Genomic DNA, 50,617 nt, shown 5'->3' on the forward strand with positions numbered 1-50,617 from the left:
AGTAGGTTTCAAAGAAATGTACTCTGACCCCAATCTTTCTAGTTAATGTACTCTGACCCCATTATTTCAGGTATAAAAAAGCCCCAACCTAGGTTGGGGCTTTTTAATGTTTATTTGGCGTTAAATGCTTAAACGCGCTTAACAGCTACGTCCGCTTCGAACTTAGGCTTAACTGCCAAGTCTTCTGAAGGTGGGGCAAACTTAGTTAGATCAATGCCTGCAACGGCTTGCTTGTACTCTTCAGTTGTTGGGAAACGACCAAGCACGGTTGAAAGTACTACTAGCGGCGTAGAGCCTAGTAGTGATTCACCTTTCTTCTCAGCAGAGTCAGCAACAACACGGCCTTGGAAAAGACGTGTAGACGTTGCAATAACTGTATCGCCTGGCTCCGCTTTTTCTTGGTTACCCATACATAGGTTACATCCAGGGCGCTCTAGGTAAAGAATGTTGTCGTACTTGGTACGCGCCGCTTCTTTAGGCTTAGCGTCGTCAAATTCAAAACCTGCGTACTTCTGAAGGATTTCCCAATCGCCTTCTGCTTTAAGCTCATCAACGATGTTGTATGTAGGTGGCGCAACAACTAGCGGCGCTTTGAACTCTACAGAGCCGTTAAGCTTCTCTAGGTTACGCAGCATTTGTGCGATAATTTGCATGTCGCCTTTGTGCACCATACAAGAACCTACGAAACCTAGGTCTACTGGCTTACCATCGTAGTAAGAAACCGGACGGATCACATCGTGGGTATAACGCTTAGATACGTCTTCGTTATTTACGTCTGGGTCAGCAATCATTGGTTCGTCGATTTGGTCTAGGTCGATAACCACTTCTGCGTAGTACTTAGCGTTGTCATCTGGAGCAAGCGCTGGCTCTTCACCAGACTTGATTTCAGCAATACGCTTGTCAGCAAGGTCAATAAGACCCTGAAGCATGTTCGCTTCGTTGTCCATGCCCTTGTCGATCATAATTTGGATACGGCTCTTAGCAAGCTCAAGTGACGCAATCATAGTCTCATCGTTAGAGATACAGATAGACGCTTTCGCTTTCATTTCCGCAGACCAGTCGGTAAAGGTAAACGCTTGGTCAGCTAGCAATGTACCAATTTGTACTTCGATAACACGGCCTTGGAACACGTTTTCGCCAGAGAATTGCTTAAGCATTTGTGCTTGAGTAGCATGAACCACATCACGGAAGTCCATGTGCTCTTTCATTTTACCTTTAAAGGTAACTTTCACAGACTCTGGAATTGGCATTGCCGCTTCACCTGTCGCAAGCGCTAGCGCTACCGTACCTGAGTCAGCACCGAATGCTACTCCTTTTGACATACGCGTGTGCGAGTCACCACCAATGATGATGGCACGGTCGTCTACCGTGATGTCGTTAAGCACTTTGTGGATAACGTCAGTCATTGAGTGGTAAACGCCTTTAGGGTCACGTGCTGTGATTACGCCAAAGTTGTTCATGAATGACATTAGCTTAGGAATGTTAGCCTGTGCTTTCTTATCCCATACCGATGCCGTGTGACAACCCGACTGGTAAGCACCATCAACTGTTGGAGAAATTGTTGAAGCCGCCATAGACTCTAGCTCTTGGCAAGTCATTGGGCCGGTAGTGTCCTGAGAACCTACAATGTTAACTTTAACGCGAACGTCAGAACCAGCGTGAAGCGGTGCATCTGAGTTTACGCCTACTGCATTACGGTTAAAGATTTTCTCAACAGCAGTAAGGCCTTGACCTTCGTGTGATACTTCTTTTGAAGGTGCGTAAACGGCTGGCGCTTTAACGCCTAATGTACGCGCTGCGAAAGACTGAAGCTGCTTACCGAATACTACAGCGTAAGAACCACCCGCTTTCATGAACTCCATTTTCTGAGGAGTAAATGAGGCAGATACGTCAGCTAGCTCTTGTGAACCGTTGTAAAGCTTCTTCGCTTTGGTATCGATAGTAAGTACCGTACCTGTTGCTACCGAGTAAGCTTCTTCTAGCACTGGGTCGCCGTTAGCATCGCGAACAACTTCGCCGTTCTCGTCTGTTTTCTTAACCCAGTTTTTAAGGTCAAGACCAATACCACCAGTTACATCTACGGTAGTAAGGAAGATGGGTGCGATACCGTTAGTACCAGCAACAATTGGCGCTTTGTTTACAAAAGGAATGTAAGGACTTGTTGGCTCACCTGCCCATAGTGCAACGTTGTTCACACCAGACATACGTGAAGAACCTACACCCATTGTGCCTTTTTCAGCAATAAGCATAACTTTTGCGTTAGGGTGCTTTTTACCTAGATCAACAATTTCTTGCTGCGCTTCAGGAGAAATCATGCACTGGCCATGAAGTTCACGGTCTGCACGAGAGTGCGCTTGGTTACCTGGAGAAAGAAGGTCAGTTGAGATATCACCTTCAGCGGCAATGTAAGTTACAACTTCAATCTTTTCTGGAACGTCAGGAAGCTTTGTAAAGAATTCAGCTTTTGCGTAGCTTTCTAGTACGTCTTTAGCAATGGCGTTACCCGCTTTAAATGCTGTTTCAAGACGCTCAGTATCGGCTTCGTATAGATAAACCTGAGTCTTCAACACTTCGCCAGCAGGCTTGGCAACTGCTTCATCATCAGAAAGTGCAAGGTCTAGAAGTGCTTCTACAGACGGACCACCTTTCATGTGTGAAAGTAGCTCAAGTGCAAACTCTGGCGTGATTTCTTCTACTTTTTCTTCGCCAAGTACAATTTCTTTCAAAAATTGTGCTTTAACACCAGCAGCAGGCGTAGTTCCTGGCAAAGTGTTATAGATAAAGAATTTTAGAGAGTCTTCGCGGTGCTCGTTTGTTGTATCTTTAATTTGAGCAATAATTTCAGACAGCAGTTCTGCACTGTCAATTGGCTTAGGGTTAAGACCTAATTCCGTTTTACGGGTTTCGATCTCTGCCAGATATTCTGAATACAAACTCATATAGTTCTCTCGGTCTTAGTTTTACTTGGGCGTAGTGTTAAGTCGGTCTTAGCTATACGCATATATAAATGAGGGATATTTTAACTGATTTTTAGCAGTTACGTAATGACTGAAAGTGATCAGTTGGCTATACAGCCGCTTAAACCAAAGCTGAATAAACAGCATAGAGCATAGGCGAAAAAAATGACATTTTGACCAAAATAAGCTTTAATTATTAAATTCAGCCACTTACAGAAATATAGGCGGAGATAAAAAAGCATTTTTAATACGAATGGTTTGACCAATAAAGATAAATAATAGTGTTGCACTTATGACAAAGATTCATTCTATTTATGGTGCTACCAGTACAAATTACCATCAACTTTGAAGCAAGATTTAAGTTTAATGGTTTTTATTGTGCTATTTTCTGTTTAGGTGAAACTTTTACCACCTTGGCATTCTCACCGTCTGTCAGAAGAATTAAGTTACCTTGGTGATCAACCGCTATATCTCTCAACCGCATTTCTAGTTCGTCAAAAACCTTCGTAGAAACATACTTACTCGAAGTTTTATTGACCGCATATAAGGCTTTAGCTTTCAAACTGGTAACAAGCAAGGTGTCGGTCAACATTGGATATTGATCATGTGAGTAGTAAATCATAGATGATGGCGCGATGGATGGCGTCCAATCCACAATGGGGTCTGTCATGCCAGGATAGGTTGAAAAAGGTGATATTCTGGCGCCTGAATAGTCTTTTCCTAAGGTGACGACAGGCCAACCATAGTTCGCCCCCTTTTGAAGCAGGTTCACTTCGTCGCCGCCGTCTGGACCGTGCTCATGCAAAAATACTTGTCCTTGTGGCCCTTTAACCAAACCTTGCGGATTGCGATGTCCCGACGTATATACGTAGGGGCTATCAGGATATGTAGGATTCACTAGCGGCTCGCCGTTTATGTTGAAGCCCAGTACCTTTCCCAATTGTGAATTAACAACCTGTGCTTGCTCGCGATAATCAAACCCGTCACCGGTAGTGACTAGAAAGCTCGGAGCTTGACTTGCGTCACTACTTTCCAACTGAAGAAGCTTCCCGCCATAGTGTACAGGCGTATCTTTCGTTTGCGCTACTTCAATTACGGGTTCGATGTTACTAATGCCTGAAGTGAGAGAAAGTTCACCTTTTACTACTGCCAGACGGTTAGCATCATCACTCCCCTTAGAGTAACTAAGTAGTACAGTGCGGCTAGCGGGAAACTGGTAAGGGATAAGAATGTCTAGCACGCCTCCCTGTCCTTTTGTATACAAGTCATTAAGCGCTAAAGAAAATCTAGATATTTTTCCACTGTCATCAAGAATAACGAGTTCACCATCTCTTGTTATTACCAATATATGCGTGGTTGCTTTCTCTTGGTCTATAAGGGTTGTTAACGCCTTCGGGTACGCTAAAGAGGTGACCAAATCTTCTGTCATTACATTATTAGCAAAGCTTTCTATCGCTGGCGATACAATCTTCAACACTGCATGGTTATCAATCTTAGAGTTAGGTTTAACAGAGTTGTCAGAAACCAGACTTAAGGCAAGAGCTTGCGTAAATGCCCCGCTAACAAACGCGAAAGCCAATAAACCTCTTATCATACGCCCTGATTTCATTGTGATTGTCCTCGTTAATCAAACCTGACTCTAGCTACAATGGTACACTTCTTATGGAAGCTCAATATAACTACATTCATTGTTTTTGTTGCGCTTTGATGAAGGTTAATCCATGGTATTGGCCGATAAAATTTGGAATCTGAAACATGAAAAACCTTACTCGCCGCGCTATTTTTCATTTTGTCCCATCTTGGGCTGTGGGTTTTCTACTTGCAAGTGTGTTCCACTCAACTTCCGTTTTAATGGCTCTTGTGGGTATTAACGTTGAATTAAACGTCAATGATTGGCTCTCCATGCTGTGGCAGGATGCGTTAGGCCTTTTGCCAAGTTACGGCGTCATTATTGCAATAACGCTGTTGCTTGCATTTTTAACTACGCACTTTGCTATAAAACGCTTTAATTTTAATAACGTAAACACCGATATGCATAGCAAACGACTTATTCTCTTCGCGTTAGCCGGCGGCTTGTCTTTTCTTTTAATGTTATTAGCCATGCAACCTATACTAAACGTAACCCTTATTGCGGGCGCTCGCTCCACTCTTGGCCTACTCGCGCAGTGCACTGCAGGCATGTGTGCAGGTGCCGTTTACAGCAAATTAAGTAATAGTTTCAACAATTATTGATAACTACGGCTTATACTATTAAATAAGCCAACACTGATGTAAATAAAAAGTTAAGTTTGCTAATGTAAGTCATAGACTCAACTTTCTTGCCTTACTAGGAAAAAGCAACATGATAACTTATCCAGATAATGTGACGTGTCTCGCCGACTATATTGAAAGTGTTTTGCACAAGTTCGCAGACAAACCTGCATATACGGCACTTGGGCAAACTCTCACGTTTGCCGAAATTGACAATAAGTCATCAGCACTAGCACGCTATTTCGTGCATGAGGCAAAACTTTCTCCTGGTACCAAGGTCGCAATCCAGCTTCCCAATCTAATTCAAAACCCTATCGTTGTTTACGCCGCTCTGCGCGCTGGACTCGTTGTGGTAAACACAAACCCTCTGTATACCGAGCGTGAGATGAAACACCAGTTTACCGATAGCGGTGCAAAAGCATTGGTTATCTTAAACGACTTACTTCCCAAGTTCGCCAGCATAAAAGATGACACAGGTATCGAAACAGTGATTGCCACTTCAGCGACAGAGCTGCTAGACCCTAATACAGCGCCAACGCTAGACGGGACGGTTTCTTTTAGCAAAGCAATTGAAATGGGAAGTGCACTGCCCACATTCTCTCGCCCTTCAATAAAATTAGACGAACTCGCCATGCTGCAATACACCGGCGGCACTACTGGAGTTTCTAAAGGGGCTGCGCTCAGCAACAAAAACGTATTGGCTAACTGTATTCAGATGCTTGACCGCATAGGTGAAGGTTTCAAGGACGGTGAAGAAGTGCTGGTGTGCCCGTTGCCACTTTATCATATCTATGCGTTTACGGTCGGTATGATGGCGCTATTTGCAAAAGGCACGCACATTATTCTTATTCCTAATCCAAGGGACATAGACGGTTTCATTCAAACTCTCAAGCCTCATAAAATATCGGCCTTTATGGGTATAAATACGCTATTTGTCGGACTTGGACGACATCCAGAATTTGCAAAACTCGACTTTTCTCAACTACACCTCACTATGTCTGGCGGTACTGCGCTCACCCAAGCTGCAGTATCAATTTGGCGAGACATAACAGGGAATACTATTACCGAAGGCTATGGGTTATCAGAAACTGCCCCCGTTGTTTCATTTAATATTCCAGGCAAAGAAGAAATTGGTACTGTTGGGCATGAGCTAGAAGACACAGAGGTAGCACTTCTTGATAGTTATGATAAATCTGTAGCTGAAGGAGAGTCTGGACAAATAGCAGTGCGTGGTCCACAAGTGATGCTGGGCTATTGGAACCGCGATGACGAAACCGCAAAAGTGATGACCGAAGACGGCTTCTTCAAAACCGGGGATATTGGTATTCGTACAGAATCTGGTGCAATTAAAATTGTAGACCGCTTAAAAGACATGATTATTGTCTCTGGGTTTAACGTGTATCCCAATGAGATTGAGGAAGTGCTAACGTCTCATCCTGACATAATGGAAGCGGCTGTTGTGGGTCAACCAGACGACAAAACTGGTGAGCGCGTTTGTGCCTTTATTACTGTTGCAAACGACATAAGTATCGATAAGGTAACAGCATATTGTAAGCAGCACCTTACTAACTACAAAATCCCTAAATCGATTACCGTTCTTGAAGAGCTACCTAAATCTACAGTGGGCAAAATTCTCCGTAGAGAACTACGTAGCGCGTGACACCACGGAAACGGCTGATCTTTATAAAGGTTGGCCGTTTTTACTTATAAATCAGTTTATTGCTACCAAAGAATAACATCCTAATATTGTAAATTGGCGCGCCTCTTACTATAAATAAAGAACGCTACTATTAATCTTTGCCGATAATGCTTTCAAAGACGTTCTTTTTTCATAGTTTAGATGAGTTAAAACAAGAAAGTGACGCTTTGAAAGCGTTCGCCCCATCTCTGCTAATAATGTACGCATCGTCTCCATTTCTCAGTTCACCCGAGCTATATCCGATAGTGAGTCATATTTGTCCTGACTGCGTTGGATGCAGTACCGCAGGTGAGATTTCCGCTAACCGAGTAACCTCCAATAGTATCTCTGTCGTTCTTTTGCGTTTCGAATCTTCGTCATACGCAAAAATACACCACACAACGTTAAGCGACATGCCGTCTTCTTATGAAACCGGTCAGTCACTTGCAAACCGTATCGAACAGAATGGCTTGAAAGGTGTTTACGTATTGGCGCCTGGTGTCGAAATAAATGGCTCAGCCTTGCTAAAAGGCATTTCGACTCACTTACCGCAGAATATAGGAATAAGTGGCGGTCTTGCCGGCGATGATGGCGCATTCGAACAAACATACGTACTGCACCCTAATGGCATTGATAGCCGCAGTGTTGTTGCCGTTGCGTTTTACGGTCAATCACTTAGTTTTGACTACAGCGCACGCGGCGGATGGCGGTCATTTGGCCCAGCGCGAAGAGTCGCTTCGGCAAAAGAAAACCTGCTGTTAGAACTCGACGATAAGCCGGCATTGGATATCTACAAATCGTATTTGGGTGAATACGCGGAAGACTTACCAGCGAGCGGGCTTCTGTTCCCTTTTGAAGTACTAAATGAAAACGGCGAGCCGACGGGAATTATCAGAACTATTCTTGGCATTGACGAGCAAACTAAGGCCTTAGTATTAGCGGGTGAGGTTAACGAAAATCAGTACCTGCGTCTTATGAATGCGTCAACGGAAAACCTTATCAGTGGCGCACTTGAAGCGATTGCCCCTATTGCCAGCAAAAACAGAGATGAAGATTTGCACTGTTTAGCTTTGGTGACAAGCTGTGTAGGTAGAAAACTAGTTATGGGTGATCGCGTCGAGGAGGAGATTGAAGAGTTAGCTCTGCAGTTAAGCAGTAATACCAATATTGCTGGATTCTATTCTTACGGAGAAATAAGCCCTTCATGCAATGAAGCTCCGTGTGAACTGCACAATCAAACGCTAACCCTCATGCTGATGAGGGAAACACATTGAATTCCCTATTAGAACGTCAGTTACGCCGAGCGTTTCAGCTTGACGATACAGAATCACTCGCGCAGTGGCTCAAGGGACTTGATGACGATAGTACAGAACATACGAGCCTAAATCTGCAAACGCTTAAACGGGGACTCGCTGCTCTTATACCGAGAATTGACGAATCTTACACGTTTAATGAAAGGGACATCAAATTAAGAGATAGAAGTTTACATATCAGCTCTGAAGAACTTATTGCTGTAAATAGAAAAGTTCGTGAAGAGTTTAACGAACAAAAGGCCGTTATCGAAACCTTACGATTAGCAGTAAACCAACTTTTAGAAGAGCGAAATAAGCCGCTGATAGATGAGAAATTTACCAACCTATCAGATCTTTCTTCACTCATGTACGAGCTTATATGTGAACAGAAAAATGCAAATAATGAGCTGCTATTACAGCGCAAAGCTATGGACAAGCACGGCATAGTCGCAACTATCGATCTCAAAGGTACGTTATTGTCAGCGAACGATAAATGCTGTCAGCTTTCTGGCTATTCTCGCGAAGAGTTAATAGGACAAAGTACCGCTATTTTCCGCGTGGAAAATATTTCGCTCACTGAGCAAGTCGAAATATTGGGAGCACTTGTTAAAGGGGAGATTTGGCAAGGAGAACTAAATAGCTTTACGAAAGACGATAAGCCTTGGACGGTCTTTGCAACCGTTGTCCCTATTGTTGAATACAACCAACGGGTAAATCGCCTTGTAGTGATTTGTACTGATATTTCAGAACAGAAGCGTCTATCAAGGAAACTTAAAAAGGATAGAGCTTTTCACAAAAGTATTACCAATAGTATAGGTGAAGGTGTGTATGCAGTTAATGGTGAAGGCACAACACAATTCCTTAACCCCACTGCTTCTCGTCTACTTGGTTGGACCTTAGAAGAGTTACAAAACAGACGCTTTCACGACACGGTTCACTACCAAAAAGGGGATGGAACACTACTTCCCAGACAACAATGCCCTGTAAACAAAACAATTAAAAGCGGGTCGTCGTACACCTCTTATGAGGATTTTTTCACTGATAAACGAGGGCGCTTATTCCCTATTTCTATTGTTGCCGTACCGCTTTTTGATAAAGAAGGTAAGCCGGATGGGCATGTAGGTGTTTTTAACGATATTAGCAACCAAAAAGCCATTGAGCACAAGCTTCAGAAAGCCTACGACGAGGCTCAAAGCGCCAATCAAGCCAAAAGCGACTTTCTCGCGACAATGAGCCATGAAATTAGAACACCAATGAATGCCATTATTGGGTTAACTCATCTGGCATTAGAGTCACATGATAGCGACCAGCAACTACAGTATTTGGAAAAAGTTCAGAACAGTGCAAATGCACTGCTCGAACTCGTCGACAGCATCTTAGATTTCTCAAAAGTAGAAGCAAACAAAATCGATATTCTCGATGAACCTTTCACCTTAACAAGGACCATTGAAAAACTGGCGCAAGTATTTCAAGTTAAAGCGCAACAAAAGCAACTTCAGCTTCTTTTCGACATTCGCTGTAGCACGAGTACTCCCTGCCATGGCGATAGCGAGAAAATTTATCAGGTGCTTCTGAACCTTTTAAGTAATGCTATAAAGTTCACTGATAAAGGAAGCGTAACACTTGTAGTCGAACAGAAAGGTTCTATGCTGATGTTTTCCGTATCCGATACTGGGATGGGAATAAGCGTTGAAGGACAATCTAAGTTATTCAATGCATTTGTTCAGGCTGATGCCTCTATTTCAAGGAAGTTCGGTGGCACGGGATTGGGCTTGGCCATATGTAAAAGGCTAGTTGACTTAATGGGTGGAAACTTAACCTTAGAAAGCAAAGTTAATGAAGGAAGCCGCTTTTCATTTTCATTGCCGGTGTGCCACAACGAGAAAGGTGAAACCAAGCCTACATTACCAGCTTCTCTTCCTAAAAACATTGTATGTATTCAAACACATGAAAGCGTAAGGCAAGGCTGTAAGGTGTTCAGCAACACACTAAAGCGGCTCGGTATTAAGTGTCATGTTGTAGATGACGTCAACAATACGCTTCCAGACAGTGCTGAGCGAAGCATAGCGTTTATGTCCAATGATGAGGGAAGTTGGAGGGCGCTGTCTAATAACTTGGAAGCTGGAAAATATAACAACATTAACTTGTGTGCTTTGGTAAGTTTATTCAGCCGCCAAGAGGTTCAGAAAAAATTGGGGCATTTATTGCCTGGCGACCTTAAAATTGTTGAGCTTCCGTTCACCGATAGCGACATCATTTCTGCCCTTGCGCCGCTTCAAGCCTCTGAAAAGAAACAATCGATGGACAGTTTAGAAAGTAAGAAGTGGCGAACTGTACGGTTAGCTGAAAAACAGGTTTTAGTGGTGGATGACGACCCGATAAGTGTAGAGATTAGTCAGCAAATACTTGTCGATTTAGGTATGAAAGTAGTAACTGCAACGACAGGAAAACAAACCTTAGCACTTTGTGAAACAGAAAAATTTGACGCACTTTTACTTGATTGTCATCTGCCTGACATTTCCGGATATGACATCGCCGAAATACTTTCACAACAGCATGGCTGGACAGTACCCATCATTGCACTGAGTGCGGATGAAACACATGAAGCTTCAGAAAAAGCATTGGCTTCGGGCATGTGTTTTCATTTAGTCAAACCAGCTAAGGCAGATGAGATCATTCACACTATAGATACGAATATTCACGCAGGCTACATTGAAGTAACTATTCCCGATGATCCCAGCCCTTTCATTTCTTCATTGGTAGCTTTCTACAATAAATACAGTCAGCAGAGTGTAATGTCAGATTTACTCAACATTTTCCACTCGCCCTCTGTCGATAATCTACTATTAAAAGAATTGTACGATGATGCTCAGAGCATTGGTGCCACTACCTTAGCACAATGTTTACAAGTACTTATTGAAACAGGTGAAAGACCCGAAGCTATCATTGCAAAAGATGTTGCAACTCTGTCCTTTGAGCTAGATGCAGCACTTCGCCTCATTGCACATACGATAAACAAAGGCACGCGTAAAACCGATATGCACTCGAATGAAAACCTGGATGACGCGGCAATTCTCTCAAGCTTAGACACTATACAGAATGCGTTAGAAGCTTACGATGCAAAAGCCCTTGAGTACATATCCAGTTTTGCTGCCCAACATTCAGAATCTCGCTTTACAATTGAAATTAATCGGCTTAAGCAGCTTGCCTCTATTTATGATTTTGAAGGGGCTTTAGTCCTAATTAAACAGTTGATAGACACTATTAGTAATGAACAACGTTAAACCCCAAAATAATAGATTCAGCGTACTTGTTGTCGATGATGAACCAGCCAATATTGATATATTGCTTGGAATACTTAGTCCTTATTATGACGTCAAGGTTGCGCCCTCTGGTGCCATAGCTCTCAAAATAGTGCAGCAGTTTACGCCAGACCTAATACTGCTTGATATTATGATGCCGGGTATGGATGGGTTTGAAGTATGCAAACAATTAAAAACTGACAGATTGCTAAGCCAGATTCCGGTCATTTTTGTCACAGCGTTGACACAAGGCGAAAGCGAAGAAAAGGGCTTTAAACTGGGTGGTGTCGATTACATAACCAAGCCAGTATCGCCCAGCATTACATTAGCGCGCGTGAAAACACATATTAGTCTTGCCCATCAAATGCGTATGACAGAAAACCTAGTGGCCAAACGCACTGAAGAACTCAGCAAAAGTCAGCAAAGTGCCATTACCATGTTAGCTGCTGCTGGGCATTATAATGATACAGACACAGGGCATCATATCTGGCGAATGGCGGCCTACAGCAAATGTTTAGCTATTGCCTGCGGCTGGTCCTATGACGATGCCTGCTTGTTAGCGCAAGCGGCGCCTATGCACGACACAGGAAAAATTGGTATTCCCGACGCTATTTTGAAAGCACCTCGTAGGCTAATAAACAGTGAAATGGAAGTGATGCGAACTCATGCACAAATTGGTCATAAAATTCTTTCGCAGTGCGATACGCCTTTGTTTAACCTTGCAGCGGAGATTGCGCTATGTCATCACGAAAAATGGAACGGCACAGGCTATCCTGAAGGCTTAGCCGGTGAGGACATTCCTGAGAGCGCTCGTATTGTCGCAATTGCAGACGTATTCGATGCTCTTACGATGAAACGTCCTTATAAAAAAGCATGGACTGATGACGATGCGTTTAATTATTTATTAGAGGGCGCAGGCAAACATTTCGACCCCAATTTAGTGGCGTGTTTTATCTCTATAAAACAGGAAATATTAGACACCAAAGCATATTGGAACCAGTTAGAAGCCGAAGGGAAGATGGCATCAGTAAGCGACTTGCTTCCTCAAAATTCTTAATTAGGGCATGATGCCTTATTCAACTCAACGAAGAAGGTGAGCCACATTTTAGTCAAGGCAAGAGTGAATAAATGGCATAAAAAAAGGTCGATATTATCGACCTTTTCAAAAAGAATACGTGTTGAGCGCAGGGCTTAACTTGCGCCAAGCTCGGCAGCAATAGCATCCGCTTGACGTTTTTCGCCCTGCACAAACTGCTTCCACTGCTGTGCCATAGCACGACTTTTTTGGTGCTTTTCTGCTTCAGCTAGCTGATTAAGCGCAAGGGCATATTGCTTCTTGTTGTAAAGTGCCATGCCTTTAATCAGGTAAACCAAACCAGGGTTTCTCAAATTGCCCTTTTCAACCGCTCGGTCTGCTGCAGCAATTGCATCGTCAAAACGCTCTTCATTAAGAAGAATTTGCGCCAACTGTGCATCTAACTCTCCGTCTTCAGACAGTTCAGCCGCTTGCATCATCACTGGTATGGCTTTGTCTTGCTCTTTGGCTAGCGACCAGCTTTGGCCTAAGAACTTAAGGTTACGCAAGTTTTTCTCTAGCACACCGTCGTTCATCGCCTGCTCCATCAACTTGGCACCTTTGTAAGGTACGCGATGATAGTAATAAAGCTGCGCCATGTTAAACACATCAGCGGATGTATTAACGAACCCGCGCTGATAGGCGGTTTCCATAATAGCTAACTGCTTGCGCTCTTCACCTAGCTCACCATACATACCGGCTAGCTGGATCCAATATTTAGGCTCATCAAACAACTTCACCATTTTAATAAGAACGTCTTTAACCTTTTGAGGCTGCTTGAGTTCATAGAAAATAGCACGTTGAAGAATTAACCACCCTTCATCAGGGATCATGCCTTCTGCTTCGTGATCGGCAACCGCTTCAGAAATCCACATTGCCGCTTCGTCGTACTGTTTATTTTGGTAGTACGCCTGGGCTTTGATGACCTTATTTTTAACCGGTACTGGACCCGTATTTAGGCTTTCCCAACGTTCCAAATAAGTGATGGTGTCGTCGTAATTACCCTGCATAAGGTTAAGCTGAGCCAAACTGAAAAGTGTGGTCATTTCGAACTTTTCAGGAATAGGCTGCTGCTCTACCACTTTAGCAAACGATTCCAACGCTTTTGCATAGTCTTCGTTGTTGTAGTAAATGAAGCCGAAAAAGTTGTACATCATGGCTTTTTCGTAGGCGTTCATTGAGTCAGACTTATCTTCTACTTCTTTCAGTATAGCGATAGCTTCTTCAATATTACCTGCTTCATCCGCCGCCGTTTGTGCGCGAGCTAGCTGTTCGTAAACCTTGCCGCGTAATGTAGGTACGCGGCGAGTTTTCTTCTCGCTGGCTTTTTGCTCTTGTGCAATAGCGTCGTTGGCAACCAACATGCTAGGTACAGATACCGTGGCCGATGCAAATGCAAACGCCAGTGCACTAAGCAATGTATTCGTCTGTTTTCTCATCATGTTCTGTTACCCGTCAATTTGGAACGTAATACGGTTTTGCACACCAGACACTTCTGTTGCTTCGCCATTAACCACGCGAGGTTTATATTTGAACTTCATGGCAGCATCGATAGCCGCTTGTTCAAATATACCTTCTGGGTTTGCTTCTACAACAATTGGGTCGCGCACCGCACCTTGCTTAGTTACCGTAAATTCCACAATAACGAAGCCTTCGATACCGCGCTGAAGCGCACGTCGTGGATAAACCGGCGCAACCTTAACAATGGGCAAGTATTCACCGTCACCAGACTCAAGGGCCAACCCGCCTTCCAGTGAGATGTCATCACCCACTTCAGCGCCAAAGTCCATCGACGTGCCTTCTGCATCAGGAGAAGGTGAGTCCATTTGAGGCTGCTCCATCTGCGGTGGCGGCTCTTCTGGCTTAGGTGGCTTCTTCGGCTTACGATCTTTTTTCTCAACCTGTTCATCCTGCTTGACCCTTACAAAGTCAAGCACGCTTCCCTTGGGCGGCTCAGTTAGCGCGCTGCCACCCATCTTGATAAGCGATTGCATCAAGAAGAACAGGCCTAACGTGATCGCAAGGGAGATAACAAATGCGATTAAATATCGTGGCATGATTTATTGCTCTTGGGCTGCAATCGAAACATCGTAAACGCCAGCGGCTCGTGACGCGTCCATAACCTTAATCAAGGTTTCTGTTGTGGCCTTTTTGTCAGCCTGAATAACAACAGTACCCTGTGGGTTTTCAGCGTGTAGGCGCTCAATATTCGCCTGCACGGCGCGGACATCAATACGACGCTTGTTTATCCAAATTTCGCCTTTATCTGAAATAGCGATAAGAATGTTGGCGCGATCCTTTTTCACAGCTGTGGCTGCTTCAGGACGGTTAACATCAATACCGGCTTCTTTCACAAATGACGCAGTCACGATAAAGAAGATCAACATGATAAATACAACGTCCAGCATGGGCGTCATGTCGATGGCTGCTTCTTCTTCATCGACTAAGTTTTGAAAGTGCTGCTTCATAATAAATACCTTACCTTAATGCTTAGCTAGCATTAACGTTGAATAATCAATGCATCCTCAAGATGCGTGCGTTCTGATTTCACCATACGTGTTAACCAGGTAGCGGCGAATACGCCTGAAAGTGCGCCAACCATGCCCGCCATTGTGGGGATAGTGGCTTTCGATACACCTGATGCCATTGAACGAGCATTACCTGAGCCCGCAATCGCCATCACATCGAACACTTCAATCATACCGGTAACCGTTCCCATCAAGCCTAGCAGCGGGCAAAGCGCTACCAGAGACTGAATAATTGGGATGCTGCCGTTTAGGCGCATGGTTAACTGTGAAATTGTTTTCTGACGAACTTGCTCGGCGAACCAAGAAGAGCGATCGGCACGTGCTGTCCACATTGCTATCGCTTCTTTCTTGGCTTGCTTGTGCCAAACCATCAGATACATCGCACGCTCGAGGATCAAAAGCCACATAACGAATATCAGCAGACCGATGACCAGGAGAACCTGGCCACCTGTTTCTGTGAAATCGCGAATTGCTTCTAGAAACTCGATCATGATTAGCCTCGCTCAGCGCGCTCTGCAATTACGCCAGACGCCTGTTCTTGTAGTATGTACACAATGTTCTTAGAACGTGTGTTAAGCATTGCATAAAGCAGTGTCATTGGGATCGCTACAACAAGACCTAGTACTGTTGTTACAAGTGCAGTTGAAATACCGCCTGCCATTAGTTTCGGGTCACCTGTACCAAACAAGGTAATTGCCTGGAAGGTGTTAATCATACCCGTTACCGTACCTAGTAGACCCATTAGCGGCGCAACTACTGAGATAATCTTAATGATAGTTAAGTTACGACCTAACTTTGGTACTTCACCCAAAATCGCCTCTGTAAGGTGAAGCTCAAGCGCTTCAACATCAGCGTTTGGATGCTCGTCACGTACTTTAAGTACACGGCCAAGCGGGTTGTTAGTGTTAACTTCTTTGCTCTTAAGCTGCTTGTTTACTTTCATGCGAATAAGCGACAGCGTTACAAGACGCTCTAGAGCAAGTAGTAAACCAAACGCACCAACGATAAGAATGATATAACCTACAACACCGCCCTGCTCTACGCGCTCTTTAAGATTTGGCGCTTGAACTAGAAGACCAAGGATTGAACCACCTGTCGGGTCGATACCAAATTGAACTAGCTCACCATTTGATGCTTGTAGTTTTGCAGCAGAGTCGTTGTAACGGTCAGCAGGTTGACGTACTAGTTCAGACACTGTGCCTGTTACGCCGTTGTAGTCTAAGTATTTGCCGTCAGCAACTAGCGCAAATGGACCAACGCGTACTACCGACTTATTAACTTTCTCGCCGCCAGCTTCAACAACGTCAGTGGTAAAGGTAGTCACCTTGCCTGATTCAGTCATTTCACGCTGCATTTCAAACCACACGCGCTCAATTTCTTCAATTGAAGCAAGTTTTGAGCTTGAACCCATATCTTGTGCCATTTGGTCAAGGAACTCTGAACGGCCTTGAATTTGCGCAGAAATAACTGAGTTATAGAATTTATTTTTGGTGTCACCAGCGATTTGCTGAAGTACACCGAATAGCTCTTTTAGTGAACCAAGACGCGTGTCTAGTGCACCGTTTAAGTCAGCCAGTTTGAATTCGTTTTCTTCGAACTGAGTTTCAAGCTGCTCAGATTGTGCAAGCATTTGGTCACGCTTTTCACGGGTTTCGCGAAGAATGCGATCTTGCTCTGCACGTTGCGCTTGGAAATCACGCTCGCGCTGTTTGTTCTGCTCTGACTGTGCGAACTGACCTTCTTCTAATTGCTTAAGAAGTGCGTCTAAGTCCATTGCACGGTCGCTTTGTGCGAAAGCACCAACGCTGATGCTAAGGGCTGCTAGACCAACAGCGATACGTTTTACTGTGTTAAACATTCTCATCAACCTCTTAGTCTGTAATTGCCACTGGCAGCATTAGCAAGTCTGGTGCAAGTTGCTTCTTCGCCATGCGCAGACCTTTTGTAATTTGTGTACGGTAGCTGCTATCAAGCTCTTCCCACTGACGGGTTTGCTTGTTCCAAACACCTTGCATGCTCGCATCACGTGTTTGATAAATTAGCGCTGTACGACCAAGGCGTAGGAATTCTACATCACGCTCTTGACCGTTAATTGAATGAATACCGCTATACGCTTCCATAGTGCGGCCGTAATCCATCTCTACTTGGTACGCTTCCATAACGCGGCGGAATTTTTCAGACGCAGCAACGTCAGCGCGGTCCATCATTGCGCGAAGGTCAGCGACGCGGTTGGCGCGCTCTTCTGGAAGGAAAGGTACGTCCAAAGCAACAAACTGCTCTAGGCCGTCAATCATACGCATCATGAGTGGCGTGATTTGGCGTTCAACAACAGACACTTCGTCAATAGCTGAGTTCAGATCTGCCATTTCTTGTTCTTGGTTATTGATTTGCTTACGAAGCTGAGTGTTATAAACCTCAAGGCCTTCGATTTCTTTCATCAATGTTTTGAACTGTTGAAGTTTGCTGTCAATTTGATCGGTAATACCGTTTATTTTTTCTTGCGATTTTGCCGCTGACTCATTGATTTTCGCTGCCTCATCGACAACGGGTTTTAAGACTTCATCGTCTTGTGCCAGTACCGGTGTCGCTGCTAGCGCACCTGCTACAAGCAAGGCATTGATAAGCTTCATACATTCAAACCTTTAAAGTTAAAAGAAATCGGTTATATCCGACTATAAATTTCTGCGCGTAGGATAGGAGTTTTCTGTGACAGTTTTATTACGGAACTGTCATAAATAGACCAAAAGTGTCATCTATTGCACATAAAAAAGGCCGCTGGTTAGCGGCCTTTGTAATAAGTTAAGGTTTAGAAGTCATATTTATATGACAACCTAATACCTGTACCCCTTGTCTCCGACCTAAGCAACGTATCATTGAATTCAATTTCACGATCTTCACCTAGAATATTTTGAACGCGTAATGTGACAGTGCTATTAAAGTCTGGGTAATAGTTGTACACCATATCAAGTGAATGGAATGGTTGTTCGAAGTTATCGTCGAAACCGTCGATACCCGGAATTAGAATACGCTCACCAAATACGTTGTAGACGAGTGAGGCAGAGTGTTCACCGTTATCTGAGTCATAACCCAACTGCATGTTAAGTACATACTGAGAGTGACCCGTCATACGACGCTCAACATTAGTAATCGCCGCAGAAACACCGGTTTGCTCAACAATATTCTGACGATCTAATACGATTTCAGAATCACTGACAGTGATGTTACCTGTAGTAAACAAGTTGTCCCAGATACCGTCACCAATAAAGGCCAAATCTTGTAGGAATTCAACTTCGACACCATAAACCTCACCAGATTCTGCGTTAGCAATACGAATTAGCGGTGGACCATCCTGAGCTGGAGACTGTACCGATTCAATTGGCGCTTCCATGTCTTTGTAGAATAAGCCTACCGATACGTTGTTGCCTGCTTCACGGTACCATTCCCAACGTAAATCATAGTTAATGATATCTGTTGTGCTTACACCAGGTGTACCTGCAATCGGGAAGTTAGTTAATGGGTCTAGGTAAGTTGCTGATGACACTTCACGAAGATCAGGACGCACAACTGTTTGACCGATGCTCGCTCTTAACTGCATATCGTCTTCTAAGAAGTAAGTTACAGCAAGCGCTGGATAAAACCCGTCTTCTTGAAACGCTAGCTGTGAACGATCTGCTTCATCACTCAAGTCAAATTGGTTTGTTCGCGGATCCAATGGCGCCACTACCTGACGGAAGTCTTCATAACGGGCACCACCAGTGAAACGCCACTTGTTGTCATAGAAGAAATCAGCTTCTAGATAGTACGCATCAATTTTTTGACCCGCTACATAGTCATCACCAGCAATAGTCGTATCACGAATGATAGGTCGGCTAGACAAAGACAGGGTGTCTAAAACGCTGTCGCTGAAGATTTCGCTAAAGTCGTTACCATCTAATATTGAACGGTCTTCAACACCTAACGTATTGATATCGAAACGGCGGTTTTCTGCAGTACGAGTTTTGGTTACAAAGCTTGCACCCACTTTGTACTCAGTTTCCCACTTACCCATTGTCATCGGGTAAGTCACGTTATAGCCAAAGTTCTCCAAGCGGTCGTGAAGATTTTGGAAAGTATAACGAGCAGCAGTTTGTGCATCAGATAAGAAGATTTCGTTTTCATCGTCAAAAATACCATCTTCATTCACATCTTCCATAACGAAGCGTGCATTGAAGTTACCTGGCGCATAGCGTACCGAGCGGCCTAATGAGTATGTCCAGTCAATACCCATGAAGTTTAGCTCTGGGATTGTATGCTGGCCTTTAAGTTGATTGGTATATAGCGAGCGTTCTTCGTACTGAACATCAATATCTCTAATACGCAAGCCTTCTGCTTGGTTCAGGTTTTCAGTATTACCGAACATCTCGCGGATTTCGTCGCGCGTATCGTTTAGCACGATAAGGCTATAATCAATACGATGTTGACGGTTATAGTCTACACCTAGTGTTAATAGTGAAGACCAAGTCACCGTTTGCTCTGTACCTTGGATATCATCAAAGAAGCGTACATTGATAATGTCATCGCCGACTAAGTCAGGGTCTTGTAGCTCGTATTCTTCAGAAGAGCGGGTTTGGGCTGAATAACGTGAAGTTACCAAAAAGCCAAAGCGCCAGTCGTCATCGTAATCATAGCTGTCACCATAAGTGACATTAACGCGCATGTCAGGATCGGCAGACTCTCTTTCTAGCCCGTATTCTCTATTAACACCTTTGAATAGTTCTAATGCTTCTTCTGGCTCAAGATCGTCTAAGAAATTTTTTGAATCCCAACGTTCTTGAATAGCTGCTGAAACGCCACGAGTACCGTCGTCTTCACCTGTCCAATCGCGTCCACCACCAGCATAATCTAACACATCACCAGAGTTTTCCGTATCGATACCAACCGCAGCCGATACGTTGAAAACACGCTGTGTAGGTATAGATTTCAATCGGATATTTACGTTACCGCCACCGAATGCCGCAGGCATGGAAGGCGAATACGATTTTTGAACCGCAAGGCTTTCTATAATGCTCGACGGGAACAAGTCGAGAGGTATTACGTTACGCGTTGGATCTGGGCTTGGCACGATTGCGCCGTTTAATTGTGTTGATGAGTAACGCTCACCAAGACCACGAACATAGATGAAACGACCATCTACAAGTGTAAGACCAGTTACACGACGAAGTGCACCCGCAGCATCACTGTCACCAGTACGAGCTATCTGCTCAGCACCCATGATGTCAGCTACGAAAGCTTGATTTTTACGTTCTTCCATTACTGCCGTCGCCGTGCCCTTTAGGCGTGTACCGGTAGCGACAACTTCCTCAATCACTTCGTCTTCGTTTGATTGAGCGAAAGCCATAGACGCTGGAAGCAAAATACTTGCTGCAACGGCTAAGCTAATGGGCTTTAGAAGAAACCTGTTAGCAGGTCTGTTCATGATGAACCTCTTTAGAAAGGAATACATTCACGAAAATAATTCGTGTCTTACAAACTTAAAAGCAAGTGCGCCACTTTTGCAACGCACTTGCTTGTTTTTAGCTATGCGAACTGGGTCTTATTCAAGACCAACAGTCCATCCCGCAGTCCAGTCGTTATCAGCGTCTTTAACTGCGCCGATAAAGTCTACTGAAGAGAAGAAGCTGTCTAGCGTCGATACGTCAGTCGCAGCAGTTGCGTCTACTGTGTAGATACCGTTAAGTACTGTCGCAGTATTATCAAGTAGGCTGTTACCTGTTTGTGCGGTGAACCAGTCTTCTTGGCTAAAGTCACCAGAATCTTTGATGTTTTCCGCACATGCTAGTACAGAAGTTTCAAAAGTAAGTTGTGGGTCGTTAGTGCCGTCCATGTTAGCAAGTAGCGTAGTGTCGCCATCGCTTAGGTCAGCTTCAAAACACTCACCCATACCCGCTGGGCCAGTAACTACGAAGTTATAAAGCTGTGCGTTTGTCTGGTCGCGAAGAAGAACGCCTTCAGAATCAGAGTCAGCAGTATCGAACTCGTTACCAATGATAGTCATGTTAGCAACCATTGGGTTAGAGAACGCTGTACCGTCGCCGCCGTCGCCGTCACCTTCAATTGCGCGGTTAGCATCAGAGTTATCTTCTGCGTGCTTAACAAGAACAAATTGTAGTTTACCTTTGTAACCGTTATCCCAGTCTACAGAGTCATCTTGAATGCCTGTTAGCGTAAGATACTTAACGTTTACTGCACCACCAAAGAACTCAACACCATCATCTGCGTTTTTGTGTACTTGTACGTACTCAACAGTAGTACCAGAACCTACACCGCCAAATGTGATACCGTTTAGTTCGTTATCTGGTGCGATTTCGAAACCACCGTGCATTACGCGAACGTAGCGAAGCGTACCAGAGCTATCAGTGTTATCTGTACCACCGAACACTGCACCTTCTTGTGCACCTTCAACTTGAAGTGAACAGTCAGTACCGTCTTGAGGGCACTTAGTAGATTCGCCGTTACCTAGAACAATCATGCCGCCCCATTGACCAGCTTCACCCGCTTCAAGACCGCCAACAACGTGGTCACGTGAAGTGAATGTGATTGGGTCTTCAGCAGTACCGTTTGCATTAATTTCTGAGTCACGGCTGATTACTAGGTAGTCGTTACCAGATGCGCCATAAACAGTTACGCCTGGCTCAACAGTAAGCGTTGCGCTGTTTTCTTTGTCGCCACCTACGAATACTGCACCAGAAAGTGCGTAGAAGTTACCTTCTGTAAGCGTAAGGTCAGATGTGATAGTACCTGATACTTCACACGTAGTGGTTGAACCGTCTACTGGCGTGATTGAAGTTGTACCTGATGGACAGCCAGAAGCAGTTTCCACTAATTCGATGTTACCGCCACCGAAACCGAATGCCCAGCCTTGACGCCAGTCATCTTCGCCAATAGCACCAACGAAGGTGTTTGCTTCGAAGAAAGTATCAAGCAATGTAGACGCGTCGCCACCAGCTGTAAGAAGGTCGCTTTGAGCTGTTAGTGTACCGTCTGGGTTAAGACCAAGATTTGCGCGGTCTTCAAAGGCGATTAGCTGGTTGCCTTCTTGACCTGTAAACCACGCTTCTAGGTCAACTGCACCTTCTGGTGTGTTGAACGGCTCAGAACAAGCGATAGCTGAGTAAGTCATGGTTAGGTCACCATCAGAAAGGTTAGCTTGAACCGTTTCGTCAGTGTCCATTTCTAAACACTCGCCCATTGCTTCTGGACCAGTGATAAGGAAGTTCATTAGGTTTGCGCCAGTTTGGTCGCGAAGTAGTAGACCTTCAGAGTCAGCGTCAGCTGTGTCGAAAGTGTTACCAATAACTGTCATGTTAGCGATCATTGGCTTAGAGAAATCTAGGCCGTCACCACCGTCGCCATCACCTTCAATACCGCGGTTCGCGTCAGAGTTGTCAGCAGCGTGCTGAACATATACATACTGAAGCTTACCTTTGTAACCGTTGTCCCAGTCTACTGAGTCATCTTGGTTAGCCGTTAAAACTAGGTGTTTCGCGTTTACCGCGCCACCGAAGAATTCTACGCCGTCATCAGCGTTGCTGTGTACTTGTACATAGTCAACTTCTGTACCTGAACCAACACCACCAAATGTAATACCGTTAAGTTCGTTGTCTGGCGCAATTTCAAAACCAGCGTATTTAACAACTACGTATTTAAGGATACCAGAGCTGTCTGTATCGTCTGTACCACCAAATACTGCACCCTCTTCTGCACCTTCAACCTGAAGCGCACAATCAGAACCGTCTTGTGGACACTTAGTTGATGTACCGTTACCTAGGATAACCACACCACCCCATTGACCAGCACCAACTTCGTCGCCTACAACGTCGTTAAAAGATGTCATGATGATAGGCGCTGATGCTGTACCTTCAGCTTCAATTTGTGAATCACGGCTTACTACAAGATAGTCAGCGCCAGTACGACCAAAGATCACTGTGCCTTCTTCGATTGCAAGTGTCACGCTGTCAGCTTTGTCGTTACCGATAAACACTGGACCTTCAAGCGCCCATACTTTGTCGTTCGTTAGCGTGATAACGCCTTGGTCGTCAGCATCGTCAGCTGTTAAGCGACCAGAAAGAACGCGTACTTCAACCGTTTGGCCGAACGCATCAGAAACTTCACCACTTAGGAAAGAGCTTACTTCACCTGGCGCTGTGTCAGTTGAACCTGTGTCGCCGCCAGTGTTGCCGCCATCAGTGTCACTACCATTATTGTTTGTTGTATTAGTAACGCTGTTATCAATATCGCCTTCGCTGATATTGATGTCGCCGCCACAGCCTGCTAGCACAAGAGCAGTAGCAATAGCTGAAGCTTTGAAAAGTTGCTTAAGTTCCATGTGTTTCTCCAAGTACGGTATAATTATGGATTTAGAAAACGCCGAAACTTTACCTAAGGTAGATGACACATTTGTTACATAAAGGCGCTGTAACAAAAGTTTCACAGAAAAAGTTCAATTTTGGGCTAGAAAATACGCTTGCAAGACTCTCTCTGGCAACTGGAAATTTGTTTTTCGTATAGTTTTCAAAGCTTAATTGGTAAACGTTTGAATTTTTTGGCCGGACGTGAACTTTATTTATTACCGACACCATCTCTCATTCAATCGTAATTATTTTGCCGATTGGTAATGCACCTTTCTGATTTATGACGTAATTATGACATTATGGGTAAAGAAAAACGGACTTTTAAAGAGACTTTAGCCAAAAACTCGTTGATTCATGTAGCGGCATTAGATTGGTTTGCGTTGTTTTGAAAGGGCATTTATTATTCATCAAGCAATCGGCGTTGGCGTACCAATACATCTTCACGAATGGGGAAATATCCGTCTCTTAACACCTGCTCCTGCCCTTCCTGTGACAAGATATAGCGCAAAAACTCTCTTTCCAGAGTAGGTAAAGGCTCACCAGGCTTTTTATTTATCACTAAATAAAGAAAACGGGCAAACGGATACGTTTCGTTGCGCACCGTATCAATAGAAAGAGGGATTAAGCTATCTAGCGACTCACCTAAAGGCAGAGCGCGAACTCCTGCGGTTTTATAGCCGTAAGCGGCATAGCCAATCGCGCCTGTACCGCTGGCCACGGACAATACTACAGATGCAGAGCCAGGTTGTTCGTTTACCGTATTCTTAAAGTCACCATCGCACAGCGCCATCACTTTAAACAAGCCGTAAGTACCCGATACTGAATTTCGACCGTACAGCCTGATAGGAGAACGATAGCCTATATCGTCAACGCCGAGCTGAGACCAATTGGTAATGGCTGTATTGCTGCCACAAAACTGGGTTTCAGAAAACACCGCGTCAACTTGCTCAAGGGTCATACCCGGCAGCGGATTGCGTCTATCCACAAAAATGGCGATGGCATCCATTGCCACTTTTAATACCGTAGGCGGGTAACCGTGGGTTCGCGTAAAATCCCGTATTTCACTGGGTTTTAGTTCTCGGCTCATAGGGCCTATGGTGGCAGTACCTTCAATAAGTGCCGGCGGAGCGGTAGATGAACCTGACGCCTGTATTTGAAAGCCGACCTGAGGATAAAGGGTTTTGAATTCCTGTGACCAAAAGGTCATTAAGTTTGCCAGCGTGTCTGAGCCAACAGAGGATATTTTTCCTGCCACCCCAGGCTTACGTTCATAGGCAGGTACTTGATAGCTACCAGAAGCAGATGACGAGCTTTGAGTATTTTGAAAATCAGCCAGGGCTCCAAATGGTAACAATAAGCCTATTACTAAAAGTAACGTTGAAAGGCGGTAGCGTTGCCCTTTCATCTTGTCATGCTTTTTGCTCACCAACACTTCTCGCCTCTTAGGGTTACAGTTGCTCTGCAATCAACTCGTTATCCAGCACAAACGAGAAATTGCTGCCCTCACCCAATGTACTGGTTATATCTAAACGGGAATTATGATGACTTAGTACATGTTTTACAATGGAAAGACCTAAGCCTGAACCGCCTGTCTTACGTGAACGTGCTTTATCCACGCGATAAAAGCGTTCGGTAAGGCGGTTAAGGTGATTTGGCTCAATACCATCACCGTTATCTACCACAGAAAATTGCGCGCCATTTGGTTTACGTTGCCAATACACATTAATTTCACCACCTGCTGGGGTGTAGTGAACCGCATTGAAAACCAGGTTTGAACACGCGCTTCGAAGCTCAGTTTCCACGCCAAAAACATAGAGTTCTTTATCGATGTGGAAGTTTATTGTGTGGTTTTTCTCTTTGTTAAGCGCCTGCGCTTCTCTTTCCACTTGCGCAAGGACCACAGGAATATTCACAACATTTTCGTAGATGCGCTCCGAACTTGCTTCAATGCGCGACAACACCAGCAAATCTTCTATCAAGTTTTGCATACGGTGGGTTTGCGATGTCATTTCTTTCATCGCTTTTTGCATGAATGGATCGGAGTCTTCATCAATAGGAAGAATTTCAAGGTATCCGTTAATGACCGTTAGCGGCGTACGCAATTCATGAGACACATTTGCCACAAAGTCCTTACGCATTTCTTCAAGCTGGGACACCCGCGTTATGTCACGGGCAATCAGCAATAGATGCTCATCGCCATAAGGCATAATCCGGTATTCAAAGGTTTTGTTGGGGTTAGTAGGCGACGGTACTTCAATGGGGTATTTATAATTCCCTGCATGAAAGTACTGAATAAACTCCGGATGGCGCAACAAGTTGTCGATTCGACGCCCTGAGTCTTGCGGCCATTTAAGCCCTAAATCCAAGCGAGCAAGGCGGTTACACCAAATAATGCAGGCCTTAGCATCAACCACTACCGCCGCATCAGGCAAGGCTTCAGACCCCTCTCTAAAGCGCTTTACCAATTCACCAAGTTCTTTACGCTTATTGCGGTTACGACGCTGAAGGTAATAAATCCCTTCATAAATATGTTCCCACACGCCACGCACGGTTGGTGGAGACATTTTACGACTATGCCATAACCAGCGATTTAGCTTGTAAAGATGCCAGTAGTTAAATAGCAGTAGCAGCGTTGCGCCAATAGCAACGGCAAACAGCATATCATCCAAATACCACCCTACCAGCGCAAAAACCACAAGGAATAGCACTAAGCGCAATGTACTTCTCAACCAGGAGAACGGGTAATACATGAAATAGCTCGCGTTGTTAAAGGTGGAATTGGGCGCATGCCCAGATGGCGCTGCGGCATCAAGGGAATAACACCATGTTACTCCCTAAACACTACATTTATTACAGCTTAGTAGAAAAACGGTAACCCGCGCCGCGTACTGTCTGGATCATAGCATCATGTCCGTGGCGAGAGATAGCTTTGCGTAGACGTCGAATATGTACATCTACCGTTCTGTCTTCTACATACACATTGGTTCCCCAAACATTATCTAGCAGTAACTCTCGGCTATAAACACGTTCTGGGTGCGTCATAAAGAAGTGCAACAACTTAAATTCAGTTGGCCCCATGTCTAACGGCTCTTCATTCGCCATTACGCGATGTGATACCGGCTCAAGTTTTAGGCCATTAAATTCAATGGGCTCCTCGCTTGATGTAGGCGTTACTCTTCGCATCACTGCTTTTATTCTTGCCACAAGCTCTTTCGGCGAGAATGGTTTAGTCACGTAGTCATCAGCACCAGCATCTAACCCACGAATTTTGTCTTCTTCTTCGCCACGGGCCGTAAGCATGATAACGGGAATGTCACGAGTAAACTCGTGCTGCTTTAAACTTTTAGCTAGCTGTACACCGCTTCCTCCCGGCAACATCCAATCTAATAAGATTAAATCTGGGTAAGGTTCGCAAATTTTTTCTTGCGCGATGTCGAAATCTTCGGCTTCAATTATGTTAAAACCAGACTGCTCAAGCACAAACTTAAGCATTTCACGGATAGGCGCTTCGTCCTCAACCACCAACACTGTACGAGACATCGTAATATTCCTGCTCATTTTTAAACGCCGTTATTATTAATGTGGTCTGTGACAGTTTTATTAAAACGATTACATTAATGTGTCAAGTTTAATACGTTTATAAAACACGCGACGCACAAAGTTTGAGCATAGAATCTTGTTTATTCATACGATTGCGCATATTCTTGGTTTGTCTTAAATTTCAACGTGTATGTAATTTATAACGACTATCTCGCCATGGTGTGGGTATCATCAAAAGTCTGAAGTAACAGGGGTATGTTTTTCTATGGCTGCGGTCAAGACGGGGTTATCGAGGAAGCTTTTAGCAAGGGTACTGTCTGTATACTTTGCCCTCACACTGCTTGTGACAATAGGACAAATCTTTACTGAATATCTCAGCACAAAAAATCACGTTGAAGGCGAGCTGCAAACCCTGAAAAACACCTTTTCTTCAAGCCTGACTCGCGCCTTGTGGGAGTTAAATAATGATCAGGTCCGCGCTATTGCTGAAGGATTAATGTCACTGCCTATTGTTGAAGGACTTCAAGTACGCGGTGAGAATGGCAACTACATTGCAGAGTATGGCATTCGTGCGCAACGCTCACCCGCACCTGTTGATCAAGAACTCATAGAAGATCACGCCGGCGGCGTTTTTAGCTATAGCTTTCCATTGGTGTTTAAATTCTCTGGGCGCGAATCTACCGTTGGCGATGTCACCTTGTATTCGAGCTTCGACACTATTTTTAGTCGTATTGAAGTGGGCGTGTTTTTTCTCATCGGTAACGCATTGGTAAAAACCACTTTTCTTGTCTTCTTATTCATGACCGCATTTCGCACCATGCTTTCTGAACCGCTGCAAACCATTACTGAGCAAATGGGTAACTTCGATCCGCAACATCCAGAGGAGAGTAAACTCAGCATAAAACTCGATGATGACAACGAGCTATTACAGCTTAAGGAATCTTACAACCACGTTATTGACGACCTTATTATTTCAAACAATAAGCTGAAAGACGCGCAGAATGAACTTACCCTCGCCAACAAGAAGCTAGACGACCAAAACCTTATATTAGAACAAGAAGTGGCAAAGAAGACCGCATCTTTGTCTCAAATCATGCTCGACTTAGAGCAGCAAAAAGACGAACTTATTGCCCATCAACGAGAGCTTCGCCAGGAAAACGAAAACCGCCAGTACATAGAAGCTGAACTTCGCAAACGCAACCAAGAACTCGCCAGTTCAATGGATACGCTTCATCAAGCACAAGAACAATTGGTTGAATCAGAGCGCATGGCCTCACTAGGCGGCCTTGTTGCGGGTATAGCGCATGACGTTAACACGCCCCTAGGGGTGAGCGTTACCGCAGCCAGTTTTCTTCAAGAGCGACTGAACAACTTAAAGACCGACTTTCAAGATAAAAGCCTGACCAGTAAGAATATGGCAAGCTTTATTGACGAGGCTGAGCAAACTGCACTCTTACTTTTGAGTAATTTAGAGCGGGCATCCGACCTTATTGCTAGCTTTAAACAAGTGGCCGTTGACCAAACTAGTGAAACCGAACGCGAGTTTGTTTTAGGTGATTACATTAACGAGATCATTCAGTCGTTAAAACCAAGCTTCAAGCATACTGAACATCAAATTAACGTATCCTGCCCCGACAATTTAGTTGTAACCTGTGCACCCGGCGCCATCGCGCAAATTGTCACCAATATGGTTGTTAACTCAATCACACATGGATTTGAAGATAAGACAGCCGGAACTATAACATTGGATGTGAAAGAAGCTGGCGAAAACGTTGTGGTTCAATACAGCGACGACGGTAGGGGCTTAGGTGAAGAAGAGCTAGGAAAATTGTTTGATGCGTTCTTTACCACCAAACGTGCGGAAGGTGGCAGTGGTCTGGGCACACATATTATGTATAACCTGGTTACCCAGTCACTTCAAGGCCATATCGAAGCTGACAGCAACCCCGGCAACGGCTTGCATTACACTATCCGGTTTCCTAAGAAAACGCACGCTTAGCTCTCCTATTTATTTTCAATCTGTAAAGCGTGCGGTAGGCGCACTTTTTAGAGCCAGTTATTCAATTGCATCGCAAGTATTCCGTTGGTACGCTTGCGCCCTATTTTTATCAAGAGAATGCTTACACTATGTGGTTTAAAAATGTAAAAGCCTATCAAATAACTCAGCCGTTATCGCTAGACGAGGGTGATTTAGAACGTGCGCTTAACGAACACGCTTTTCGCCCATGCGGCAGCCAGGATTTAGCAACCATGGGGTTCGCCTCTCCGTTTTCTCAGGCGGGTAAGCAAGGCACAATGTTCCATGTTGTTCAACAGCGTTTTTGGATAACCCTAAAAAAACAAGAAAAGATTTTGCCCGGTGCAGTGGTAAATGCCGAGCTTGACGAAATGGTGGCCAAAATTGAAATGGAAACCGGTTCGCCAGTTGGTAAAAAAGCCAAAGCAGATCTTAAACAAGAAATTCAAACCCGCTTGCTGCCCCAGGCATTTACGAAAAACACCTACACTCACGGCTTTATTTCTCTTGCTGACAACTTAGTTGTGGTTGACGCATCATCTGATGGCAAAGCCGAAGCCTTTTTGGCCATGGTAAGAAAAGCCATAGGCTCACTTCCAGTAGTGCCATTTACGCGCAGAAGCCTTCAAAGTGAGCTTACGCACTGGGTTACTGAGTCAACACCAGAAGGTGTAGGTCTACTTGAAGAAGCTGAACTAAAATCTACCGATGACACTGGTAGCGTTATTCGTTGTAAAAACCAGCCGCTTGATAGCGAAGAAATTAGTATTCATTTGGATGCCGGTAAGCTGGTTCAAAAGGTTGCATTCGAATATGCAGAAACGTTGACGGCTATAATGTGTGAGGATGGCGCCATTAAACGTGTTAAGTTCACCGACCGCATTAAAGAAGAAACTGACGATGTGCCAAAAGATCAGGTTGAAGCGCGCCTTGATGCAGAGTTCGCGCTTATGTCAGCCGAAATTTGTACACTGCTTAACTTCCTTCGCGGAGCGCTTAATCTTAACGACGATAGTTTATAAACTATCGGCAAATAAATATTAAGCCGATGAGAAAGATAGCCTAGCGCTATCGAAAAGCCTAATTACCTTGGGGTAGTTAGGCTTTTTATTAGGTCCTGTTAATTAACTTGCTTGTTTGAACTGGCAACTGCCATGTAGCACAAGTACTTCCAAGCTTTTTTCTGAGCCTTTTTCCTAGCCCTTTTCCTAACTTTTGCAAGAAAGTTGCCCAATCGCTTTAAGTGGGATAGTGAATAACCACAATAAAGCGCGTTTCTCCCACTTCATCTCGATAACCGTGGGGCTGGTCTGCGCGTAATATACATTGCTCTTGCGCTTGATAGGTTTGCCATTGACCATCTTGTAAAACCCCTAATTTTCCTTTTAGTACGTGAATATGTTCGGTGACGCCTATTTGATGCGCCGAAGAGTGCTGCTCATGAAAGTCCGTTAAGCATAGTTCAAACATTTCAAACTGGGTGGCTGAGTTAAACGGAAATAGCGTTTTTATGGTTACGTTTGGGTCGTTAGCGAACTTGTTGTCGGCATGTTGGGACGTAGGTGCGGTTTCATCACCTGACAAGAAAGAAGAAAAAGAACACGCAAGACCGGTTGCTATCTTCCACAAGGTAGCGATTGTGGGGCTAGACTCGCCTCGTTCTATTTGCCCCAACATGGCTTTAGACACGCCCGTCAACTGCGCGGTTTTATCAAGGGAAAGCCCCCGCGCTTTACGAACAGACTGCAGGTGGTGTGCAATACTTCTTGAAATAGCAGAAGGCTGCGCATTTGCTTTTGTCATGTAATGAAGGCCTTTTATTTTGACGCTGAGTTTAATAAAGCAGTTGTGCGCTATAACGCACAGATGTTAAGTTATCTATTGTACGTTATAGCGCACAGAAAGGTAGAGTAGCACATTCGATAGACACTAAAAGCGTGTTTCATCGCTCAGCCGATTCCAAATCGAAATTCCATCACGAGGGTTTTCATGAGTAAATGGAAGTTAAGTCATATCAGCGCAGGGCTAACCGCGGTTACAGTAGGTTACAGTAGTTCTGTTGTCATTATCATTGATGTAGCGCGTAAAGCCGGCGCCAGTGACGACATGGTAGTGAGTTGGTTGTTGGCGCTTGGGCTCGGTATGGGCATTACCTGCATTCTGTTTTCGTGGCTATCCAAACTGCCCGTTGTTACCGCTTGGTCTACCCCTGGCGCGGCCTTTTTGTTAACCAGTATCGGTGACTACCGTTTAAGTGAAGCCATTGGTGCATTTATACTATGTGCCTTGCTTTCTCTTGTAACTGCGCAAAGCCGTAGCCTGCTCAAACAAATAAGTCGGATTCCCCCTGCAATCTCATCGGCGCTTTTGGCCGGCATTCTCTTACCTATATGCCTTGCGATATTCAGTGATGTTAATGACGCACCCTACTTAGTTGCGTTATTTATCGCGGCTTATTTAGTAGGAAGCCGACTATTTCCCCGCTATCTTATGCTGTTGTTGCTGATCATGTCGGTGACCATTAGCTTGTTTATGAGTAGTGCAGATGGTGTGGTTGCTCTATCAAGCGACTCACCAGGGCTGCCATCAATATTCACCCTGCCCGAGCCTATTTGGGTAACGCCCATTTTCTCACTGAGTGCTGCCATTGGATTAGCATTTCCCCTTTTTCTTATCACCACGCTTTCTCAAAACTTGCCAGGTATAGCTATTCATCACGCCCATGGCTATACGCCCGACCACAAACCCATTTTGTCAGGCATTGCCATTGTTCAAGCCTTATTAGCACCTTTCGGTGGTTTTACCTTTAACTTAGCGGCAATAACAGCAGCGCTATGCATGGGCGAGCAAGCGGATGATGAAAAGTCGCAACGCTATAAAGCCGCTATAGCAGCGGGGGTGGCGTATTTGTTCATGGGGTTATTAGCGTCTGTGGTCGTTGCGCTATTTGTGAGTATGCCCAGTATCATTATTCATCTGCTTGCTGGACTAGCCCTATTAGCTACGCTGCAAGGAGCAGTGGTTCGCGCTATGGAAGTAGAGCATCACAGGGCTGCTGCTCTGCTTACCATGCTGTGTACGGCGTCTGGATTTAGTTTATATTCCATGACTTCAGCGGTGTGGGGATTAGGGTTAGGTTTATTGCTGCTTTACGTTCAAAAGAAGCCTGTTAGCGCGTAGCAGCATTTGTTTGCTTTGTGCCGTTTCATTGTCAGCTTTCCATTTTTCAGCTTTTCATAACGAAAAGGCCGGTACTGAAGTTATGCTTCAGTACCGGCCTTTGCAGTATTTTTTAGCTTAAAACACTTACAAGAAGATCTGCTTCGCTGCGCTTGCAAGCTCTTCAAACTCATCAGAGTGAAGTTCGCCCATATCTTCAACCACACCGCGCTGCATCGCTAAGTTTAACATAGCGTCTTTTTGACTGCCTGCAGCACCTGAAACTGCCGCGCCCACACGTACAAAATCAATATAACCTAGTTCATCAGGCAAGTAGCTTAAATCTTTCCAGTTTTTAGCCACGTTGACAAAGCTATCGCCGAAGCCCCATTCTCTCATTATGCTTGCACCAATGCGGCCAGCTAATTTATCTATAGCAACTTCAAGGAATGAAGGGTTAGCAAAGATTTCAGGATGACGTTCAGCTTCAGTCAAAATAGGTAAAACGCCAATGTTGTGAACCAGTGCCGCTAGCGTCATGGTATCCATGCTCATTTCACGCTTTTTCGTACGAGCGATATATAGCTGAAGTACTGCCATAGAGTTAGCAACAATATTTACAGTGTTTGCCCACTCTTGCTGTAAATAGCGTGCAACTACATCGTTTTTAGAAACGAATAGCTGCTCCATTGCTAACGCTGTAGAGATATTCTTAATTTGGCGCAAACCAATTCGTGTTACCGCTTGGCTGATAGAAGTCACTTTTACACTGCGGCCCATGTAAGCGCTGTTCGCAATTTTGATCATTCTTGCGCTGAGTGATGGATCTTGACCGATAACATCACCCATTGCGTTCAGGTTAATATCGGGATCGTCTGCCGCTTTACGGACTTTCAATGCAATAGCAGGAAGTGTAGGAAGGACCAGTGTGTCATTATTTATTTTTTCAACCAAGATGGTTGAAAGCGCGTTCTGTGTAGACATATTTCTACCCTTAGAAAGTTCCAAATAGCCTTGATAAGGCGATAGTTTGCGTTACCCGTTGTTCATCTAGGCATCATTAATTCTGACGCACTAAACAAATTGAATGTTCATGCGTTGCATTCCCTGCGTTCATTCACATAGGCCTCTATGTTTCACGCTAAAATACAAACCGTTTATTGTTTTATTATGGTATTTCTATCACCATACTATAGTAGCTCTTTGGTTTCGACCAACTAAAAAAGGCTGCTTCAGTACGAATAATTAATAACCGCAGAAGCACCAGAGCTCATTTAAAGTATAGACAACTAGTAGCAAACCACTATTGATATTGAGCAAATAATTTTCATACTTTTGTATAAAATCAAAAGCATAGCTATAGTGAACTACTTTATCACCGCACCAACTACTGTTTAATGACAGTGTAACGACACGGTAAACTTTATTATGAAAAAAACGATTTCAACATACTCTCCTATCGCTGCGGCTGTAGCAGGGTTATTCATGCTGACAGCGTGCAGCAAAAGCGCCGACATAACACAAACTCAAACGGCAAAGCCTGACACCACTACAGAGCAAACCTTACTTGTTGATGAGTCTCGCTTGTCTATTTATCACGGCGTAGATCTTACCAGCGATTTGTCACACCTTAGTGACAATCAACACAAAATGCTTTCACTGTTAATTGATGCATCGAAAATCATGGACGACTTATTCTGGAAGCAAGCGTTCTTTGAAGATAAAGATGCATTTCTTTCGTCAATTAGTGACGAAAAAGTTCGCCACTTTGCAGCGATAAACTATGGACCTTGGGATCGCTTAAATGGCGATACACCTTTTTTAAGTGGCTATGAAGACAAAGCGCTGGGCGCTGAGTTCTACCCCCATGATATGGAAAAAGAGGAATTTGCCACGGCAGATTTTGACGACAAACAAGGCATTTATTCCATGGTGAAGCGCGATGAAGCGGGCAACCTTTATTCGGTGCCTTATTCTGAAGCCTTTAAAAGCGAATTAATGAAGGCGTCTGACTTACTTAAAAAAGCGTCAGAGCTTGCTGAAGATGAAAGCTTTAAACAATATTTGCAGCTGCGTTCTGAAGCCCTACTATCAAACGACTACCTGGCTTCTGACATGGCGTGGATGGATATGAAAACCAACCCTGTTGAGCTAGTTATCGGTCCTATTGAAAGCTACGAAGATCAACTCTTTGGCTATCGCGCAGCGTTTGAAGCCTATGTACTCATTAAAGACTTAGCATGGAGTGAAAAGCTAGCTAAATACGCGGCCTTCTTACCTGAATTACAGCAAGGCCTTCCGGTTGCTGAGGCATATAAAGCGGAAATGCCAGGTTCTGATGCAGACCTTAACGCTTATGATGTTATTTATTATGCCGGCCACTCTAATGCAGGCAGTAAGACCATTGCAATTAACTTGCCCAATGACGAGCGAGTACAGCTAGAAAAAGGCACCCGCCGCCTTCAGCTTAAAAACGCGATGCGCGCTAAGTTCGATACTATTTTGGTGCCTATTGCGGATACGTTAATTGTACCAGAGCAACGTGAATACATTACGTTCGACGCCTTTTTCGCGAACACCATGTTTCATGAAGTAGCACACGGTTTAGGGATTAAAAATACCCTAGATGGTTCAGGGACTGTGCGAGGAGCACTTAAAGAGCATGCGTCAGCGCTTGAAGAAGGCAAAGCGGATATTCTAGGTTTGTACATGGTACAAAGTCTTCTTGAAAAAGGTGAAATCACTGAAGGTACACTAGAAGATTATTACGTTACCTTTATGGCTGGCATTTTCCGTTCTGTGCGCTTCGGCGCAAGCTCTGCACACGGAAAAGCGAACATGATCCGCTTTAACTTCTTTGCCCAGCAAGGCGCCTTCGAGAAAACAGAAGACGGCATGTATCGCGTAAATATGGAGAAGATGGGCGCCGCAGTAGAAGCACTATCTGAACTAATCCTTACGTTACAAGGTGATGGCGATTACGATGGCGTAGCGAAGCTAGTAGAAACTATGGGTGTAATTAAACCCGATCTTGCTTCAGATTTAGCGCGCCTAGAGGCAGCGAGCATTCCAGTTGATATTCACTTCAACCAAGGTAAGAAAGTGCTAGGACTTGCTGACTAAGTAAGCACTGGACTTATCAAATAAAAAATGCCGCCCTGAGATAACTATCAAGGGCGGCATTTTTGTATCGCTAATTACACACGCTACTCTACATGCTGCTTCATGTTTTCGGTATATGGAGGCCAGCCTAACGGTTTACCCGCTAATACATGCAGATGAATGTGATACACCGTTTGACCACCGTATTCATTACAGTTCATTACCGTACGAAAGCCTTGGTCAGCAAACCCTTGCTCCTTTGCAATTTTTGCTGCAACAAATGACAAGTGCCCCACCACTTCGCGATCTTCTTCGGCTATATCGTTTACCGTTGCAATTTGCTTTTTCGGAATAACCAGAAAGTGAGTCGGTGCCTGAGGGTTTATATCTTTAAACGCCAGCGCCAATTCATCTTCGTACAATATGTCCGCTGGAATTTCCTTGCTGATGATTTTATCAAATATTGTTTCTGCCATATCTCACTTCCCTTACCAATTAGGTGATTACCAATTATGTTAGCGGTGTTAAAACATTTGCCTGCGAACATAATTAAAAATTAAGTGCTATTGTGCGGCGCTGGGGCACATTCTCATGCGAATAACCCCCTCATACGAAAACCCCTCATACGAAGAATAGCGCCCTTTTTCTTTACTTAAGCGAAAACAAACCACAGTAGTATTACGCCCAACGCCAAGCGATAGATAACAAAAGGCAGCATGCCGATACGCGATATCCAGCTTAGGAACAAATAGATACAAAGGTAGGCGCTTACGAATGAAAACGCCGCGCCATAAAGCAACGCATACCAGTCTACCGCTTCGTTGGCATTAAGCAGGTCGAGAGTGGCTAAAAGCCCCGCGCCTAAAATAACTGGGATAGACAGCAAAAAGGAAAAGCGTGCACACGCTTCGCGCTTAAGGCCTAACATCAAACCTGCGGTCATCGTAATACCTGAGCGAGATGTGCCAGGAATGAGTGCCAATACTTGGGCTAACCCGATATAGATGGCTTGCTTAAGTGTCAGTCCTTCTAGCTCTTGTTCGCGTTTTGCAGTGGCATCGGCGTACCATAGCAGCAAACCAAAAATAATAGTGGTACCCGCTATTACCAGCGCCGTACGTGCGTTTTCTTCTATCCAGCCTTTCATTAAAAAGCCAATAATAACCGCTGGAATAGTCGCCACAATTACGTACCAAGCAAGTTTGCTGTCGGTAGATTGTTGCTTGCTAAACCCTTGTGTTACCCATGCCACGGTCATCTGCCCTATTTCTTGGCGAAAATAAATCATTACCGCTAGAAGGCTTCCCACATGTACAGCAACGTCAAACGCTAAGCCCTGACTTACCCACCCAAAAAGTTCAGCGGGCAACAATAAATGCCCAGAGCTACTAATGGGAAGAAACTCAGTAACGCCCTGAATAATTGCTAGAATAATAATTTCGAAAAGTGTCATTCCTTTGCTTAACTCCAAGTAAAGTCAATTGGCCATAATTGCTGTTTCTGTTTATCAAAGTTTTGCCACATTTTGGCATAGGTTTCTTGCGTTTCAGGGTGAATGTCGTTGGGAACAAGTTCAGCTAACGGCCACAGCACAAACGCGTTGTAGCAAATCTCTTCGCGAGGTAAAACCACAGGGGTTGTAGTTACCTTACTATCATAGGTAAGCAAGTCGAGATCAAGGGTTCTGGCACAGAATTTTTTGTCTGTATGCACCCTGCCATTGTCTTTTTCAATGGCTTTAAGAATTGCGCACACCTCTTCTATACTTTTTGACGTCGTCGCACGGGCAGCAGCATTATAAAAAGGGCTGCCGTTAAAGCCCACCGCTTCGCTTTCGTAGACCGAAGACACTGCAACATCTGAGAAGTGTTGTTTTAGGGCAACCAAAGATTGCCTTGTGTAATGCTCGCGCTCAATATTAGAGCCAATGCTGATTAAGATGGTGTGTTGTGACATTAATTGCGCTCTTTACGCATTTCAACGGCAACGGTTTGCGCATTGGGAAGAATATTAGGTTTAACTATTTTTAGGGTTATCGATGCAACGGAGAAGTTTGCAAGTACCGTCTCCATAACCTTGCTTCCGAAAGCCTCAAGTAATTCGAACGTACTTTCTTTACCTACTTTTACGATGCACTCGGCTACTTTGGCATAGTCTACCGTATCAGCAACATCATCACTTTGCATCGCTGCGCTTAAGTCAACATCAAGTGTTATATCAAGAAGTAGCTGGGTGGTTCTTACTCGCTCCCAATCATAAACACCAATCAGGGTATCTACTTCAAGCCCTGTTATATAAATTTTTCCCATGGAATTTCATCTTGTCTGTTATCAAACCAGTTTATTGCCCTACTTTCCGGCTCCAATACTGGTCTTACTACTGCGCTTTCAACCACATATTGCTGGTAAACGGTGGTATATCGCGTTTGGATGGAGTAGCTTTACGCTTGTGTGGCACAACTATACCGCTGTATGACAACTGGGGGCAACCAAGGTTTTGTAATTTAATGGGACAAAAGCCTTTAACCTCCTACAAAAGAAGTGAAACCTGAAAGGTCGTGCTTCTAAAACGCTTTTGATAATTAGAATGAAAAAATGATTTCGCTAACGCTTTTAATGGCTGCTGTTGCCTACCTCTTCGGTTCACTATCAAGTGCAGTGGTTATAAGCCAATTATTTGGTTTACCGGACCCGAGAACCGCCGGCTCTAAAAACCCAGGTGCCACTAACGTATATCGCTTGGGTGGCCGTATTCCTGCGCTACTGGTACTTGTTATGGATATACTAAAAGGCACTATTCCCGTTTACGGCAGTTACTTTCTGGGCATAGAGCCAATCATGTTAGGCGTCATTGCTATTTTCGCGTGCTTGGGGCATATTTTTCCGCTCTATTTTGGTTTCAAAGGTGGAAAAGCCGTCGCCACTGCGTTTGGCGCTATGCTCCCTATAGGCCTCGATTTAGCAGGTTTGCTTATTTTGAGTTGGGTAGTAGTGGTGTTTCTTACGGGCTATTCTTCATTAGGCGCGCTTATCGCAGTATCTCTTGCGCCGTTATTTACATTTTTGATTAAGCCTTTATATACCGTGCCCGTGGCAATGCTTTCGCTGCTTATCATTCTACGCCACAAAGACAACATTGCCCGTCTTTTAGCGGGCAATGAAAGTAAAGTATGGGATAAGGGAAAAGTTAAAGAGTAAGCGCCTTTTCCAGCACATCTAACTTACCATCTATCGGCGTAACCGGCGCAATGCCAAGTATTTTGGCCAACGCAGGATAAATCTCCAGGTTGCTAAACACAGGTAGGGTGGTATTCGTTTTAAACGCAGGTCCCACTGCTACAAACGTCGCCCCCATATCAGGCAGCGTGTTCATGTAGCCATGCCCACCTTTACTAATATGCATGCTGTTGGCGTTTTTAAAGCGTGCTGGCGGGGCTATCTCAATAATAATATCGCCGGTTCTATTTCCCAATTCCATATGTCGCTCAGCGCGCTGGGTATCGTTAAGCACAATGTAACGGTTTTCGGCTATATGGGTAAGACGTTCTGTTTCTTCGGTGATTTGTTTATCGTTCACGCCCACTTTGGCGTAAAGATGAACTTGCGCTCCCTCATTTTCAATAATGAAGCTATCAGGTATAGATAAAGACTCAACTTCTATAAGCTGACTTTCATCAATGGGTGTCATGCCGTGGTCCGACACCACCACCAAGTTTACCGGCAAATCTAATGCGTTAATGCGTTCATAAAGTTGACCAATAAGTGCATCCACTTCCTGCACCGCATCATTGGTTTTGTCGGCAAAAGGTCCTTCGTCGTGTCCTACCGAATCGGTAAGCGAGAAATAACCCGCAATAAAGCGAGGGCGCGACACCTCAGGCAGTTTCAACCAAGTTATGATCTGATCTACTCGCTGTTGGTAATCGGCGTATTTAGAGTAGTGATAGAAGTAGCTAGGCAAGGTACCTGATATGCGTGAATCAGACTCTGGCCAGAAGAAGGTAGCTGCCTTCATGCCATGATATTCCACTAAGTTCCATAGCGGCGTTGCCGTAATCCACGTGCTGTCCATGCCGCCGTAACCCAGCTTGTACTGCGCGTAGCCTTCTTTCGTTGGGCGAGACTTATCAAAAAATCGATTGTTCACGATGCCGTGGTGTTTCGGTAATAACCCAGTGATAAGTGAAATATGGTTGGGAAAAGTATTTGAAGGATAAACAGGGGTCATAGACGACGCTCTTACCCCTTTCTTTGCAATAGCACCAAGGTGTTGCGCGTTGTGTAATTCGATATAGTCGTGGCGAAATCCATCAAGAGAAATGAGCACGACATACTGATCTTGCTGCTCTTGCTTCAGGCCTTTTACAAAGTCATTCAAGGGTGCTTTGCTTGATGCAAATGCATTGGACGCAGTGAGCGCTGCAAAGGTAAGCGAAATAAATAACGACAATGCTAAATAGAATAGCGGTGCATTTTGTTTTGTTCCGTCTGTTGCTAAGCGCATGGTGTTTAACGTCCTTACTCAAGGTTCATTTTAGTAAAACAAAAGGCAACGGAATGCGCTCCCATTGCCTTTTATATATGCTTTTTTGTTTTACCTGCTTGCTATGCTCAATATTTCCCCAGTGAACTTAGGGAAGGCATAGTAGCGTTTACAGCGAAGTGTGGCGCCTAATTACCGGCTTTTTATGAATACCTAAATCGCCGATAAAGTATCAAGGGGCCAGCGCGGCTTGGCTTGAGAAGACAAGGCCAAGGTTTCCCCAGCTTTCAAACGCTGCATGCCCGCATAGGCAATCATGGCACCATTGTCTGTACAATACGCTAAGCTAGGATAAAACACCTCTCCTTTTAGCTCTTGCATTAGGGCTTTCATCTCACTGCGCAGCATTGTATTTGCACTTACGCCGCCAGCAATCACCAAACGCTTCATGCCGGTCTGCTTTAATGCCCGTTTACATTTTATAATAAGCGTATCAACTACTGCTTCTTGAAACGCGTAGGCAATATTCGCTCTAATTTGCTCAGCATCATCACCCGTTAGGTCAGCATCGCGAATGGTGTTCGCCGCAAAGGTCTTTAAACCACTGAAACTGAAATCTAGTCCTGGTCTATCGGTCATCGGGCGAGGAAACTTGTAGTGTCCCGCTTCTCCCTTTTCAGCCAGTTTTGCTAAAAGAGGGCCGCCAGGGTAATCAAGGCCAAGTAACTTGGCGGTTTTATCAAAGGCTTCACCAGCGGCATCATCAATAGACTCACCAAGTACTTCATATTGACCAATGCCTTCGACTTTAACTAGCATTGAGTGGCCACCTGACACTAATAGCGCAACGAAGGGAAATTCCGGCGCGTCGTCTTCAAGCATAGGCGCTAATAAATGCCCTTCCATATGATGAACGCCCACTGCTGGCACATTCCACGCGTAGGCCAATGAACGCCCGACAGACGAACCCACTAACAATGCGCCCACTAAACCGGGGCCTTGGGTAAAAGCAACGCCGTCTATCTCTGATGGTTGGGTGTTAGCGTCTTCCATAGCCTTTTCAATTAAAGGAATGATCTTTCTTACGTGATCCCGTGACGCAAGTTCAGGCACAACACCACCGTAGTCTGCGTGCAGCTTTACTTGGCTATATAGTTCGTGCGACAGCAACCCTTTTTCATCGTCGTAAACGGCGATGCCAGTTTCGTCACAAGATGTTTCTATTCCTAAAATACGCATGGGGAGTAACCCTTTTACTACTAACTTCAATGCTTAGTTTTTTGATTTGCTGTCGTCTTTTTATCACAACACGTGTTCCTACAATTGTTGAGAGCCATAATGACTAAGCAAATATCAAAAACTGAGAAAATAATTCTGGCGATCTGATGCGATCATCTTTATGATCCCGCCGCGATCATAACACTACCCTAGTCAGGATCATCTGATTCCACACTTTTGATCACCATTTTTCAAAAGGGAATTGAGCAAGAAAACATTCTGAAAAGGGCGCTTATACAAGCCGAGTTAAACAACACGGTGCTTAACGAGCGCAGAGTTTACCTTTAATCCTGCATTCATGGAATGCCAGTGAACAGGTAAATGAACGGTAAATGCACAATATTGGCTATTTTTTGGCAATTCATCCTTTACTTTCTCTGTAGATATGATTAGAATTTCGCACCATTTTTAACCCGGGTGGCCTTTTTAGCGCACAATTTTACCCGGATTTACACAGTAAAAGTTTTGAGGTGAGTGTTTAATGCCTATCGTTAAAGTTAGAGAAAACGAGCCGTTTGATGTGGCGCTGCGTCGTTTTAAGCGTTCTTGTGAAAAAGCAGGTGTTCTTTCTGAAGTTCGTCGTCGTGAATTCTTCGAAAAGCCAACTTGGGAACGCAAGCGCAAGAAAGCTGCCGCTAAGAAGCGTCATCTTAAGAAGCTAGCTCGTGAAAACGCACGTCGCGTAAAACTCTACTAATATAGGGTTAAGTAACGAGTCTGAAAGGTGTTGCAATTGCAGCACCTTTCGCGTTTCTGGGCCTTTATTTTTTTGGCCTTATTCTTAACGACTCCATTTTTTCCTTTTCAAAATGGTTGCATTTGATTTTCAACCTGGGGCTTAATAATACCAGTCCGCATAGCTCATTACCTTCTGAGTGGGCAATGACCTATGCGTATTGGTATCAGCTCAATCTACTAATAAAAAATCAGGAAACATCATGGCACTAATTGATGATTTAAAAGCAGCGCAAAAAGATGCGATGCGTGCAAAAGAAAAAGTACGTCTTGGTACTATTCGCATGGCAATGGCTGCCATTAAGCAAAAAGAAATCGATGAACAAATTACGCTAGACGATAGCGCAATATTAGCGGTACTGACCAAAATGGTTAAGCAGCGCCAAGACGCGGCTGCCCAATATGACGCAGCGAACCGCGACGACCTGGCTAGCAAAGAGCGTGAAGAAATTACTTACATTGAAGATTTCTTACCTCAGCCTTTGACTGACGATGAGCTAAATGCACTTATCGACGAAACCATGGCTGCGACCGGAGCATCGGGTATGCAGGATATGGGTAAAGTCATGGGCGCCTTGAAACCTAAGGTTCAAGGCCGCACCGACATGGGTGCTTTGAGTGCAAAAATTAAGGCGCGTTTGAACGCTTAAACTCTGCCCTTTCGTAAAAGTGAAGCGTGTAGAAGGTGTGCATTGTCACACCTTCATTGTTCTCATTTTTACACTTCCCTGTTAAAGTGGATTACTGTTTTCATAATGTTGTAGCCTGTCGCTTGAAGCGCAGTTACTACTTGTGCTTTTCTCATTCTTTTGAACTGAATCTTTTTTAACTAACCCTTTTTGAAAGTACCCTCATGGCTGGAAAGATACCTCGCGATTTTATAGACGACCTGCTGTCACGTACCGATGTGGTAGAAGTGGTAGATAGCCGAGTTAAACTTAAAAAAGCAGGTAAAAACTACCAAGCGTGCTGCCCTTTTCATAACGAAAAGTCGCCATCTTTCACTGTTAGTCAAGACAAACAGTTTTACCACTGTTTCGGCTGTGGCGCTCACGGTAACGCTATCTCGTTTATTATGGAATTCGACCGCTTAGAATTTGTCGAGGCCATTGAAGAGCTAGCGCGCTATCACGGGCTTGAAGTACCCCGTGAAAAGGGCAGTCGCCCTGCCATGAGCGAAGAGAAAAAGCAGCAACAGCAAGACGATTACGCAGTAATGGAGCAAGTTGCACGCTTTTTCCAACATCAGTTGCGCCAAAATGGTAATAGTAAGAAAGCCATCGACTATTTGAAAAACCGCGGGTTAAGCGGCGATATCGTTAAGCAATGGGAAATTGGCTACGCGCCAGACAGTTGGGACGCGTTGCTAAATACCTTTGGCAAAGATCCACAGCGCATCAAGCAACTGGTCGATTTAAAGCTGGTCAATAAAAACGACCAAGGGCGTACCTACGACTTCTTCCGCGACCGCATTATGTTTCCTATCAGGGACAAACGGGGTCGTGTGGTGGGTTTCGGCGGCCGAGTATTAGATGATGGCGGCCCTAAATACTTAAACTCGCCAGAAACCCGCATTTTCCACAAAGGCAGTGAGCTCTTTGGCTTTTATTCTGCTAGACAAAAAAATCGTAGTCTGGATACCGTCGTTATTGTAGAAGGCTATATGGACGTAGTGGCGCTAAGTCAATTCGACATTAATATTGCTACTGCTGCGCTAGGTACAGCTACCACACCTGAACATATTCAAATGCTGGTTCGCGCCACCTCTCACATTGTATGCTGTTATGACGGTGACCGCGCAGGGCGGGAAGCTGCATGGCGCGCGTTAGAAAACGCCCTGCCCGCGTTAAAAGACGGCGTGCGTATTTCGTTTTTATTCTTACCCGACGGCGAGGACCCTGACACTATGGTGCGTCAGGTGGGGAAAGATGCGTTTATGGAAATGCTAGATGACGCCATGCCGTTATCCCGCTTTTTCTTTGAAAACTTATTAAAGACGCACAATGTGGGCACGCCGGAAGGTAAAATTGCCCTTAAGAAAGCGGCAATGCCGCTTATCGAGAGCACATTAGGTGATGATCAAAAGCAAATGCTGCTGGAAGAATTAGCCAAGCACACTGGCGAGTTCGATCGGTTTAAACTTCAGCAAGATATCACCAAAGCCAATCAAGGTTCGAAGCAAGCTTATTCTCCGAATCGCAATCAAGTAAACAAGCCTAAACTGTCACCGCTTCGTATGCTGATACGCTTGCTGCTTGATAAACCTGAATTAGCCACACTATGTGAAGACGTTCAAATTGATATTTTTGCGGGCAGCAACGCTGCTGGTATGGATTTATTACGCGATGTTCATCGCTATTGCGTAAGTCATCCTCAAGCAAAAACCGCGCAGCTTGTTGAAAATTTCCGCGACCATCCCCATTCTTCTACTATCGCGAAATTATTGTTACAAGAACACTTGGTTAAAGACGAGGATGCTGAACGGGTTTACAACGACAGCTTCGCTCGCTTACTGGACGGGCATTTCGATAGCCGCATTGAAACCTTAATTTCACGCTCGCGGGTTCAGCCACTGACACAGGCGGAAAAACAGGAATTGAACCTGCTTATGAGGGAAAGACAGAAGAGTTAACCTTGGGCAAACTGACCTAGAGGTTTGCCTGTTCTTTTGTAGGCTTTTGCATAAGGCTTTTTTTAAACGCTTATGTTAGTGAGATTGAGTTAACGAGATTATTTTAGCAAGAATAGGCGCTGTAAGTATGCGCTGTTTTATAGCTTAAAAACACTGGCTAAAAAATCGGCCATCAATCTGGTAAAACCACCGTTTATTCTGCTATACTGGCTAATTCGCTGTGGGCACAGATAAACGTGTCTCATTCACTATAAAGTGAACAAAAATACAGCAGCACGAGTAGCAAAGATATAGCCGAACATAACGGGCAGATCCGAACCCGAGCAGATGTGCATCGCAACATAATGGTTTAGACCAGCGTGGCATCGAGCATTAACGGCCTTGATACAAAAGCAGTACTACAGCAGAACGGGGAACATACCTAGACGTATGTTGTCTTTTCTATTGCAAACTAATTGAATGTGAGAAGTGTAGGTTATATGGCGCAAAGCAAGCAGTCTCAGATTAAACTCCTGATTGCAAAAGGTAAAGAGCAAGGTTACTTAACCTTTGCAGAAGTAAACGACCACCTGCCGCAAGATATTGTCGATTCTGATCAAATCGAAGACATAATCCGCATGATTAACGACATGGGAATTCAAGTTTCTGAATCAGCTCCTGATGCAGACGAACTTCTCATGCAAGAAGCGAATGCTGATGAAGATGCTGCAGAAGCGGCAGCTCAGGCACTAGCTACTGTAGAAAGTGAAATTGGCCGTACGACTGACCCAGTTCGCATGTACATGCGTGAAATGGGTACGGTTGAACTTCTTACTCGTGAAGGCGAAATTGAAATCGCTAAACGAATTGAAGATGGTATCAACCAGGTACAATGTTCAGTTGCTGAATACCCAGAAGCTATCACTTATCTATTAGACCAGTGGGATCTTTACGAAGCAGAAGAAATTCGCTTGAGCGACATCATCTCTGGCTTTGTTGATCCTAACGATGAGCAAGACCTTGCTCCAACGGCTACTCACGTTGGTTCTGAATTATCTGAAGAAGAGTTAGATGATGAAGACGACGATGAAGATGATGACGATAGCGACGAAGACGATAGCGGTGTTGACCCAGAGTTAGCCCGTGAGCGTTTCACTGAGCTTCGTGAGCAATACCTTAAAACTCGTGAAGTTATCGAGAAGAAAGGCCGAGCTCATGCTGACTCTCGCACGCAAATCAATGCATTAAGCGATGTTTTCAAAGAATTCCGCCTAGTTCCAAAACAGTTCGATCGCATGGTTAAGAACATGCGTGAGATGATGGACAAAGTGCGTATTCAAGAGCGTCTAGTAATGAAGTTCTGCGTAGTTAACGCAAAAATGCCGAAGAAAGACTTCATCAAAGCATTTGCGGGCAACGAAACGTCTAATGCATGGTTACATGAAGCAGTTAAATCAGGTGCACCATACGCCGCTGACCTTGCTGTAAATCAGGAAGAAATTGAGCGCTGTATTAGCAAGATGAACCAAGTTGAACAGGAAACTGGCTTGGTGATCGCAGATATCAAAGACATCAACCGTCGCATGTCAATCGGTGAAGCGAAAGCACGTCGCGCGAAGAAAGAAATGGTTGAAGCTAACTTACGTCTTGTTATCTCAATTGCTAAGAAGTACACCAACCGTGGTCTTCAATTCCTAGACCTTATTCAAGAAGGTAACATTGGTCTAATGAAGGCGGTGGATAAGTTCGAATACCGTCGTGGTTATAAGTTCTCAACTTATGCAACGTGGTGGATTCGTCAGGCAATTACCCGTTCAATTGCTGACCAGGCGCGTACTATCCGTATCCCTGTTCACATGATTGAGACGATCAACAAGCTTAACCGTATCTCTCGTCAAATGCTTCAGGAAATGGGTCGTGAGCCTACACCTGAAGAGTTGTCAGAGCGCATGTTAATGCCTGAAGATAAAATTCGTAAGGTACTTAAAATTGCTAAAGAGCCAATCTCGATGGAAACCCCTATCGGTGATGATGAAGATTCACATCTTGGCGACTTTATCGAGGACAGCACAATTATTCAGCCCCTCGACTCAGCAACTGGCGGTAGCTTGAAAGATGCAACGCAGGAAGTACTAGCAGGCCTTACTGCCCGTGAAGCCAAAGTACTTCGTATGCGTTTCGGTATTGACATGAATACCGACCACACCCTTGAAGAAGTAGGCAAGCAGTTTGACGTAACCCGTGAGCGTATTCGTCAAATTGAAGCGAAAGCACTTCGCAAACTTCGCCACCCTAGCCGTTCTGAGCAGCTACGCAGCTTCTTAGACGAATAGAAAAAAGCATTGCTTTGACTAAAAATCCCCAGCCTTGGCTGGGGATTTTTTTATGCCTTCGTTTTATCCTAATTCTGCTTTACTAGCGCTAGTAACAATTACTTTTGAAATGTAATTGGCGCCTACAAAAAAGCCTCCTTGCGGAGGCCCTAAATAGCATTTTATAAGGTGTTACACTCTGAATTGCTTCGCAATTGACTCAAGGTGCTGCGCAAGGTCGGCAAGTTCATTACACATGGTGCCTAGTTCACCTGAACGACTCGCCGTTTGCTCAGTGCGCTGATGAATTTCATCAACGTGACGCACAATATCCACTGCTACCGTGCGCTGGTCTTCGGTATTGTGCGCAATTTGCTCGTTCATTTGGTTAATGCGCCCAATCGTACTGGTAATGGTTTCTAAGCTACTTCCCGCTTTATTAGCCGTTTCCACACTGCTTGTTGCTTGTTCGGTACCGCGAGACATTACCTCTACCGCTGAGTGAGCAGCATTTTGAAGCTGTTCAATCGTGCTTTGAATTTCTTCCGTAGACTGCTGTGTACGCGATGCTAACGTTCTCACTTCATCTGCGACCACCGCAAAGCCTCTACCCTGTTCACCCGCTCTTGCAGCCTCAATAGCAGCGTTAAGCGCCAATAAGTTAGTTTGCTCAGCGATGCCTTTGATCACATCTAGCACCGAGCCAACTTTATTAGAGTCTGACTCTAAACGGGCTATAACGTCAGCTGTTTCGCGTACGTTCTCAGCAAGCTGCTGAATACTCGTAACGGTTTGCTGTACGATTTGACGACCTTCGCTGGCTGCTGTAGTGGCTTCGTTAGCGTCGCTTGCTGCTTGCGCAGCACTGTGTGCCACCCCATCAACAGAACCGCTCATGGTGTCTACCGCTTGCTTAGCATTGGTTGCAGACCTTTGCTGCACATCGATAGTACGCTGGGTTTCTTCCGTTACACCTCGTAAGTTCTGCGCTAAATTAGATAGCGGCAAACTCGCTTCTACCACGTCTCGAACTACGCCTTGAAGCTTATCCATAAACTGATTGAACCAGTATACCAGATCGCCAATTTCATCCTCGCTTTTGGTTTCAATTCGAACCGTTAGGTCGCCATTTTCTTGTGCGATATCTTTTAATGAACGAACCACATCATCAATACTTTGTTTAATACCGCGAACAATTGGGATCGCTGTTCCAAACAGCAATATAGTCACAACCACGGCTAAAATGACGCCTGTGCTAATTAACGAGGTATTGGCACTGTCTGTGTTTTTAAATGCTTCTTCAAATGCCGCCTGTTGAGCATCGCGAAATTTAGACATAGAAACTATGGCACCATCATAAGATTGATTCATTTGGGCTGAGAGTTCGCCTAAACGGCTAAAGTCAGCTGTGCCGTTCACCATAGATTGTGATACGTCGTAAGCGACGTCGAAGTAGTTATCAAAGCCTGATGAAATACGGGAAATTTCACTACGAAACTCAGGGCTTATAGAAGCAATTTGGTTTAAGCCGCTTTTTGCTTCTTCGGCAAGCTCCTGAGCTATGGTTAATGTGTCTTGATCACCTGTCGTTACAGCGCTCGCAAGGGTGTCGCGAACTTTCTGCATATCAACTAACGTAGATGCCGATAGTTGAAGGGCAGGAAATTGAACTTTCTGAACTTTTTCTAATGTTGCACCGTTGTTGAGCGCGGTATAAACAGTGATAAGCAAGTAAATAACAAAACTTAGCGCTGCGATCCCTGGTATAAGGAAAATTTTAGTCGCAATTGGCATTTTTTTAAGAAAGTTCATCCGCTATCCCACTGTTTTTATAATTGCTTAACTACGTTTCAGTTTTACCTGAAAAAACATCGTATCTAACTTATCTACCAAATAGCTAAAATCTTTAGTGAAATTTATGGCCCCGCATCAAGACGCGGGGCCACAACAAGCAGTTAGAACGTATAGTTCACGCCAACTTTAAGCAACGTTGCATCGTTTAGATCGTTTAAATCATCAGAGTACCAAGTTACGTCAGTTTTTAGCGCAAAGCCTGGCTCAACGTCGTAACGAAGACCTACAGTTACTGCAGATACATCTAATTCTTGTTGAGCAGCAATACCTGCCGCTGTTTGGTAAATACCCGGCGAGCCATTTGCGCCGTTCCACGTTGCATCAACCACGGCATCACCTGTTGCAATCATAGGAGGTAGCGCGGCAATTAAACCTAGCTGAGTGCCATTGTCCGCTTCTTCAACTTCGTAAGTAATATGCGGTGTAAACTTACCAAAGCGCATACCCGCTGTAACGTACCATGCTTTATTATCAGCAATAACAGAGCCATCAACTTCTGTTTGCGTAAATTCTGCACCCACAAACCAATCGTACTTATCGATATCTAAAGCGATTTCAAAGAAGGTACCTGTATCTTCATTAACACTCAAACCTTCAGCGGCTAAAGACGCTGCAGGAATAAAAGCACCATATTGATTTAAACCACCAACAAATGTATCGAAGTCAGCATTGGCTGCACTTGTTTTACCGCGTGCTAGCAAGGTACGAGCACTGAACCAGTCGCGGGTTGCTTCAAATGAAACAGCGACCACGTTTTCCAATTCTAACGCAGCAGGCGTTCCTGAAATGGTGGTATCAGCCTCAACACGACCAACGGTAAACTGTGCACCATATTCCCAGTCACCTGAATAGTTCATGTAGTCTACTCGGACACCGTCAATGTTGTTGAAGTCAATGCCATATACAGCATCTGGTGGTGTTAGCCAGTGATACGAGTAACCGATATCTAATGACGCAGAGTACTTAAATAAAGGCATGCGCAGACGGCCTGCACTGATGTTGAAGTTGTTGTTCAACATATAGGTCATGTACGCCCATTCAAAATCGGCGTCGTAATCTTCACTACCACGGCCAACCAGCTGGGCGGTCGCAGAGAGCTTATCGCTAACATCACCACGAACCTGAAGGCCAAATACACTTGCAGGGTCGAAGTTAAAGTCGCTGTCGTAATCGTACACTGACTCGTCATCGTCTAGTGTCATACCGCCAATAAGGTTTGCAAAGCCGTTGATTTGAATATCAGCCAGTGCGGGAGTAGCTAACAGGCCAGCCATAGATAAGATAGCAAGTTTGGTTTTCATGCGTGTTCCTTAAATTCTTTGTATAAACGGTCAGTTAAAAGGTAGCGACTACTCGTACGCTGTCGTTAACAGCGCCAGCGTCGACGTAACCAATTGCGCCAGGGTTTCCTGCTACAGCAGATACAACTTCTGCATCGCTACCAAGAGCTTTTGGTGGTTGACCTTTACCGGTAAATACTAGTTTTGACCAAAACGCAGTTAACTGTGCTGCGGTTTTGTTTAATACCTTGCCGTTAAATTCATCGGTAGCGGATTGGCCTTCAGCCAGTGCAACAGGCTCAGCTTGTGTACCGCTAGGAAAAGCTTTTGCTTTATTCAAGAAAAGTCGGCTAATGCTATCTTTATCTAAAGCATCTCCATTGCTGGGATGCACGATGACTGCTACATCAGCAATCGCAACGTTGCAGCAAAGTCCTGCTGCAAGTATCCATTTTTTCATCATATGTCCTCTGGAGTCTTTGTGAATGCTAGCTCATCGCTCTTTGCTATTTTTGAAGGCGCTAAAAACGGCATTTGCGTATTTGAGCGATATGAAACAAACATGTGCTTGTATGTCCAAACATTTACAACGAAGTAAGTATTGGTCACAAATACAATATTCGCCACTTTAAGCTTTAAATTTTTACCTTATATAAATTAATAACTTATATAAGCATTCGGGAATGGCGCGCAGTGTAGTGAAAGTAGAAAGTTAAACAACTATACAATTGTCTAATGCATACCTTTGAACCGACATTCCGCATCAAATTCAGGA

The 50,617-nt window shown here is 44.5% G+C and carries 38 protein-coding genes; 14 read left to right on the forward strand and 24 right to left on the reverse strand.

Annotated elements, in window-relative coordinates:
• Positions 1-128: 128 nt before the first annotated feature.
• The gene (locus tag ACX5KA_RS09705; RefSeq protein WP_458730997.1) at positions 129-2,939 is read right to left on the reverse strand and encodes a bifunctional aconitate hydratase 2/2-methylisocitrate dehydratase; all 2,811 of its coding nucleotides are present in this window, start codon (positions 2,937-2,939) and stop codon (positions 129-131) included.
• Between the two features lie 391 nt (positions 2,940-3,330).
• Positions 3,331-4,566: a PQQ-dependent sugar dehydrogenase gene (locus tag ACX5KA_RS09710; RefSeq protein WP_458730998.1), complete on the reverse strand. Its 1,236-nt coding sequence runs from the start codon at positions 4,564-4,566 to the stop codon at positions 3,331-3,333.
• 146 nt (positions 4,567-4,712) lie between these two features.
• Here ACX5KA_RS09710 and ACX5KA_RS09715 point away from each other — a divergent pair, with 146 nt between their 5' ends.
• From ACX5KA_RS09715 to ACX5KA_RS09735, 5 genes are all read left to right on the forward strand, one after another.
• Entirely contained in the window at positions 4,713-5,189 is a 477-nt protein-coding gene (locus ACX5KA_RS09715; RefSeq protein ID WP_039219788.1) for a hypothetical protein, read from the forward strand.
• A 109-nt stretch (positions 5,190-5,298) separates the two neighbouring features.
• Complete coding sequence (locus tag ACX5KA_RS09720; protein WP_458730999.1) at positions 5,299-6,867, forward strand: AMP-binding protein; 1,569 nt, start codon at positions 5,299-5,301, stop codon at positions 6,865-6,867.
• A gap of 206 nt (positions 6,868-7,073) precedes the next feature.
• Positions 7,074-8,159, forward strand: coding sequence for an FIST signal transduction protein (locus ACX5KA_RS09725; protein WP_458731000.1), 1,086 nt, complete (start codon positions 7,074-7,076; stop codon positions 8,157-8,159).
• Complete coding sequence (locus tag ACX5KA_RS09730; RefSeq protein ID WP_458731001.1) at positions 8,156-11,461, forward strand: ATP-binding protein; 3,306 nt, start codon at positions 8,156-8,158, stop codon at positions 11,459-11,461. The genes ACX5KA_RS09725 and ACX5KA_RS09730 overlap by 4 nt, the downstream gene beginning before the upstream one ends.
• Complete coding sequence (locus ACX5KA_RS09735; protein WP_458731002.1) at positions 11,448-12,536, forward strand: HD domain-containing phosphohydrolase; 1,089 nt, start codon at positions 11,448-11,450, stop codon at positions 12,534-12,536. The genes ACX5KA_RS09730 and ACX5KA_RS09735 overlap by 14 nt, the downstream gene beginning before the upstream one ends.
• Before the next feature lie 134 nt (positions 12,537-12,670).
• Here the strand turns inward: ACX5KA_RS09735 and ACX5KA_RS09740 are convergent, their stop codons facing one another.
• From ACX5KA_RS09740 to phoB, 11 genes are all read right to left on the reverse strand, one after another.
• Positions 12,671-13,996, reverse strand: coding sequence for a tetratricopeptide repeat protein (locus ACX5KA_RS09740; protein WP_458731003.1), 1,326 nt, complete (start codon positions 13,994-13,996; stop codon positions 12,671-12,673).
• A gap of 6 nt (positions 13,997-14,002) precedes the next feature.
• The gene (locus ACX5KA_RS09745; protein ID WP_071817099.1) at positions 14,003-14,611 is read right to left on the reverse strand and encodes an energy transducer TonB; all 609 of its coding nucleotides are present in this window, start codon (positions 14,609-14,611) and stop codon (positions 14,003-14,005) included.
• A gap of 3 nt (positions 14,612-14,614) precedes the next feature.
• Positions 14,615-15,022, reverse strand: coding sequence for an ExbD/TolR family protein (locus ACX5KA_RS09750; protein ID WP_071817097.1), 408 nt, complete (start codon positions 15,020-15,022; stop codon positions 14,615-14,617).
• A gap of 32 nt (positions 15,023-15,054) precedes the next feature.
• Positions 15,055-15,573, reverse strand: coding sequence for a MotA/TolQ/ExbB proton channel family protein (locus tag ACX5KA_RS09755; RefSeq protein WP_012517279.1), 519 nt, complete (start codon positions 15,571-15,573; stop codon positions 15,055-15,057).
• Between the two features lie 2 nt (positions 15,574-15,575).
• The gene (locus ACX5KA_RS09760; protein ID WP_458731004.1) at positions 15,576-16,940 is read right to left on the reverse strand and encodes a MotA/TolQ/ExbB proton channel family protein; all 1,365 of its coding nucleotides are present in this window, start codon (positions 16,938-16,940) and stop codon (positions 15,576-15,578) included.
• Positions 16,941-16,953: 13 nt separating this feature from the next.
• On the reverse strand, positions 16,954-17,712 hold the full coding sequence (locus ACX5KA_RS09765; RefSeq protein WP_071817093.1) for a DUF3450 domain-containing protein: 759 nt from the start codon (positions 17,710-17,712) through the stop codon (positions 16,954-16,956).
• Positions 17,713-17,888: 176 nt separating this feature from the next.
• Entirely contained in the window at positions 17,889-20,537 is a 2,649-nt protein-coding gene (locus ACX5KA_RS09770) for a TonB-dependent receptor domain-containing protein (protein ID WP_458731005.1), read from the reverse strand.
• Between the two features lie 117 nt (positions 20,538-20,654).
• Complete coding sequence (locus ACX5KA_RS09775; protein WP_458731006.1) at positions 20,655-23,447, reverse strand: hypothetical protein; 2,793 nt, start codon at positions 23,445-23,447, stop codon at positions 20,655-20,657.
• A 425-nt stretch (positions 23,448-23,872) separates the two neighbouring features.
• Complete coding sequence (locus ACX5KA_RS09780; RefSeq protein ID WP_458731007.1) at positions 23,873-24,904, reverse strand: PstS family phosphate ABC transporter substrate-binding protein; 1,032 nt, start codon at positions 24,902-24,904, stop codon at positions 23,873-23,875.
• 16 nt (positions 24,905-24,920) lie between these two features.
• A complete protein-coding gene (phoR, locus tag ACX5KA_RS09785) occupies positions 24,921-26,222 on the reverse strand; it encodes a phosphate regulon sensor histidine kinase PhoR (RefSeq protein ID WP_039219814.1) in 1,302 nt (433 codons plus the stop codon).
• A 100-nt stretch (positions 26,223-26,322) separates the two neighbouring features.
• Positions 26,323-27,012 carry a phosphate regulon transcriptional regulator PhoB gene (gene phoB / locus ACX5KA_RS09790; protein WP_014948281.1) on the reverse strand — a complete coding sequence of 230 codons (690 nt, stop codon included), beginning with the start codon at positions 27,010-27,012 and terminating at the stop codon, positions 26,323-26,325.
• A gap of 265 nt (positions 27,013-27,277) precedes the next feature.
• Between phoB and ACX5KA_RS09795 the strand changes: the two genes are divergently transcribed.
• Positions 27,278-29,011: a sensor histidine kinase gene (locus ACX5KA_RS09795; RefSeq protein WP_458731008.1), complete on the forward strand. Its 1,734-nt coding sequence runs from the start codon at positions 27,278-27,280 to the stop codon at positions 29,009-29,011.
• A gap of 128 nt (positions 29,012-29,139) precedes the next feature.
• Positions 29,140-30,051, forward strand: coding sequence for a recombination-associated protein RdgC (gene rdgC, locus ACX5KA_RS09800; protein ID WP_014948279.1), 912 nt, complete (start codon positions 29,140-29,142; stop codon positions 30,049-30,051).
• A gap of 217 nt (positions 30,052-30,268) precedes the next feature.
• On the opposite strand, the gene ACX5KA_RS09805 is transcribed toward rdgC, so the two are convergent.
• Positions 30,269-30,832, reverse strand: coding sequence for a helix-turn-helix domain-containing protein (locus ACX5KA_RS09805; RefSeq protein WP_458731009.1), 564 nt, complete (start codon positions 30,830-30,832; stop codon positions 30,269-30,271).
• A 186-nt stretch (positions 30,833-31,018) separates the two neighbouring features.
• Between ACX5KA_RS09805 and ACX5KA_RS09810 the strand changes: the two genes are divergently transcribed.
• Positions 31,019-32,209, forward strand: coding sequence for a benzoate/H(+) symporter BenE family transporter (locus ACX5KA_RS09810; protein WP_458731010.1), 1,191 nt, complete (start codon positions 31,019-31,021; stop codon positions 32,207-32,209).
• Between the two features lie 126 nt (positions 32,210-32,335).
• On the opposite strand, the gene ACX5KA_RS09815 is transcribed toward ACX5KA_RS09810, so the two are convergent.
• Positions 32,336-33,172, reverse strand: coding sequence for an HDOD domain-containing protein (locus ACX5KA_RS09815; protein WP_039219824.1), 837 nt, complete (start codon positions 33,170-33,172; stop codon positions 32,336-32,338).
• 444 nt (positions 33,173-33,616) lie between these two features.
• On the opposite strand from ACX5KA_RS09815, the gene ACX5KA_RS09820 reads away from it, so the two are divergent.
• Positions 33,617-35,311 carry a dipeptidyl-peptidase 3 family protein gene (locus ACX5KA_RS09820; RefSeq protein ID WP_458731011.1) on the forward strand — a complete coding sequence of 565 codons (1,695 nt, stop codon included), beginning with the start codon at positions 33,617-33,619 and terminating at the stop codon, positions 35,309-35,311.
• Between the two features lie 83 nt (positions 35,312-35,394).
• Here ACX5KA_RS09820 and ACX5KA_RS09825 read toward each other — a convergent pair whose 3' ends face one another.
• The 4 genes from ACX5KA_RS09825 to folB form a co-directional block, all read right to left on the reverse strand.
• On the reverse strand, positions 35,395-35,766 hold the full coding sequence (locus ACX5KA_RS09825; RefSeq protein WP_014948274.1) for a histidine triad nucleotide-binding protein: 372 nt from the start codon (positions 35,764-35,766) through the stop codon (positions 35,395-35,397).
• Positions 35,767-35,942: 176 nt separating this feature from the next.
• On the reverse strand, positions 35,943-36,743 hold the full coding sequence (locus tag ACX5KA_RS09830; protein ID WP_049587049.1) for an undecaprenyl-diphosphate phosphatase: 801 nt from the start codon (positions 36,741-36,743) through the stop codon (positions 35,943-35,945).
• Between the two features lie 8 nt (positions 36,744-36,751).
• Entirely contained in the window at positions 36,752-37,246 is a 495-nt protein-coding gene (folK, locus tag ACX5KA_RS09835; RefSeq protein ID WP_049587047.1) for a 2-amino-4-hydroxy-6-hydroxymethyldihydropteridine diphosphokinase, read from the reverse strand.
• Positions 37,246-37,599, reverse strand: coding sequence for a dihydroneopterin aldolase (gene folB, locus ACX5KA_RS09840; protein ID WP_039219834.1), 354 nt, complete (start codon positions 37,597-37,599; stop codon positions 37,246-37,248). Before folB ends, folK begins: the two co-directional genes overlap by 1 nt.
• A gap of 285 nt (positions 37,600-37,884) precedes the next feature.
• Between folB and plsY the strand changes: the two genes are divergently transcribed.
• A complete protein-coding gene (gene plsY / locus ACX5KA_RS09845) occupies positions 37,885-38,487 on the forward strand; it encodes a glycerol-3-phosphate 1-O-acyltransferase PlsY (protein WP_039219837.1) in 603 nt (200 codons plus the stop codon).
• Here the strand turns inward: plsY and ACX5KA_RS09850 are convergent.
• Together ACX5KA_RS09850 and tsaD are read right to left on the reverse strand one after the other, a co-directional pair.
• Complete coding sequence (locus tag ACX5KA_RS09850; RefSeq protein WP_458731012.1) at positions 38,477-39,793, reverse strand: alkaline phosphatase family protein; 1,317 nt, start codon at positions 39,791-39,793, stop codon at positions 38,477-38,479. The genes plsY and ACX5KA_RS09850 overlap by 11 nt on opposite strands.
• 192 nt (positions 39,794-39,985) lie before the next feature.
• Positions 39,986-41,011 (reverse strand): tRNA (adenosine(37)-N6)-threonylcarbamoyltransferase complex transferase subunit TsaD, encoded by a 1,026-nt coding sequence (gene tsaD, locus ACX5KA_RS09855; protein WP_458731013.1) that lies wholly within the window; start codon positions 41,009-41,011, stop codon positions 39,986-39,988.
• Between the two features lie 520 nt (positions 41,012-41,531).
• On the opposite strand from tsaD, the gene rpsU reads away from it, so the two are divergent.
• The 4 genes from rpsU (at position 41,532) to rpoD (ending at position 46,729) form a co-directional block, all read left to right on the forward strand.
• A complete protein-coding gene (gene rpsU, locus ACX5KA_RS09860; RefSeq protein ID WP_012517258.1) occupies positions 41,532-41,747 on the forward strand; it encodes a 30S ribosomal protein S21 in 216 nt (71 codons plus the stop codon).
• A 241-nt stretch (positions 41,748-41,988) separates the two neighbouring features.
• Entirely contained in the window at positions 41,989-42,435 is a 447-nt protein-coding gene (locus ACX5KA_RS09865; RefSeq protein ID WP_012517256.1) for a GatB/YqeY domain-containing protein, read from the forward strand.
• 203 nt (positions 42,436-42,638) lie between these two features.
• Positions 42,639-44,417 carry a DNA primase gene (dnaG, locus tag ACX5KA_RS09870; protein WP_049587032.1) on the forward strand — a complete coding sequence of 593 codons (1,779 nt, stop codon included), beginning with the start codon at positions 42,639-42,641 and terminating at the stop codon, positions 44,415-44,417.
• A gap of 479 nt (positions 44,418-44,896) precedes the next feature.
• The gene (gene rpoD, locus ACX5KA_RS09875; protein ID WP_014948265.1) at positions 44,897-46,729 is read left to right on the forward strand and encodes an RNA polymerase sigma factor RpoD; all 1,833 of its coding nucleotides are present in this window, start codon (positions 44,897-44,899) and stop codon (positions 46,727-46,729) included.
• 171 nt (positions 46,730-46,900) lie between these two features.
• Here rpoD and ACX5KA_RS09880 read toward each other — a convergent pair whose 3' ends face one another.
• From ACX5KA_RS09880 to ACX5KA_RS09890, 3 genes are all read right to left on the reverse strand, one after another.
• The gene (locus ACX5KA_RS09880) at positions 46,901-48,520 is read right to left on the reverse strand and encodes a methyl-accepting chemotaxis protein (RefSeq protein WP_458731014.1); all 1,620 of its coding nucleotides are present in this window, start codon (positions 48,518-48,520) and stop codon (positions 46,901-46,903) included.
• A 143-nt stretch (positions 48,521-48,663) separates the two neighbouring features.
• Positions 48,664-49,863 (reverse strand): topoisomerase IV, encoded by a 1,200-nt coding sequence (locus tag ACX5KA_RS09885; RefSeq protein ID WP_458731015.1) that lies wholly within the window; start codon positions 49,861-49,863, stop codon positions 48,664-48,666.
• Between the two features lie 34 nt (positions 49,864-49,897).
• A complete protein-coding gene (locus tag ACX5KA_RS09890) occupies positions 49,898-50,302 on the reverse strand; it encodes a type 2 periplasmic-binding domain-containing protein (RefSeq protein ID WP_458731016.1) in 405 nt (134 codons plus the stop codon).
• Between the last annotated feature and the right edge of the window lie 315 nt (positions 50,303-50,617).

The organism is Alteromonas alvinellae (assembly GCF_902705805.1).

Bases quoted from the DNA above. Each gene is read 5' to 3' on its own strand.
- ACX5KA_RS09705 (WP_458730997.1), bottom strand. From the start codon at position 2,939: ATGAGTTTGTATTCAGAATATCTGGCAGAGATCGAAACCCGTAAAACG.
- ACX5KA_RS09710 (WP_458730998.1), bottom strand. From the start codon at position 4,566: ATGAAATCAGGGCGTATGATAAGAGGTTTATTGGCTTTCGCGTTTGTT.
- ACX5KA_RS09715 (WP_039219788.1), top strand. From the start codon at position 4,713: ATGAAAAACCTTACTCGCCGCGCTATTTTTCATTTTGTCCCATCTTGG.
- ACX5KA_RS09720 (WP_458730999.1), top strand. From the start codon at position 5,299: ATGATAACTTATCCAGATAATGTGACGTGTCTCGCCGACTATATTGAA.
- ACX5KA_RS09735 (WP_458731002.1), top strand. From the start codon at position 11,448: ATGAACAACGTTAAACCCCAAAATAATAGATTCAGCGTACTTGTTGTC.
- ACX5KA_RS09740 (WP_458731003.1), bottom strand. From the start codon at position 13,996: ATGATGAGAAAACAGACGAATACATTGCTTAGTGCACTGGCGTTTGCA.
- ACX5KA_RS09745 (WP_071817099.1), bottom strand. From the start codon at position 14,611: ATGCCACGATATTTAATCGCATTTGTTATCTCCCTTGCGATCACGTTA.
- ACX5KA_RS09750 (WP_071817097.1), bottom strand. From the start codon at position 15,022: ATGAAGCAGCACTTTCAAAACTTAGTCGATGAAGAAGAAGCAGCCATC.
- ACX5KA_RS09755 (WP_012517279.1), bottom strand. From the start codon at position 15,573: ATGATCGAGTTTCTAGAAGCAATTCGCGATTTCACAGAAACAGGTGGC.
- ACX5KA_RS09760 (WP_458731004.1), bottom strand. From the start codon at position 16,940: ATGTTTAACACAGTAAAACGTATCGCTGTTGGTCTAGCAGCCCTTAGC.
- ACX5KA_RS09765 (WP_071817093.1), bottom strand. From the start codon at position 17,712: ATGAAGCTTATCAATGCCTTGCTTGTAGCAGGTGCGCTAGCAGCGACA.
- ACX5KA_RS09770 (WP_458731005.1), bottom strand. From the start codon at position 20,537: ATGAACAGACCTGCTAACAGGTTTCTTCTAAAGCCCATTAGCTTAGCC.
- ACX5KA_RS09775 (WP_458731006.1), bottom strand. From the start codon at position 23,447: ATGGAACTTAAGCAACTTTTCAAAGCTTCAGCTATTGCTACTGCTCTT.
- phoR (WP_039219814.1), bottom strand. From the start codon at position 26,222: ATGTATTACCCGTTCTCCTGGTTGAGAAGTACATTGCGCTTAGTGCTA.
- phoB (WP_014948281.1), bottom strand. From the start codon at position 27,012: ATGTCTCGTACAGTGTTGGTGGTTGAGGACGAAGCGCCTATCCGTGAA.
- ACX5KA_RS09795 (WP_458731008.1), top strand. From the start codon at position 27,278: ATGGCTGCGGTCAAGACGGGGTTATCGAGGAAGCTTTTAGCAAGGGTA.
- rdgC (WP_014948279.1), top strand. From the start codon at position 29,140: ATGTGGTTTAAAAATGTAAAAGCCTATCAAATAACTCAGCCGTTATCG.
- ACX5KA_RS09805 (WP_458731009.1), bottom strand. From the start codon at position 30,832: ATGACAAAAGCAAATGCGCAGCCTTCTGCTATTTCAAGAAGTATTGCA.
- ACX5KA_RS09810 (WP_458731010.1), top strand. From the start codon at position 31,019: ATGAGTAAATGGAAGTTAAGTCATATCAGCGCAGGGCTAACCGCGGTT.
- ACX5KA_RS09815 (WP_039219824.1), bottom strand. From the start codon at position 33,172: ATGTCTACACAGAACGCGCTTTCAACCATCTTGGTTGAAAAAATAAAT.
- ACX5KA_RS09820 (WP_458731011.1), top strand. From the start codon at position 33,617: ATGAAAAAAACGATTTCAACATACTCTCCTATCGCTGCGGCTGTAGCA.
- ACX5KA_RS09825 (WP_014948274.1), bottom strand. From the start codon at position 35,766: ATGGCAGAAACAATATTTGATAAAATCATCAGCAAGGAAATTCCAGCG.
- ACX5KA_RS09830 (WP_049587049.1), bottom strand. From the start codon at position 36,743: ATGACACTTTTCGAAATTATTATTCTAGCAATTATTCAGGGCGTTACT.
- folK (WP_049587047.1), bottom strand. From the start codon at position 37,246: ATGTCACAACACACCATCTTAATCAGCATTGGCTCTAATATTGAGCGC.
- folB (WP_039219834.1), bottom strand. From the start codon at position 37,599: ATGGGAAAAATTTATATAACAGGGCTTGAAGTAGATACCCTGATTGGT.
- plsY (WP_039219837.1), top strand. From the start codon at position 37,885: ATGATTTCGCTAACGCTTTTAATGGCTGCTGTTGCCTACCTCTTCGGT.
- ACX5KA_RS09850 (WP_458731012.1), bottom strand. From the start codon at position 39,793: ATGCGCTTAGCAACAGACGGAACAAAACAAAATGCACCGCTATTCTAT.
- tsaD (WP_458731013.1), bottom strand. From the start codon at position 41,011: ATGCGTATTTTAGGAATAGAAACATCTTGTGACGAAACTGGCATCGCC.
- rpsU (WP_012517258.1), top strand. From the start codon at position 41,532: ATGCCTATCGTTAAAGTTAGAGAAAACGAGCCGTTTGATGTGGCGCTG.
- ACX5KA_RS09865 (WP_012517256.1), top strand. From the start codon at position 41,989: ATGGCACTAATTGATGATTTAAAAGCAGCGCAAAAAGATGCGATGCGT.
- dnaG (WP_049587032.1), top strand. From the start codon at position 42,639: ATGGCTGGAAAGATACCTCGCGATTTTATAGACGACCTGCTGTCACGT.
- rpoD (WP_014948265.1), top strand. From the start codon at position 44,897: ATGGCGCAAAGCAAGCAGTCTCAGATTAAACTCCTGATTGCAAAAGGT.
- ACX5KA_RS09880 (WP_458731014.1), bottom strand. From the start codon at position 48,520: ATGAACTTTCTTAAAAAAATGCCAATTGCGACTAAAATTTTCCTTATA.
- ACX5KA_RS09885 (WP_458731015.1), bottom strand. From the start codon at position 49,863: ATGAAAACCAAACTTGCTATCTTATCTATGGCTGGCCTGTTAGCTACT.
- ACX5KA_RS09890 (WP_458731016.1), bottom strand. From the start codon at position 50,302: ATGAAAAAATGGATACTTGCAGCAGGACTTTGCTGCAACGTTGCGATT.